Raw genomic sequence first — 50,804 nt, 5'->3', positions numbered from 1 at the left:
CAGCATCAATCAACACGACGCCACGTGGCAAGCCCGCGGTGCAGGCGGCGCGGATTTGATCGAGCGCGATCTCGATCTTGGTCTGAAAGTCGATCTGATCGGGCACCCCAGCCTTCTTGCGGCGGGCAGCGTCGGAGGCCCATGCCTCCGGCAAGTACAGCCGATAGGCCACCGGCAGGCTGGCATGATGATTGGCGACCGACAGCGACACCGCGACCTGACAATTGTCCTGCTTGCCAAGCTGTCCGCAATACTGCCGCGCTACGCCCACAGAATGCGTTCCCTTCTTGGAAAAGGCGGTGTCGTCGATGATCCAAGCTTCGATCGGCCCGGCACGCTCGATGGCAGGCAGCACCATCTCGCGCACCTTGGACAGAACCTTCTCATCCGACCACCGTCCCTCGCCGACAAAGTGCAGCAGCGATTGGTGCTGGGCCGCCGTCCGCTCCGGCGCCGTCACTGCCGCCATCGGCTCTACACTCTTGCGTTCGCAGGGCAACAACAGCCCGGTGCAATAATCCCGAAGCGGCCGCCCTCGATCAGCATGTCCGATCACGCCAACAAGACCGTCGACGTACGCCGCAAATCGTGTCTCGCTGGTTCCCTTTCCTCGGCGACCCATCTCAGATCCTCGATCTCGCGTTGAATCTCCTTCAATATGCGATTCTCACCCAGCTTGGTCCGTGGATTTCTGACTCAGTAAGATTAGGCCGCAGCGTTTGCTGATTGCCGCACTCGTCAGTGCGCAACGTGCCAGCCGAAAGCTGGCAGCCCCTCGCGTTTCCTGAAGATCGCGTCCTCTACATCGAGTGCGGTGCCGTAGGCCGCGATCTCGCTCACGGTCTGGTCAATCTCCGCGGAATCGAACCGCCTCATCACGATCACGCGGCAAGTGCGTTCACTCGCCGGCTTGCTTGTCGGCCTCACGGGGGCATGTTAGCACCCGCGAAACCATACGGGCGGCCCCGCAACGCCCGACCTGCCGCACGGTTGCCCGACATGCCCGATTTTCACGGTGTCTTCCCCTATCTCGTTTCGCCGGTCGACGCGGACGGCACCGTGCGCACCGGCGTGCTCGCCCGGCTCTGCGACGATCTGATCGGTGCCGGCGTGCATGGGCTGACGCCGCTCGGCTCGACCGGCGAGTTCGCCTATCTCGACGCCGCACAGCGCGCGAGTATCGTGCAGACCACGATCGAGACCGCGAAGGGCCGTGTGCCCGTGGTGGCCGGTGTCGCCTCGACCTCGACCGCCGATGCGGTCGTGCAGGCGAAGGCGTACCAGAAGCTCGGCGCCGACGGCATTCTGGCAATTCTGGAGGCGTACTTCCCGCTCGCCGACGCACAGGTCGAATCCTATTTCCGCAGCATTGCGGATGCCGTGGACATTCCCGTCGTCATCTACACCAACCCGCAATTCCAGCGCTCCGACCTGACGCTCGACGTCATCGCGCGTCTCGCCGAGCACCCGCGCATCGGTTACATCAAGGACGCCTCGACCAACACCGGCCGGCTGCTGTCGATCATGAATCGCTGCGGCGACAAGATCCGCGTGTTCTCGGCTTCCGCACATATTCCAGCCGCGGTGATGCTGATCGGCGGCCTCGGCTGGATGGCGGGTCCGGCCTGCATCATCCCGCGCCAGAGCGTCGCGCTCTACGATCTCTGCAAGGAGGGACGCTGGGATGCAGCCATGGCGCTTCAGCGCAAGCTATGGCGCATCAACGAGGCTTTTGCTCGCTTCAACCTCGCCGCCTGCATCAAGGCAGGGCTGACGATCCAGGGCTACGACGTCGGCGACCCCATTCCGCCACAAGCGGCTCTTTCGCCCGAGCAGCGCAAGGCCGTCGAGGCGGCGTTGCGAGAGGTCGGCTAACTTCCATCCGCGGTTGCCAAGCTCGTGGCATGACGAATTTGCGGGTCCTGCCCGCACAAAACGTCGGCTGGCCTCGTTTGCCTCGATCCGCTAAAAGGCGGCCGCACTTTGAGGCCTAGAGGACAAGCGGAATGAACTTTCTTCCCGGTAATTTGCGTTTCGGGGCGGGCAAGCCCGTCAAGCGTTTGGAAGATCAGAGGCTACTCACCGGGAAGGGACAGTTCATCGACGACAAGCCGGAGGACGGCGCGCTGTGGCTGCATGTGCTGCGCTCGCCGCATGCCCACGCGAAGATCGCGTCGATCGACACCAGCGCGGCTACGGCGATGCCTGGTGTGACCGCGATCTACACCGGCGCCGATCTGATCAAGGACAACATTGGCGAGATCCCCACGCTCAACATCTTCAAGCGCCCCGACGGCAAGCCGATGACGGTGCCGCCGCGGCGCCTGCTCGCTCATGAGATCGTGCGCTATGCTGGCGAGGCCGTTGCGGCCGTGGTCGCCACTTCGCGCGTTCTGGCGCAGAGCGCGGCCGAAGCGATCGTCGTCGACTACGACGTGCAGCCTGCGGTCGTCGATCCCGTCGAGGCGGTCAAGCCAGGTGCGCCTGTGGTGTGGCTGGAGGCGCCCGATAACATTGTCGGGGCGATGGCCTACGGCGACGCCGTCAAGGTGGATGAGGCCTTCGCCAAGGCCGCGCATGTGGTCGATCTCGATCTCGTCAGCCAGCGGCTCGTGCCGTCTGCGATGGAGCCGCGCTCGACCATTGCCGAAATCGAGAAGAAGTCCGGCCGGCTTCTCCTGCACGTGCAGTCGCAGACGCCAGCCTCGACCCGCGACGTGCTCGCGGGCGCGGTGCTGAAGCGGCCGATCGAGAGCGTGCGCGTGCTGGTCGGCGACATCGGCGGCGGCTTTGGCCAGAAGACCAACCTCTATCCGGAGGACGGCATCGTTGCCTATGCCACGACCAAGCTGAACAAAAAGATCCGCTGGCGCGGCGACCGCACCGACGAGTTCGTCGGCGGCACCCATGGCCGCGATCTCACCTCGACCGCCTCTTTTGCGCTCGACGAGAAGGGCAAGGTGCTCGCCTATCGCGTCAAGTCGATCGGCTGCACCGGCGCCTACTCCTCAGGAGCCGCCAACATCATCCCGCTGGTGCTTGGGCCTTTCGTGCAGACTGGCGTCTATGATCTGCCGCTTGTGCATTTCGAGATCAAGACGGTGATGACACACACCGCACCGGTCGGCGCCTATCGCGGAGCGGGCCGGCCGGAGGCGGTATTCATCGTCGAGCGTCTGTTCGACGCTGCGGCGCGAAAAATCGGCATGGATCCCCGCGCGATCCGCAAAGCGAACTTCATCAAGCCGGCGCAGCTTCCCTACACCAACGCTGCGGGCCAGGTCTACGATTCCGGCGCCTTTGCACACATGCTCGACCGTGCTGCTAAGCTTGCCGATTGGGATGGTTTTGCCGCGCGCAAGCGCGCCGCGAAGAAGAAGGGCCTGCTCTATGGCCGGGGGCTGACCTCCTACATCGAATGGACCGGTGGACGCGCGCACACCGAGAAGGTCAGCCTGCACGCGACCTCGCAGGGCCGCATCATCCTGCATTCCGGCACCATGGCGATGGGGCAGGGATTGCAGACCACCTACACCCAGATGATCTCCGACACGCTCGGCATTCCCCTCGACAAGATCGACGTGGTGCAGGGCGATACCGATCTCGCGACCGGCTTCGGCAGCGTTGGCTCGCGCTCGCTGTTTGTCGGCGGCACGGCGGTGGCGGTCTCCTCGAGCGACCTGATCCAGAAGGCGCGCGAGAAGGCGTCGAACGTACTGGAGACCTCGGTCGAGGACATCGAGTATCAGGGCGGCATGCTCGCCGTTGTCGGCACCGACCGCCGCATCAGCCTGTTCGAGATCGCGGAGAAGGAGAGCGGCGCGAAGCTCAGCGTCGATTCCGAAGGCGAGGTCGACGGTCCGAGTTGGCCGAACGGCACGCATGTCTGCGAGGTCGAGATCGATCCGGAAACCGGCGTGTCCCGCGTCGTGCGTTACACCACGGTCGACGACGTCGGCGTCGCGGTGAACCCGATGCTGGTCACCGGCCAGATCCATGGCGGTGTCGCGCAAGGCATAGGCCAGGCGCTCTATGAGGGCGTGGCCTATGATGCCGAAGGCCAGCTCCTGACCGCAAGCTACCAGGACTATTGCATCCCGCGCGCCGACGACGTGCCGCCGATCGAGGTGACGCTCGACGACTCCGCGCCCTGCCGCACCAACCCGCTCGGCGCCAAGGGCTGCGGCGAATCCGGCGCCATCGGCGGCCCGCCCTGCGTCACCAACGGCGTGATGGATGCGCTCGCCGAGCTCGGTATCACCCAGCTCAACACGCCGTTGACCCCGCAAAAGATCTGGCAGGCGATCCGGGACGCGAAGGCGGGAGCGTAGGCGCAACGTCACATTTTACCTCGGCTGTCGCCACAGCCCCAACTCCTCCCGGGGCGCGCGAAGCGCGAGCCCGGGACCCCCGCTGGAGCGCTCGCGCTCGTCGCGCGAATATGTGGCACCAGCAGTAGCCCGGATGGAGCGAAGCGAAATCCGGGTCCGTCCGTGATTGCTTTTCCCTGATTGCGCTGTGCTCCATCCGGGCTGCGGCTCGACACCTCCCGCCGCCAGCTCCATCAGCATGTCCTCCGCGAGCGCAATCTGATATCTAGGCTCTCGATTCCACCGGGAGAAATTTCATGCGCAAGATCCTGACAGTGCTGGCGGCGTTCGCCTGCCTCAGCCTGACCAATTGCGGCTACAACGCGATCCAGGGCCAGGACGAGCAGATCAAGGCCAACTGGTCGGAGGTGGTAAATCAGTATCAGCGCCGCGCCGATCTCGTGCCCAATCTCGTCAATTCGGTGAAGGGCTTTGCCCAGCAGGAGAAGGATGTTCTGCTTGGGGTCACCAATGCGCGCGCCAAGGTCGGCAGCATCCAGGCAACGCCCGAGGTGCTCAACGATCCCGCCGCGTTCCAGAAATTCCAGGCCGCCCAGGGCGAGCTTTCCAGCGCGCTGTCGCGTCTGCTCGTCGTCACCGAGAACTATCCGCAGCTCAAATCGGATGCGCTGTTCAAGGACCTGATGTCCCAGCTCGAGGGCACCGAGAATCGCATCACGGTGGCGCGCAACCGCTACATCAAGGCGGTGCAGGATTACAACGTCACCATCCGCTCCTTCCCGACCAACCTCACTGCGATGATGTTCAGCTACAAGGAGAAGCCGAATTTCAGCGTGGAGAACGAGAAGGAGATCTCGACCGCGCCGAAGGTCGATTTCAACCCGGCGCCTGCGCCGTCGAAATAGCGCGTTGGGCCACCAATGCGCGCCACACCCACCGCCGTCATTCCCCGCGAAAGCGGGGAATCCAGTACGCCGCGAGCTCTCCGCATCTCGCCGGCGTCTCCGGGCTACTGGATCGCCCGGTCAAGCCGGGCGATGACAGCGAGCTTGTTGCGCGCCTGTTCTGCCGTCGCACCGCGCGGTGCCTTCCTGCTTGCGTTGCTGTTCAGTTGGGCCTTCGCGGCCGTAGCCGACGTCGCTGTGCCGCAGCTTACGGGGCGCGTCGTCGACCAAACCGGGACGCTGTCGAGCGGCGATGTCGCAACGTTGACCTCGCGCTTGCGAGACTACGAGAACCGCAAGGGCAGCCAGATCGCCGTCCTGATCGTGCCGACCACGCAGCCGGAGACGATCGAGCAGTACTCGATCCGCGTCGCAGACGCCTGGAAGATCGGCCGCAAGAAGATCGACGACGGCGCAATCCTGCTCGTCGCCAAGAACGACCGCCACCTGCGCATCGAGGTTGGCTATGGGCTCGAAGGCGCGCTCACTGACGTGACCTCGCGACGGATCATTGACGAGGTCATCACGCCAAAATTCAGAAGCGGCGACTTCGCCGGTGGCATCTCCGATGGCGTCGATCGCATGATGCGCGTGATCGACGGTGAGCCGTTGCCGGCGCCTCAGCGCAGCACGAGCTTTGCCAGCGACTTGAACGATCTCGGGCCCGTCGCTCCCTTCGCCCTGTTTGCCTCACTGTTCGTCGGCGGCATCCTGCGCACGATCTTCGGCCGACTGCTTGGCTCGGTTGCGACCGGCGGGGTGCTTGCGGCAGTGGCCTGGTTCATGATCGGCTCGGTGGCCCTCGCGATCGGCGTCGGCGCCATCGCCTTCATCCTGGCGTTCATCGCTGATCTCGCTCCGACGTCCGGTCCGGGGAGACGCTATTCGCGCGGCGGCTCCTGGTCGGGCGGTTCCTCGGGGGGCGGCTGGAGCAGTGGCTCATCGAGCGACAGCGGCAGTTTCAGCGGCGGCGGTGGCAGTTTTGGTGGCGGCGGTGCGTCGGGGAGCTGGTAGGTCATGAGCATCAAGCGCATCACCAAGCATCTCCTGCAGCACCATTGGCGTGCCAAACAGGTGTTCACGCCGCAAGTGCTCGACCGGATCGAGCAGGCGATCAAGACAAGCGAGACCACGCACTCTGGCCAGGTCCGCTTCGTCGTCGAAGGGGCGCTTGACGGCAGGCCGCTGTTCCGCAACCAGCCGGCGCGCGAGCGCGCGCTCGACGTCTTTTCCCATCTGAGGATCTGGGACACCGCGCACAACAACGGCGTCCTGATCTACCTCCTGCTCGCCGACCGCGACGTCGAGATCGTCGCCGACCGCGGCATCGATGCAAAGGTCGGCGCTGCGGGTTGGGAAAACATCTGCCGCGACATGGAGGCTGACTTCAGCAACGGCCGTTTCGAGCATGGCGTGATCAAGGGCATCGAAGCGGTGTCGCGTGAACTGGCCAAGCATTTCCCGCCGCAAGGCCCGCATCCCAACGAGCTGCCGGACGAGCCGGTGGTGATGTGATGGAGTTGGACGAGCGCGGCGGGCTCTCTCCAACGTCGTCGTGGCGAAAGCCAGGTCCGCAAGGTGCTTTGCCATCGCAAACGGACGTCCTTGGCGCCTGACGGGACAGTTAAGGCCACGTTAACCGGGGAATTCTGCCAGGCAAACATCACCTTGGCCGGGTATCGAGGGTTGGTCCGTTCGTCCCGAACGCAATTTTGCGCTTGGCCTGCCACGCCGGTTCCATGATCCCGGCCCAATTCGGCCCCGGATGAGTTCCTAAAATTTCGGTAAGCGGGTCCGAGGGTAAGGATTTCGCAAGCAATGAAAGTTACCAAAAGGTCAACCTTGACTGGAGTATTTGAGCCGTGAGCGAAGCAATGCCCGAACCGGCTGCTGAACTGCAGCCCGCCGAGGTTTCGTCGGAGGCTGGCCTTTCGTCGGAGGCCGGCTTGGAGACGCGCGCCGACGCCCCGTCAATTGCGCCCGACCATGAGGCGCCCAAGCCGGATGCCCCGATGCCGGATGCCCCCAAGGCCGAGGCGCCGAAGGTTGAACCACCCAGGCTGGTGGTGCCCAAGCTCGACGCGTCCAATCCGGAGGAGCCCAAGCCGGAAGAGCCCAAGCCGGACGCAGAGCCCAAGCTCCAAGAATCCAAACTCCACGAATCCAAGGCTGAGCTGAAGCCCGGCAAGCTGATTGTCATGGCGCCCTCAGACCACGCCTGGGATCGCGCGCAGTCGGAGGTCAAGCCGGAGGCGAGGGACACGGGCGACAAGCGCCGGTTCTCGGCGATGGCCGCCGTCGTCGCGCTTGCGGCCCTTGTCGGCGCGATCAGCGGCGCGCTCGCGACCGCCGGCGTCATGCACTTTGCGCCTAATCAGACGCAAGCAGCGGCACCGGTTGCCGACACCAGCGCGCTGGAAGCCTCCGTCGCGCGGATCGATGCCGATGTCGTCGCGCTGAAGGCCGGCCTTGATCACACCTCGAAGTCCGCGACCGGCCAGTTCAACAAGACCAGCGATCGCCTCGACAAGCTCGAGAAAGCGCAGGCCGAACCTGCTGCCAGGCTCGCAAAACTGTCCGAGGCCGTAGACAAGCTGCGCTCGGCACAGGCTCCCGCGCCCGCGCAGACGACTGCTGCGAAGGAGATCACGGGCTCGATCGCCCCGGCTCAGGTCGCCGCCGCGACGCCCGCACCAGTGCCGGCCACGCCGCCACAAACCCTCTCGGCACAGGCCGCCGCGCTGGCCGCAGCGCCGCCGAAGCCCGAGGTCGGCCGGCTGCCGACGGTCGAGGGTTGGCACCTGCGCGACGTTGCCAATGGCGGCGCGCTGATCGAGGGCCGCTCGGGCCTCTATGAGGTCTATGCCGGCGACCCCGTGCCGGGTCTCGGCCGGATCGATGCGATCCGCCGCCAGGATGGCCGCTGGGTCGTCGTCACCAGCAAAGGTCTGATCGTCGCGCGCTAAGCCGAGTGCTTCCGAACTCGAGGAAAGGCGCTTCACCGCGATGTGAAGCGCCTTTTTGCTTGAATAGGCCGAGCGCGGCGGTGTTAGTGGAGACATGAGCCATCGCGTTTTGCGCATTCTCGTTGCCCTCGTCGCGCTGTGCGGCGGCGCGCTGCCGCTGCCTGCCTTGGAGAACGCAGGCCTCGAGCGCGGCACCGCGATCACCGATCCGCAGCAACTCGGCATGCTCGATCAGCACGATGTGCTGACGATCTCACGGCTGTTGTGGCCGGAGCGGAACGCGAATTTCCCGCTCACGTCAGACATGCTGTTCTCATCGTTGCCGCAGCTTGCACAGATACGCCCCGCCATCGACGCCGAGTTCGAGCGTTACATCGCACGGCACAAGGCGAAGGCGCCTGACGAGACCATCGGCGTCGGCGACGACTTCGACGTTCAACTGTTCGACCGCTCCAATCTCAACTCCCGCGATACGCGCTTCGTGCTGGCGGGCATCGTCAACCGGATGGACCGCGCCTATGTCTCGGAGGGTTCCTGCGGCGAAATCCGGCTGATCTACCGGCTGGCGCGCTTCGAACCAAAGCAGGAGGGCGACAAGGCGGCTACGCGCCTGCCGATGACGCTCAACTTCATCCTCAAGGCCAGGCATGACGGGCAGGTTGGCCCCAACGGCAAGCCCACGACCTGCTCGGATATCGCCCGCCGCTGGCTCGCCAACGACAAGCCGCTGGATCTCGTCGAGCAACGTTCGTTTCCGGACGATGCAATGCTCGACCGCATCGAGACCAACACCCAGATTGCATTCATGCCGAAATCGGCGCGCCACGAATTCCGAACCGACTATCTCCTGAAGGTTTTCAAGTATAATGCGGACACCAGGGTCTTCGAGGAGTCTACGCTGGAGAACCAGATCGACCGCGATCGTATCCTCAGCGATGACGCGCTCAGGCATGATTTCAGGGACTGGCTGCTTGCCCCCGAGCATTTTAGCGAGTTCGATCGCGGCACGGTGCTGATCCCGGAAAAATTCCTTGCGAGAGCCGCGATCGCGCCGACGCCGGCGGGGCTCGATGCATCGGCGCTGCAGCCGGAATTCGGCCTGATGCAGGGCGAGGGCAAAGCCGATGGCGTTGTCACCGACAGCGACGTGGTCGGCGTGCTGAAGGCTGCCGCCGAGCGCGGTATCGGCTTGCAGAATATCCGCTCGGTTGCGGGCTTCCAGCGCCGGCTCAACGACATCACCTGCGCCGGCTGCCACCAGACCCGCGGCATCGGCGGCTTCCATTTCCCGGGCGTCGACTGGCTCGCGGACAAGCCGTCCACAATCGTGCCGGCCTCGCCTCATTTCTTCGGCGACCAGGTTCGCCGCCGCGATATCCTGACCGCATTCGCCGAGGGGCGGCGCCCCGACTTCTCGCGCGGCTTCGCCAGCCGGCCGCAGCTTCGCGGCAGGGCCGAGCTTACGGGAACCGAATATCAGGACGGTTGGGGCGCCCATTGTTATTTGCAACCGTCGGGATCGGCCGGCGCCGACAAGAGTTTTACGTCATGGACCTGTGGTAAAGGTCTGGCCTGTCAGGCCGCTGCGACTTCGACCCGCATCGGCATGTGCTTTGTGAAGACGCGTTAATCGAAGCGACATTTGGATGACCGATGACGGACAGCAGCGAAGCCAACAAGCAGCGCAATCGCGAAATCGCGCGTAACGAGGAAGCCAAGCAGATCACTGGCAGCATCCGGGTCAGCACCTGGGCTGTTGCGGTCGCCATCGTGATCGGCGCGGTGGTGTTCGCACTCATCTGGATCGCGGCGCGGTCGTAGTTCCTCTCAGTCAGGACGCGTAATGCGTCAGCCGTTTCCCGGGCAGCAGATCATATGCCGATTGCCAAGCGGGCAGTGCGGCCATGCGGCCGAGCCAGGCGTGGATGGCCGGATGGCTTTCTCCGAAATCGTAGCCGTGCTCGTTGCTCGGATAATGCAGATAGGCCATCATTGAAATGTCGGCGACCGTCGGTTTCTCGCCGATCGCGAACGCGCTGCGGGCGAGATGCTGATCGAGAATGCCGAGGAAGTCGTCGAGCCGCCGGCGGAAATGTTTCAGCACCTGCGGGTCGCCATTCGGCGTGAATGTCCGCATGAAGCGATAGGTTGCCAAGTAGCCGGTGAGCTTGTGGTTGTCCCAGAACAGCCAGCGCAGCAGCTCGAATTTCTCCTCGGCCGTTGCACCGCCGAAGCGGTCATATTGCTCGGATAGTTTCAGCAGGATCGGCGCAGTCTGCGTCATCTTCACGCCGTCGATCTCCAGCACTGGAATCTCGCCCATCTCGTTGACCGTTTGTCGCCACTCCTGAGTGCGTGTGACGCCGCCGGCAAAGTCGGTCCAAACGGACTCGAAGGTCTCACCGCACAGTGTGAGCATCAGCGCCAGCTTGTAGCTGTTGCCGGATTCGGGGAAGTAGTGCAGGCGATAGCTGGGCATGGGACCTCACTGCAACGCAGGTTCGCTTGGTTGTCGTTATACCGAGATCGTCCCGCGTCGTCATTGCGAGCGAAGCGAAGCAATCCAGCAATGCATCCACGGAAGCGAACTACCCAGCCAACATCGTCCCGGTTTCGCCGGGACGACAGCGGTGAACGTTGCGCTGGCGTGTCGCCCCTTACGCAACCGCCCCCGACGCGCGCAGCGTCTTGATCGTTGCCTCGTCGTATCCTGCCTGGCGCAAGATCGCGTCGCTGTGCTCGCCGACTTCAGGCGGCTTGCGCGGCTGGACCTTTCTCGTACCGTCGATCCAGATCGGGCTGTTGATCGTCAACATGGTGTCGTTCTCGAAGGGCACCAGCACCTCGTTGTCGATCATCTGCTGGTCACTGGGGATGTCATCGAGAATCCCGACCACACCGAACACCAGCCCGTTGCCGTCGAGGATCTTACGCCATTCGGCGAGATCTTTGGTGGCGAATACCTCGTCGAAAATCCTGATCAGCTCGACCGAGCGCGCATGGCGATCCGGCTTGGTGGCAAAGCGTGGGTCGGCGATCAGATCCTCCCGTCCCATGCAGCGGGCGAGCGTCGGCCACTGCCGATCCTCGCTCAGCAGCGAGAGGATGATCCAGCGGCCATCCTTGCACTGGTAGTGATTGGTCACCGCGTTCAGCGCGCGCTCGCGCGGCCGCCGCTCACCGAACCTGGCGCCGCAGAGTTTTGCCTGCGCCAGAACGCTCGCGGCCCACACGCCGTTCGCCATCAGATTGGAGGCGACATGCGCGCCCTTGCCGGTCTTCTCACGCTGGTAGAGCGCGGTGACGATCGCGCTATAGAGCGCCATGGCGCAGGGGTGGTCGCCCATGCCGGCGACCGAGCGGGCCGGCGTGGTATGAATGTCGGCGCGTACGAGGTCCATCAGCCCAGAGCGCGCCCAATAAGCGTTGCTGTCGAAGCCGGGCTTGTTGGCCTCTTCGCCCTTCTCGCCGTAACCGGTGAAGGAGGCGTAGATCAGCCGCTCGTTCAGGTGCGCGAGATGGTCAAAGGTGATGCCGAGCCTTGAGCGCACCTGCGGCGGCATGTTGGTGATGAAGACGTCGCTCTCGGCGACCAGCTTGTAGAGCACGGCCTGCGCGTCCGGCTTGGTGAGGTCGAGCGCGAGGCTCTTCTTGTTGCGCGCCTCCAGGAGCCAGGCGAAATTGTGCTCGCTTGCGGGATAGCCTGGCAGGTTTGGCAGATTACGGTAAGGATCGCCCATGCCGGGCGGCTCGATCTTGATGACGTCGGCGCCGAAATCCGACAGCACGGTCGCGGCAGCGGGCGCCGCGATGAAGCTCGCGCAATCCAAAACCTTCAGGCCGTCGAAAATGCCCTTCTGCATCGTGCCGCCGCTCCCGCTCTTCTTATTTCCCGCACGCTGGAATTCGTGCGTTCTAACCATTCAATCATTTGACTGATGTTTTTGCGGGATGCAACGGCATGCGGGTCATCGTAGAGCTGCGCTGGCCGCAGCTGTTAGTTCCGTCATCCTGAGGTGCAGGCGCGTAGCGGAGGCCTCGAAGGATTAACGGCCGGGCTGCAGCCGGGCCGTCGCCCTTCGAGGGCCACTTCGCGGCCGCCTCAGGGTGACGGTGACAGAGCTAGCTCGGAGCTACTCCTCGCCCGCGAGCAGGGCAGCGTTGCCGCCGGCAGCGGCGGTGTTGATGGTGACGGTCTGTTCGGTGGCGAAGCGCGCCAGATAATGCGGGCCGCCGGCCTTGGGGCCGGTTCCGGACAGGCCGTTGCCGCCGAACGGCTGCACGCCGACCACGGCGCCGATCATGTTGCGGTTGACGTAGACATTGCCGACCGACAGCCGTTCGACGATGGCATCGACTGTGTCGTCGATGCGCGAGTGGACGCCAAGCGTGAGCCCATAGCCGGTGCGCTCGATCGCAGCCAGCACGCGCTCGAGGTTTTCAGCGCGGTAGCGCACGACATGCAGGACAGGGCCAAACACCTCCTCGGTAAGCTGCCCGCTATCAGCGAGCTCGAAAATATGCGGCGCCACGAAGCAGCCCTCGGGCACGCTGCCTGCAAAATGCAGCCGCGCCTCGGTCTTCATTCGGGCAATGTGTGCGTCGAGCCGCTGCTTGGCATCGCGGTCGATGACCGGTCCGATATGGGTCGCAACGTCACTGGGGTTGCCGATCTTCAACTCGCGCGCGGCGCCAGCGATCATCTCGATCATGCGGTCAGCGACGTCCTCCTGCACGAACAGGAGCCGCAGTGCCGAGCAGCGCTGGCCGGCAGAACGAAATGCTGAGGTGACGACGTCGTCGGCGACCTGTTCGGGAAGGGCGGTCGCATCTGCGATCATGGCATTGATGCCGCCGGTCTCCGCGATCAGCGGCACGATGGGACCATCCTTGGCGGCGAGCGTCCGGTTGATGGATCTTGCGACCTCGGTCGAGCCGGTGAACACGACGCCGGCGATATCGGGATGCGCGGTCAGCGCGGCGCCGATCCGGCCATCGCCAGTGACGAGCTGCAGCGCATGTGCGGGAACGCCGGCCTCGTGCAGCAGCCGCACCGCCTCGCGCGCAATCCGGGGCGTCTGCTCGGCGGGCTTTGCCACCACGCTGTTGCCGGCCATCAGCGCCGCCGTCACCTGGCCGAGAAAGATCGCGAGTGGAAAATTCCACGGCGAGATCGCGACGAACACGCCGCGGCCACGCAGGGCCAGCACATTGCTCTCGCCCGTGGGGCCTGGCATCGCCTCGCCGGCGCTGAATAGCTTTCGGCCCTGCGCGGCGTAGTAGCGGCAGAAGTCGGCGGCTTCGCGCAGCTCGGAGAGCGCGTCGTCCAGCGTCTTGCCGCCCTCGCGCTGGAGCAGCGCGATGAAGTAGGGTGCCCGCTGCTCCAGGAGATGCGCGGCCTGCTCCAGCGCTGCTGCGCGGGTGCCAGCGGACGTCCGGCTCCAGGCCGCAAACCCCGTGCGCGCTGCTGCGAGAGCTGCGTTGGTCTGCTCGGACGTGGAGTCGGCGATAGGCTTGAGATCGGTTGGCTCGGCCGCGATGTCGGCCAGCAGGCGATCGAGTGCGGCCCGCTCGCCGAACTCAACGCCGCGTGAATTGCGCCGCTCCGGCGCGAACAGCTCGCGCGGCAGCGGGATCTTCGGGTGATGGGCTGCTTGCGGCTTGGCGATGATGTCAGCGGGGCGTTGCAACAGGGCGGTCATCGCCACGCGGTAGTCGGCGGCCAGCGCCACGAAGGAGGAGTTGGCGCCGTTCTCCAGCAGCCGGCGCACGAGATAAGCGAGCAGGTCGCGATGGCTGCCGACTGGCGCATAGGTGCGGCAGGCGAGTTTTGGGTGATCCTGTGCGAGCTGCTCGTAGAGCGCCTCGCCCATGCCGTGCAGGCGCTGGAACTCGTATTCCCCGCTATCGCCGGCAAGCTCCAGCACGGTCGCAACGGTCAACGCGTTGTGGGTCGCAAATTGCGGGAAGATGCGCGGCCGCAATGCGAGCAGCTTCGAGGCGCAGGCGACGTAGTTGAGGTCCGTCATCGCCTTGCGGGTGAAGACCGGATAGCCGTCGAGCCCGCGCTCCTGCGCGCGCTTGATCTCGGTATCCCAATAGGCGCCCTTGACCAGCCGCACCATCAGCTTGCGATGATGCGCGCGGGCGAGGCCATCGACATAGTCGATCACGGTGGACGCGCGCTTCTGATAGGCCTGGATGGCGAGGCCAAAGCCGTCCCAGCCGGCGAGCGAGGGATCGGCCAGCGTCGCCGCGATCACGTCGAGCGAGAGCTCCAGCCGGTCGGCTTCCTCGGCATCGACGGTGAAGTTGAGGTCATGGGCCTTGGCGCGCCGGGCCAGATCCAGGAGCTGCGGGACCAGCTCCGCCATCACCCGATCGTGGCTGATCGCCTCGAAGCGCGGATGCAGCGCCGAGAGTTTGACGGAAATGCCGGGACGGTCAGGCAGAGGACGTTCGCCCGCTGCCTTGCCGATGGTCTCGATAGCACTCGCATAGGCGTCGAAATAGCGCTTGGCGTCAGAGGCGGTGCGCGCGCCTTCGCCGAGCATGTCGAAGGAGTAGCGCGGCTGCTCGCCGGAGCGGGGCCGGGCACGCTCCAGCGCCTGCTCGATGGTCTCGCCCAGCACGAAATGGTTGCCCATCAGCCGCATCGCCTGCCGGGTCGCTGCGCGCACGGCGGGAGCGCCCAGCCGCTTCACGAGCCGGCCGATGGTGCCGTCCGGCGTCTCGCCCGGCTGGATCACCCGCGCCGAGAGGCCGAGCGCCCAGGCCGAGGCGTTGACCAGGAACGCGCTGGATTTCGTTTCGTGGTGGACGAAATCGCCCTCGCCGAGCTTGTCCTCGATGAATTGGTCGGCGGTGCGGGCGTCCGGCACGCGGAGCAGGGCCTCGGCCAGCACCATCAGCGCCAAGCCCTCCTTGGTCGAGAGCGCGAACTCGCGCAGCATGTCCTCGACCCCGCCGAGCCGGTCGTCACGCTTGCGGACAGCCTCGATCAGCCGCGTAGCGGTGCGGTCGATCCGCGCCTCCTGGGGAGGGGCGAGGTGCGCGTTGCGCAACAGCGGTGCGGCTATCTCGGCATCATCGGGCGCGAAGGGCGCGCTGAAGGGGGAGGAAATGTTCGGCATGGCATGTCCTGTCTGGCCTCCAAGCTAATCCCCACGCTGCCGTAGTTCGATAGACAAGATAGCGATTTTGCCTTAGATAATAAAGCTACTAGGCAAAAGTTCCGTGATAAGTATGGATATCGATAAAATCGACCGGAGAATCCTCTCAATTTTGCAGGAGGATGGACGTATAGCCAATGTCGAGCTCGCCGAGCGCATCGGCCTGTCGCCGACCTCGATCGGCGAGCGGCTGAAGCGGCTCCAGCGCGAAGGGGTCGTCGAAGGCTATGGCGCCCGGCTCAATCCGCACCGCCTGGGGCTCGGCCTCCTGGTGTTCGTCGAGGTGCTGCTCGACAAGACCACGCCGGACAATTTCGAGCGGTTTGCGCGCGCGGTGAAGCTCGCGCCCGAGGTGCTCGAATGTCACATGGTTGCCGGCGGATTCGATTATCTCGTGAAGGCGCGCCTTCCCGACATGGCCGCGTATCGGCGCTTTCTCGGCGAGACCTTGCTGTCGATGCCGGGCGTGCGCGAGACGCGCACCTATGCGGTGATGGAGGAGATCAAGCGCGACGCACCCTTGCCTGTCGGCTGAATCCTGCTGTCGCGATTGTCATCGAGGTTGTGTCGATCAGGGGTCTCTAGGCGCAAAAAAAGCCTACCCTCGCGCAATCGCAACGCCTGTCGTCGAATGCACTTGACCGTCTTCTAAAATTTTTTTGGCCCGTGCTCCCGGATGCGATCCGGGAGGCGGCGAAATGCCGGAGGGCTTATACTTTGAGGTTTTCTGCGGACGTCTTGCCCCGGTTTGCGATCTCTTCATATTCCACCGTCTGACCTTCGTTCAGGGTGGACAGACCGGCTTTCTGCACTGCCGAGATATGCACGAACACATCCTTGCCTCCCGACGCAGGCTGGATGAACCCATAACCCTTTGTCGGGTTGAACCACTTGACCGTACCTTTGGGCATCACGTCTTCTCCGCGGGACTTTCCTCCACAAGCACGAGCCGCCAGTCCCCGCAAACCGGCCGGCTCGGTCGAAGCAGGATACACCGGAATCTTACGGGCTTGGTAGCTCAAACCATGCCGGTATTCTGCGGAAATTCGCTCAACTTCGCGGCGTTTTTGCCGATTTTGCCCGTTTCGCGGTCATTTGGCTGGCCGGCGGCCGGCGGCCCGTCAATAGGTCGCGGCGAGATAGTCGACGATCTTGCCGACATCGGTATCGTCGATTGGCGCGCCATAGACCTTGATCATCTTGGTTACTTCGGCCTGCCAGAAGCCCTTCTTGTCCTCCATTGGTGGCTGGGTGTTGACGTAATCGGCCGAGTGACAGGCCGTGCAGTTGTTCTTGACCACGTCGAGATTGGGCCCGGGCTTGAAGGCGGCGACCTCGTCCGGATTCTGGTAGCCGATGGGGGCGGCGGTTACAGCGCCAATGCCGGCCGCGAGAGTGAGCGTAAGGAGAACGGTGCGGTTCATCGTTATTCTCCTTCAGGCGACCGTGGCGCGGACGGTTTCGACGACGTTGCGCAAATAGCCGGCCGGGTTCCAGCGCGGCGTGTCCGGCTGGGTTTCGCCGCCATTGCTGGTCGCGCGCACCTTCAGCTCGACCGGGCCGGCCGCGAGCTTCACCGGCAGCTTCCATTCGCGGAAGGAGTATTTGCCGAGATCCTTGCCGAGCTTGGCCTGCGTCCAGGTCTTCCCGCCGTCGATCGAGACCGACACCTCCTTGATGCCCTTGCCGCCGTCGAAGGCAATGCCGCGCAATGTCGTGCGGCCGGCCTTCAGCTTGGCGCCGTCGGCGACGCTGGTGATGAAGGAGCGGATGGTGAACCGGTTGATCGGGATCGTCGCCTTCGGTGCCGTGCCAGGCTCGATCGCATTGTTGGGCGTGTCCGGAATGCGATAGGCCGACTTCATCCAGAAGCCGTCGTAGACATTGTCGATAACGGTGATCTCGTTGAGGTGCTTGACCCAGTAGGTGCCGTAATAGCCGGGCACGATGAGGCGCAGCGGGAAGCCGTTGAGGAACGGCAGGTCCTCGCCGTTCATGCCATAGGCCAGCATCACCTCGCCGTCGGTTGCGTGATCGAGATCGAGCGCCTTGACGAAATCAGGCGTCTTGTCGCTGACCGGGCCGTCCATGCCGCCAAAGGTGACTTGTTTGCCTCCGGCCTGCACGCCGGCCATGTCGAGGAGAGTCTTCAGCGGCACGCCGCGCCAGCGTGCATTGCCCATCGCACCGTTGCCGAGTTGGCCGCCGGCGACGCGCGGATCAGAGAAGCCGCGGCTGTTGCCGGAGCATTGGTTGACCGCGACGATCTCGGTCGCCTTCATCTTGCGGATGTCTCTTAGGGACAGTTTCAGCGGCTTGTCGACCTTGCCCCTGACCTCGAGCGTGAACTTGTCGGGGTCGACATTGTAGGGCAGGTCCGACAGGTGATAGCGGACGAAGAACGCGTTGTTCGGCGTCAGCGGGCCGTCGTTGAAGATCGCGAACGGTGTCTCGAGTTGCGGAGGCCGGCTGGTCAGGCCGATCATCGACCGCTTCTGCGGATATTTTACCAGCGATCGCTCGCCATTGGCGAAGGGCAGGGTGACAGTGTCCACTGCCAGCGCCCTGGTCGAGCTCAGTGTGGCCGCCATTGCGGCAAGTCCCGCTCCCTTGAGCAGGTCGCGTCTGTCGATCATCGTCTCCCTCCGGAGCATTTCGGTTGAGCCAACGGTCATCACCGCTGACCTCGCGATCATCTGTCGCATCGGCGGGTGCGAAGTCAATTCGTGCTTTCGCAGCGTCAGCAGGACGCTGCATCGCAGCAGGCCGGTGTTACGCGGCGGCGAGATGGAATCGAGTTGTAGCCGCGGCGACGGTGCACTCCACCTCTCCCGCTTGCGGGAGAGGTCGGCGCGAAGCGCCGGGTGAGGGCTCTCTCCTCTTGGGGATTGTCCCGATGCGGAGATATTCTCTCCCCAACCCTCTCCCGCAAGCGGGAGAGGGAGCTCACTTCCCGTGTGGTTCGGGCCTTACGCTGCGGCGCGCTCGTCGCGGTCGACGAGGCCAGCGAGCTGCCGTGCATCGGCGATGACGCGTACAACCATCGGTTCGTCGCGGCCGCGGATCGCGACCTCCTGCTGCGGCAGCGCGTCCTCGGCAAGACCCGCGGTTTGGCGGACCTCATCGGAGGCGATGGCCTCGCAGGCGAGCGTCTTGGTCATGTCCTGCAGGCGCGCCGCGACATTGACGGCGTCACCGAGCGCGGTGAACACGATGTGATCGCGATAGCCGATGTCGCCGATGATCACCTCGCCGCCATGAATGCCGATGCCGAAGCGGATCGGCTGGCGCAGGTCATGGCTCAGGAGCTCATTGAGCTCGTCGACGTGGCTGGCGATGCTGCCAGCCGCGCGCAGCGCCTGGCGGCAGGCGGTTTGCGGATTGGCCGACAGGCCAAACAGCGCGAGCATGCCGTCGCCGACGAACTGGTTGGGCTGGCCGCCATTCTCGATCACGGCCTGCGAAACCGCTCCTAGGAAGCGGTTGACGATGAAGACAGTGTCGAACGGCAGCCGCTTCTCGGCGAGCTGGGTCGAGCCTCGCATGTCTACGAACAGGCTGACGAGATAGCGCTCCTGGCCGATCCGCGCGGGCCCTGAACCTTCCGTGCTTGCCGTGGTGTGCGGCGTGAACAATTGGAAGAAGGAGAGATCGCAGGTGGGCCGCAGCTGGCAGGCGAGGCGAATGGATGGATCGGTGGTGCCGACACGCGCAAGCACGAAGGCCTCGCGCTGCGACGGCTCGGGGAGGATGCCATGATCGCCGATCACGCGGATGCGGCAGGTCGAGCAGCGCGCGCGGCCGCCGCAGACGCTGGCATGCGGCACGTTGTGGCGCAGGCTCGCCTCCAGCACGGACAGGCCCTTTGGCACGCGCACCGTCTTGCCGTTGCCGTAGGAGAGCGCGATCATGCCACCACGGCGCTCGCGCAAGCCCCGCACGCCGCGCGCGAGCAGCACGATGCCGAGCAGGCCGAGATAGCTTATGGTCAGCCCGCCGGTGATGCGATCAAGCGTGCTGGCCTGCGCGACGGTGCCGACCTGGCGCTGGGTCAGATTGGCCGCGCGCCAGTCCGCATCGTCGCTGTCGGCGGTGACGCTGCGTCCGCCCTGGTAGATGCCGAGCATCGCCAGCGTCGGGATCAGCACGGCCGCCGAGAGCAGCCAGGGCGCGGCGCGCTGAAAGAACGGCTTCATACGCAGCCAGAAATAGAGCCCGATGCAGCCATGGATCCAGGCGACGATGAGCAGGATCGTCATCTGCCACAGCCGGGCGGAGGAGGCGACGAAGAACAGGTAGAGCTCCTGCGGATAGAGCTTCTCGTGACCGTAGACGGTGTGGCCAAGCCGCACGCCGATCAGATGCGCCATCACCAGCGCCGGGATGCTGAGGCCCAGCACGAGCTGGAGCGGCTCGACGGTCTTCCAGCGGAACTGCCGGCGCTGATAGAGCGCGAAGACGCCGAGCCCGGCATGCACCAGTGCCGCGGTGTAGAACAGGATCGCGACCGGCAGGAACTGCCAGAACAGGACGTGGTAGTAGACGCCCGCCTGCATGGCCTCGACCGAGATATTGCCGAGCGCATGATTGAGGAAGTGGCTGACCACATAGGAAAACAGGATGACGCCGCAGACGAGCCGCACCTGGCGAACGCCGGTGCCGCGGAACTGTTCGGAAAATCGTGCGAGAGCGGTTGCCATGATTCGGTTTGTATCAGCTCGTCATCTAGATCAGCTATCGTAGAGTTTAATTCCAGCCGAAAACAGCGTGCCCGACAACTTGCGCGGCATGGAGCCCGCAGAGGCGGAATTGCAGGGTGGGGAAAGGCGCTCTTGCGCCGTGCCCACCGCTCCCGGGCACGGTGCTTGATGGTGGGCGCGTTCGCTTTGCCTACCCTACAACTCGGGGCATGACACGGACATACGCGGCAACACCCCCGCATTGACTCCCCCTCCCAAGTCGGGGAAAAGCGCGCCCGTGACGATCGCCCCCGACATGACAGCCGAGCCCGACGACGCCGCGCGCCGGCACCTCATCATTGCCGCGTTGGTGGTCGCGGCGATGACGGCTTTGCGTATCGTTTACGCCTCGATGCTCGAGCTGCGCACCGACGAGGCTTACTACTGGACCTGGTCGAAGGAGGGCGCGCTCAGCTTTCTCGACCATCCTCCAGGCATTGCCTGGCTGATCCGTTTCGGCACCGCGATCTTCGGCGACACCCAGCTCGGCGTCCGCTTCGGCGGCATCGTGGCGATGTTGGTCACGCAGTGCCTGCTCGCCGATATCGTGCGACGTGTCACCCGCGACGCGCGCGCGATCGTGTTCGCGCTGTTGATGCCGGAGGCGGCGCTCTACTACGGGCTGCTGATGTCCAAGGTCGCGCCCGACGTCGCGATGATCCCCGTTGCGGTCGCGATGTTCTGGTCGCTGGTGCGGCTGACACAGTCCGGCGATGGCCGCTGGTGGCTCGCGGCCGGATTTTTCGCCGGCCTCTCGCTGCTATCCAAGTTCACCGCGATCATGTTCCTGCCTGCAGTGGTCGCGTTCGTGCTGGTGCCAGACTGGCGCTGGCGCTGGCTGCGCAGCCCTTATCCCTATCTCGCCGTGCTGATCGCGATCGCCGTGTTCTCGCCGGTCCTGATCTGGAACGCGCAGCACGACTGGGCCTCGTTCCGCTTCCAGGGCGTGCGCGCGACCGCGAATTACGGCGTCTCCTGGCGCACCATCGGCGACTATATCGGCCTGCAATTCGGCCTCGTCGGCTTCGTCATGCTGCCGGTGGTGCTGTCCGGCCTGACGCTGACGGCGTGGCGCGGCTACCGCACGCGCGAGCCGGTCGCGATTCTGCTTTCGACCGCGGTGCTGGTGCCGTTCCTCTACTTCCTCTGGAAATCGCTCACCTTGCGGGTCGGTGACACCTGGCCGATGTTCATGTGGCCGGTCGGGTTCGCCGCCGTGTCCATCAACCTCGTGACGTTGCCGCGCGAGGGCTGGTCCGAGCGGATGACGAGGTCGGCGACCTTCTGGGCCAACGCAGCCATCACGACCGGCATCGCCTTCGTCGTCGCCGTGTTTCTCTACTACATGATCGCGCCCTGGAATTTCCTCGGCAAGATCGATCCGATCGGCGCCGAAGCCGGCTATGACGAGGTCGCGGCCCGCGCCCAGGCGCAACTCGACAAGACCGGCGCGACCTGGATCGCGACGACGGACTACCGCACCTACGCCATGCTGCGCTGGCTGTTCCGCGGCCGCGTGCCCGTCATCGAGATCAACGAGCGCGGCCGCTTCCAGGATTTCGCCGATCCCGGCATCGACCGGATCCGCGGACAGGCCGGCCTCTATGTCGGACGCGAGCCCGATAATCATCTGCCGCTATGGAATTCATTGCCCGTCACGCGCGAGCCGCTCGAACAGGTCGACCGCCGCTGGCGCGGCCTCGTGATGGATACCTACGCACTGGAAAAGCTCACCGGCTGGACGCCTGAGCTCTCTCCACCAAAGGACGCGCCGCTGTTCCAGTGGCGTGTGCTGGCCCTTTTCTCCCTCTCTCCGCTCGCGCGGAAGGGGAGAATAGCTACTCCTCGTCTTCTTTCTTCCGCAGCAGATCGGTTGCAAGATCCGAGAGCTTCGGTTGCGGCAACGCTGCGAACGGCAGCGGGCGTGTGACGTCGATGGCGGCAAGGCCGAGCCGCGCCGTCAATAATCCGTTGAGCACGCCTTCGCCGAGTCGCTGCGACAGCTTTGCCGCGATCCCGTGGCCGAGCATCTGTTGCACCAGACTGTCGCTCGCGGCCATGCCGCCGGTGATGGCGAGATGGGCGATGACGTGGCGAAGCAGCCGGATCATGCCGAGGGCGCCGGGGCGGCCGCCATAGAGCCGCGCCAGTTGGCGGATCAGGCGGAGCGAAGCCACGAACACGAACAGCACGTCGATCAGCGCGCGGGGGCTCACCGCGGTGACGATCGAAACCCGCTGCGCGGCCGATGACACCAGCCGCCGCGCTTCCGCATCCAGCGGCGTCATCAGCTCGCGCTCGGCGAGGCGGATCATGTCGGCGCCGTCGATGATCTCACCAGTGTGGTTTTGCAGCGTCGCGCGGGCGCGTGCGAGCTGCGGGTTTTGATGCGCGATGCGCAGGAGATCCTGCACGATGACGCGGCTCTCGGCGCGGTTGTCGCTGGCGAGTACGCTTGTCGCGCGCTGATGCAGTTTTTCGATGGTCGCGAGCCGGGCAAGTCCAAACGCCTCGCGTCCGATCACGACCGCGAGTGCGAGCGTGGTGACGAAGGCGAGAGCGAGACCGACGATGCCGAGGCTCTCGCTGCGCGCAAACAGGTCCTCGATCAGATGAACGACGCCAAGTCCGACACCGAGCAGCGTCAGCCCGGCAAGGCCTGACCAGAACAGCGTGCCCCAGGGGAAGCCGCGCCGCACCACGACCGGTGTCTCGACCGGTACGGGCAGCGCCAGAGGATCGGGCTCGGGCGTGATCTGGATCGCAGCGCGCGTGAGCCTTCCGGATTCATCGGCTTCAGTCACGACGACGTCGGGGTCATCCAGCCGGAACGTCGCGGGCCGCCGTTGCTGGTGTCGCTCGTTCATTCCAACCTGTCTCCGATCAGGAACTGCAAGGCACGGTCAAGGCGGATGTGAGGCAGCGCCGGCCCCTCAGCCCCTTCGCGCTCGAGCTTTGGCGGACGGAAGCGCAGGAAGCGGAAGTCGCTCGTCTCGGCAGCGGCAGTCGAAAGCCCACGAAAGGACTCGGCGCCGTTGAACAGAGCTTCCGGATCGAGTGGCAGATCGCCCGGAAAGGTCGCGACCTCTGTATCGCCGTCAAAAAACTCGCCGCCGGCGCTTTCGCCGGCAGCGGGCGTGCCGAGGATGGACGGCAATCTGTCGCGGCCGCGTGCGACCTGCGCCTCGCGCGTCGCGCGTACGGCGGCGAGCGCCACCACGTCGATCTCGGCGCCGGTGCTTTCGGCACGCGCGACTGCCCGCGCGACCGCGCGCCGCAACACGGCCTCGAGGCGGTCGTGACTGGAATGATGCAGATGATCGGCCTTGGTCGCCGCAAATAGGATGCGGTCGATGCGCGGGCGGAACAGGCTGGAGATGAAGGTACTGCGTCCGATCCGGAAGCAATCCAGAATGCCGGCCAGCGCCGCTTCGAGGTCATGCAGCGCATCGGGTCCGGAGTTGAACGCCGCAAGTGCATCGGCCAGCACGATCTGGCGGTCGAGCCGGGCAAAGTGGTCGCGAAAGAAGGGGCGCACCACGACGTCCTTGTAAGCCTCGTAGCGGCGCACCATCATCGCCCAGAGTGATCCTTCCGGCGCTTGTCCCTCGGTGGGCACATCGAGCGGCGCAAAGGTCAGTGCCGGCGAGCCCGCGAGACTGCCCGGCATCAGGAAGCGGCCGGGCGGCAACAGGCTCATGGCAAAGCGCTCGTCGCGGCAGGCACGCAAGTATTCGGTGAACAGCCTTGCCGAGGTCAGCGTCGCCTGCTCGTCCTCGGCCGCCTCGGGCTTGAGGCTAGCCAGATGCGCGTGCCAGTCGGCCGCCAGATGCGCCCGCGGGGCCGCGCGCGACAGTGCCAGGCTCTCCGCCGACCATCGCTCGTAGCTCTTTTGCAGCAGCGGCAGGTCGAGCAGCCATTCGCCGGGATAGTCGACGATATCAAGCGTCAGGTTACGGTCCGCGCCGTTCTGGCGCTGGTAGTCGATGACGAGGCGGAGCTCTGAGATGTCGACGGTGGAGTTCGGCCAGCGCCGGTCCTCGGTCAGCGCGCGCAGATGGCTTTCGTAGTCGAAGCGCGGCACGGCATCGTCGGGCTGCGGCGCGAGTTTTGCTCGTGCGATGCGGCCGGAGGCAAAGGCCTCGAACACCGGAAAGCGGCCGCCGCTCGTCAGCCCATGGATCAGCGCGGTGATGAACACGGTTTTACCCGCCCGCGACAGGCCGGTGACGCCGAGCCGGACGGTGGGGTTGAAGAAATGCTCGCCATAGTCGAGAAGCGCCCGGGCCGACAGGCGCGCCTCTTCGACCATATCCTGGAAGCTGAATGCCATGGGGGAGGCGAGGGCTCTCGTGCCGGCGGAATAGGCAAATTGGACTAGTCACAAAAGTGGCAACTGCTTGAGGAAAATCAAGCTTCATACTTCCACCGCGTTTTCGGGTGAACCAGCCTTTGAACGCCTCGCCGACCACGAAAGACCCACATAAAAGTGCCACAGCGTCGCCTTCGGACTGCCATGACCGTTTTCAGATTGAAACAACTTGCGTCCACCTCGGTCCATGCTGCGGCCGATGTCATCGGCTGGGACTATGACCGCGCCGAGCTGATCGCCGACGGCGTCATTCATGCCATCGGCGTGCTGACGGGCATCGTCGCTGCGATCGTTCTGGTGGTGCTGGCGGCGGTCAATGCCAGCACGGTCGACATCGTCGGGGTCTCGATCTACGTCGCCGGCCTGCTCTCGATGCTGGTGCTGTCGGCGACCTATAATCTCTGGCCAGTGTCGCCAGCCAAATGGATCTTGCGACGGTTCGACCACTCCGCGATCTATCTCCTCATCGCCGCGACCTACACGCCGTTCATCCTGGAACTGAAGGACAGCACGTTCGCGCTGGCGCTGCTCGTCGGTGTCTGGTGCGTGGCGATCCTCGGCATCGTGCTCAAGCTCGGCTGGCCCGGCCGGTTCGACCGGGTCGCTGTCGGCATTTACCTCGCCATGGGCTGGAGCGGCCTGATGCTCTACGACGCCGTGGTCAAGGCGTTGCCGACCGTGGCGCTGTGGTTCGTGGTCGCGGGCGGCGCGCTCTATTCCTTCGGGGTGATCTTCCACGCCTGGCGGCGCCTGCGTTTCCAAAACGCGATCTGGCACGGCTTTGTCTTGGCCGGCGCGGCGTGCCATTATACCGCGGTGCTCAATCTCGTCCTGAGCTGAGCGCGAACAGAAGCGGTATAAGCGGCATAAGAGGAGACGTCGCATGCAGGTGGCCGGCAAGATCGTGGTCGTCACCGGCGGCGCCAATGGCATCGGCAAGGCGCTGTGCGAGGTGTTTCATCAGGCAGGCGCGGCCAAGGTCGTGGTCGCGGATATGGAGGCCGCCGGCGCGCGAGCGGTGGCGGCGACCGTGAACGGCGCCGCCTTCAAATGCGACGTGGCCCAGGAAAAGGACATCGCCCACGTCATCAAGGAAACGGAGCGGCAGTTCGGCCCGATCGAGCTGTTCTGCTCCAATGCCGGCATCGGCGGCGGCTTCGATCCCTTGTCAGTGAACGCCGGCGGATCGTCAGATGAGCCCTGGCAGCGGAGCTGGGCGATCCACGTCATGGCCCACGTCTACGCGGCGCGGCACCTTGTCCCGCGCATGAAAGCTCGCGGCGGCGGCTATTTCCTCAACACGATCTCGGCCGCGGGCCTGCTCTCGCAGGTCGGGAGCCCGGCTTATTCGACGACGAAGCATGCCGCGGTCGGCTTTGCCGAAAACCTCGCGATCTCGCACAAGGCGCATAACATCCGCGTCTCGATCCTCTGTCCGCAGGGCGTCGACACCAACATGCTGCGCTCGATCCCAAAAGGCCCGCAAAGTGGCGACGGCGACCTCTCGCCCGAGCAGGTCGCGAAAGACGCGCTCGCCGGCATCGCGCAGGAGACGTTCCTGATCCTGCCCCACGCGCAGGTGCTCGGCTACATGCGCAAGAAGACCGAGAACTACGACCGCTGGATCGGCGGCATGGCGAAGATCCAGGCCAAGATGCGGGAGGAGTTCGGGAAGTAGGGGGTGCGGTCGCCACATTCGCTCTGTCATGCCCCGGCTTGATGTATAGACTGGACCGGGGCATCCAGTACGCCGCAGCCTCTCGATTCAATCACGACTGTCTCGGAGTACTGGATCGCCCGGTCAAGCCGGGCGATGACGGCGGAGTGTGCAGGGCGAGACTCCGTCCCTGGCTAATTCTTCTGCGCATACAGCAGCGGCACCGCGGAATCCACGACGACCTCGACGAGGCTCGCGCCCTCGGCGCTCATCCCCCGCTTCAGCGCTTCACCGAGCTCGGCCGACTTCGTCACCCGCACCGCGTCGCAGCCCATCCCTTCGGCGAGCTTGACGAAATCGATGCCGGGCAATTCCAGCCCCGGTACGTTGCGCACCTGCATGACCTGGCTGAAGGAGCGCATCGCGCCGTAGCCGGAATTGTTGATGACGACGACGGTGAGCGGCAACTTGCGCTGCGCGGCGGTCCATAGCGCCTGGATCGAATACATCGCCGAGCCGTCGCCGATCAGGCACACCGTGCGGCTGTTCGGTTTGCCCAAAGCCATGCCGACGGAGGCGGGCAGTGAGTAGCCGAGGCCGCCGCTCGACATCGTGTAAAAACTGTCCTGGCCACGCATCGGCATGAACTTCTGCATCGCCGGCCGGTGCGAGGGCACTTCCTCCACGAGCGAAGTGCCCTCCGGCATCGCCTCGGACAGCGAATGCAGCAGGAACTCGACCGGAAGCGGATCGGCGGCTTGTGGGGCCGGCGGCAGCGTGCGGCCCTTTGGCGTCGCGCGTTTGCTCTCCGGCAGCATGTCGAGCAGCGCGTTCAGCGCCGGCTTCATGGTCGCGACGATGCTGGTGCCGACCGGCGTCACCGCGGCGGCATCCGGATCCTCGGTGATCTGGAAAATGGTCGTGCCCCCGTCGAAGATCGAGGCGTGCCCTTCGACATGGAAGGTGAACACGGGCGCGCCGATCACGACGACGAGATCGTGCGTGCGCAGCGCATCCGAGAGCTGGCCGGGCGAGGCATGCAGGAAGCCCGCGAATTGTGGATGGCGCTCCGGGAAGGAGCAGCGCGCCGAGAACGGGCTGACCCAGACGGTCGCCTTCGCCTTCTCGGCGACGCGCACCACGAGGTCAACAGCGCCGGCGCGGTCGACGCCGGGGCCGACGACGAGGGCAGGATGCTTGCTCGCATTGAGCGCCGCGACCAGGGCCTTCATCGCCTCAGGCTCGGGCCCGAGCTCGCGACTGACCTTGCGCGCCTCGACCGGCGTCGTCGCGTGGGTCCAGTCGTCGATCGGGATCGAGACGAAGGTCGGACCGCAAGGAGGCTGCATCGCGGTGTGATAGGCGCGCGCGATCGCGGCGGGCACATCTTCCGCGCGCGCCGGTTCGACGCTGTATTTCACGTAAGGCCGAGGGAATTCGGACGCTCGCTCGGCGTACAGGAACGCCTGCAACGGCAGGATCGAGCGCGCCTGCTGGCCCGCGGTGATGACGAGCGGCGTCTGGTTGCGATGCGCGGTGTAGATGTTGCCGAGCGCATTGCCGACGCCGGCGGCGGAATGCAGATTGACGAAGCCGGCGTTGCGCGTGGCCTGGGCATAACCATCGGCCATGCCGACGGCGGAAGCTTCCTGAAGCGCCAGCACATAGTCGATGTCGTCGGGCCAGTCGCTCAGGAACGGCAGCTCGGTCGAGCCGGGATTGCCGAACACTTTCTTGATGCCGAAGCCACGGAAGAGATCGAGCGTCGCCTGCTTGACGGAGACGGATGTGCTGCCGGTTTTTCCGTTCTTTGACATTGTTTCCGTCCCTTCTTAGTCCCTCATCCTGAGGAGCGCGGAACGCGCGTCTCGAAGGATGAAGGCCCGGCTCTCGGCCTCGCCCTCGAGACGCGCGCGAAGGGCGCGCTCCTCGGGGTGAGGGTTTAGGTTCCTACATCGCTGCTGCGCCCGCAATGGAGATGCAGCAGAAGCGTATCACCACGCCGCCGTCCCCTTCATCGTCGGCTGACCCTCGGCGTTCGCCGTCCACAGCTCCAGACCGGCGTCGGTCTCATTTGCGTTCACCGAAAATTCCGTGCCGTCGAACAGCGGCTGCACGCCGCGGTAGCTGAATTTCTTCGGCGCCTTGCCGCCGCGGAGCTTCGCCGCCATCTCGGTAATCAGCGCCGCCTGGAGCGGCCCATGGAAGATCAGGCCCGGATAACCCTCGACCTTGGTGACGTAGTCGCGATCATAGTGGATGCGATGGCCGTTGAAGGTCAACGCAGAGTAGCGGAACAGCAGCACGGCATCGGAGACATGTGTCTCGCGATGCTGCGCCTTCGGCGGCGGAGGCGGGCCCTTTGCGGTTGCGGGTTGGCCGCTCGTCGTCTCGCGGTAGACGATGTCCTGCCGCTCGCGAATGGCGACGCCGCGCGGCGAGGTGATGGTGTGCTCGACCGCGACGAAACACAGCGTTCCGGTCGAGCCGGTCTTCACCACGACGTCGGCAATGCGCGAGATCCGAGTCGATTCATCGCCAACGCGAAGCGCATCGATGAATTCGATCTCGCCACCAGCCCACATCCGTCGCGGCAGCGGCACCGGCGGCAGGAACCCGCCACGGGTGGGGTGACCGTCGGGGCCGAGCATCGACATCGGGGATACCGGCTGCGCCAGGCACCAATGCACGGTGAACGGCGCCGCGTCGCCCTTTTTGGGCTCGCCAATCTCCTGGAACAGCGTCGCGCGCAGGCCCTTGACGAGTTGCGCGGTGACGGTGTCGGTCGCCTCCTGGGTACGGCCGATCCATTGCCGCAAATGATCGATGTCGAGCTTCTCGGTCATGTCATCTCTCTCGCTACTTCTTCTTCTGGCCGGGCCGCTCGCCGATGCCGGGCACGGCGCCGTAGCTGCGCGTCTCGCCGACGATGATCGGCGCTGGCGCGGGATAGCTGACGCGGCCGTTCGGCGTATCCACCTCGATGCGACGCAGATGCGGATGGGTGGTGAGATCAGCCATGGTGTTGACCTCTGCAAAGGCGATGTCGGCATCCGACAGCCGCTTGAGCAGCTCATCGCGTGTCATCCTGCCAAAGCTATCGGCCACGGTCTTGTCGGTGAAGTCGCGGTGGCGCACGCGCTCGACCATATTGGCGACGCGCGGATCGCTCGGCAGCGCGGGCTGGTCCAGCACCTCCGCGCACAGCGTCTTCCATTCGCGCTCGCTCTGGATCGAAATCAGGATGTCCTTGCCGTCCTTGGAGGTGAACACGCCATAGGGCGCGATCGAGGGATGGCGCAGGCCCATTCGCTTGGGCGGATTGCCGGCTTCCGAATTGAGTAGCGGCACGGTCAGCCAGTCCGCCATCACGTCGAACATGGAGATGCGGATGTCGGCGCCCACGCCCGTGCGTCCCCGCGCGATCAGCGCTTCCAGGATCGCGGCATGCGCGGTCGCGCCGGTCGCGACATCGACGATCGAGATGCCGACACGCGAGGCGCCGTCGGGATTGCCGGTGATCGAAGCAAGCCCGCTTTCGGCCTGGATCAGGAGATCATAGGCCTTGCGATGCGCATAGGGTCCCGCGTCGCCGTAGCCGGTGATTGTGCAGGAGATCAGCTTCGGATAGTCGCGCAGCAATCGCTCGCGCGAAAAGCCGAGCTTGTCCATCGAGCCGGGCTTGAGGTTTTGAATAAGCACGTCCGCGCTCGCGATCAGCGTTTCAAGCTCGGCGCGGCCTTCCTTGGTCGACAGATCAACCACCGCCGATTGCTTGCCGCGGTTGAGCCAGACGAAATAGCTGCTCTGGCCCTTGGCTGCCGCGTCATAGCCACGCGCGAAATCGCCTTCGGGACGCTCGATCTTGATCACTTCGGCGCCGGCGTCCGCCAGGCGCGATGAGCAGAAGGGCGCGGCGACCGCCTGCTCGACCGCAATCACCCTGATCCCGTCAAGTGCTCCCATGGCGCGACCTCAGTACGAGCGGGGCATGCCGAGCACGTGCTCGGCGATGAAGGACAACACCAGGTTGGTCGAGATCGGCGCGACCTGGTAGAGCCGCGTCTCGCGGAATTTTCGCTCGACGTCGTACTCCTCGGCGAAGCCGAAGCCGCCATGGGTCTGGATGCAGGCGTTCGCCGCTTCCCAGGACGCATCCGCCGCCAGCATTTTTGCCATGTTGGCCTCCGCGCCGCAGTCGAGCCCGGCCTCGTATTTGCGGGTCGCTTCCTTCACCATCAGCTCCGCCGCGCGCATAGAAGCGTAGGCTTTTGCAATCGGAAACTGGATGCCCTGGTTCTGGCCGATCGGCCGTCCAAACACGGTGCGCTCCTTGGCGTAGTTCGAGGCCTTTGCGATGAACCACTTCGCATCGCCGACGCATTCCGCCGCGATCAGGATGCGCTCGGCATTCATGCCGGAAAGGATATAGCGAAAGCCCTTGCCTTCCTCGCCGATCAGGTTTTCCGCCGGCACCTTCATGTCCGTAAAGAACACTTCGGTGGTGGCGTGGTTCATCATGGTGCGGATCGGGCGGATCTCCAGGCCCTTGCCCCTGGCCTCGCGCATGTCGACGATGAAGACCGAGAGGCCGTCTGTGCGCTTCTTGGCTTTCTCCTTCGGCGTGGTGCGCGCCAGCAAGATCATCAGGTCGGAATGCTCGGCGCGGCTGGTCCAGATTTTCTGGCCGTTGACGACGTAATGATCGCCCTCGCGACGTGCAAAGGTCTTGAGTGAAGACGTGTCGGTGCCGCTGGTCGGCTCGGTGACCCCAAAGGCTTGCAGGCGCAATTCGCCGGTCGCGACCTTCGGCAGATATTTTGCCTTCTGCGCGTCGCTGCCATGCCGGAGCACCGTGCCCATGGTGTACATCTGGGCGTGGCAGCCGCCGCCGTTGCAGCCGGCGCGCTGGATCTCTTCGAGGATCGCTGCCGCCGCCGACAACTTAAGCCCGGCGCCGCCATATTCCTCGGGGATCAGCACCGAGAGATAGCCGGCCTCTGTGAGCGCATCGACAAAAGCCTTTGGATAAGTCATCTCGCGATCGAGCTTGCGCCAGTATTCGCCGGGAAACTGTGCGCAGAGTTTCGCCACCGCGTCGCGGATGTCGGCATAGTCTTCGGTGTGGTGGTCGTCGTGTTTTTGTTGGCTCATGGCGTTTCCAGTCGATCGCGTTGCAGAAGATAACGCCAGCCAAGCGTCCGGCGTTGTGAAAACGACGCCAACCCCCTATGCTCATTTGCTATAGCGTATGGAGTAGCGTTCAAAGCTTGGCAAGCATGGATTTCCGTCAGCTCAGGACCTTCAGTTGCGTGGCCGAACTTGGCAGCCTCTCCAAGGCGTCCGATACGCTGCGGGTCGCCCAGCCGGCGCTGAGCCGCCAGATCAAGCTGCTGGAGCACGAGCTGCGCACGGAGCTGTTCACACGCAACGGCCGCGGCATGGTGCTGACGGAAGCCGGCCGTCTGCTGCTCGCTCGCACCTCCGGCATCGTCCGCCAGATCGACCAGATCCGCGACGACATCCAGTCGGCCCAGGGTCCGCCATCCGGTCATGTGGTGCTCGGCCTGGTTCCCACCGTGAGCTGCGTCTTGTCGGCGCGCTTCGCCCGCCGCTGCGTCGAAACCTATCCGGGCGTCACACTGCGCATCGTCGAGAGCTATAGCGGCCATCTCGTCGAATGGCTGCATCGCGGCGAGATGGATCTTGCGATCCTCTACGGTCGTTCCGCCGATCTGCACCTCACCGTGCAGAGCCTCGGTCGCGACAACATCGTCGCGGTGGGCCCGCGCGGCTGCGGGCTCGCCCGCAAGAAGAGCGTCGAGATCGGCTGGCTGCTCAGGCAGCGGCTGGTGCTGCCCAGTCATTCGCACGGGCTCCGCGCGCTGATCGAGCATGCGGCGGCCCAGCGCAAGATCAAGCTCAACGTCCAGCTCGAAGCGGATTCGTTCCGCGTGCTCACGAGCCTCGTCGAGGAGGGCCTCGGCTTCGCCCTGTTGCCGCCCTCGTCGGTATACGGTGAGGTCGCCGACGGTCGGCTGGAAACAGCCGCCGTCTCCAAGCCAATGACGCGCGAGCTCATTGTTGCCTCTCCGATCGATCGGCCGGTGTCGACGGCGACCGTTGCCGTCACCGCGCTCCTGCGCGAGGAAGTGGCCGCCTGCCGCAAGGACGGCGTCTGGGACATCAAATTGAGTTAGATGCGCTCATTTCCTAGAACAGCCGCGCGCCGTCTTGCCTTCGCATCTGGCGCGACCTGTCATGCCGAAATTTTATAGCTGGTGCAGCGGCGCGCCTGCCGCGCGTTAGGGGCGACTCGCTTGTCGCCTCATCCTTCGCTGTCATCGCCCGCGAAGGCGTGCGATCCAGTATTCCAGGGGCGGTGACGAATACGGAGAAGCCGCGGCCTACTGGATCCCCGCTTTCGCGGGGCATGACAGCGAAGATTCAGGTAAGGGCTTGCCATTCCCCGCGCACGCTACCCCGGAATCCTTACCGGCAACGTCTCGTAGCCCTTGATGAAGCTGGAATAGATCCGCCGGGGCTCGCCGACCACCTCGATACGGTCAAAACGCTTCAGCATCTCCTCCCAGACGATCCTGAGCTGAAGCTCCGCGAGCCGCATGCCGACGCAGCGGTGGATGCCGAAGCCGAAGGACAGATGTGTGCGCGGCCGCGGCCGGTCGATGATGAAGTCGTTCGGCTTCTCGAACATCTCCTCGTCGCGATTGCCGGAAACGTACCACATCACGACGCGGTCGCCCTTCTTGATCTCCTTGCCGCCGATCTCGGTATCCCGCAGCGCCGTGCGTCGCATGTGCGCGAGCGGGGTCTGCCAGCGGATCACCTCCGGCACCATTGAATCGATCAGCGCCGGATTGGCGCGGAGCTTGTCGTATTGCTCGGGGTTCTCGTTCAGCGCCAGCACCGAGCCGGTCATGGTGTTGCGGGTGGTATCGTTGCCGCCAACGATGAGCAGGATGATGTTGCCCATGAGGTTGTCGGGGTCCATGTAGCGCGTGGCGTCGTTATGCGCCATCAGCGACAACAGGTCGTTGCGCGGCGCGGAATTGACGCGCTCGTTCCACAGCTTCGACATGTAGGCGTAGCACTCGTCCATTTCCTTCCGCCGCTCTTCGGCGGAGGCGACGATGCCGCTCTTGGGCAGTGCGGTGGAGACGTCCGACCAGCGCGTCAGCTTGCGCCGCTCCTCCCAGGGGAAGTCGAACAGTGTCGCCAACATCTGTGTCGTCAGCTCGATCGAGACGCGCTCGACGAAATTGAAGGTCTCGTTGCGCGGCAGATTGTCCAGCACGGACTGCGAGCGCTGGCGGATCAGCTTGGCGAGTTCGTCCAGATGCGTCGGCGTGAACATCGGCGACACCGTCTTGCGCTGCGCCGAGTGCGTGGGCTGGTCCATCGCGATGAAGCTTGGCCAGTCATAACCGGTCGGCACGTCGCGGATCGAGATGCCGCCGAGCGTCGAGTCGGAGGAGAAGATGCCGTGATTGGTGTCGACATGCATGATGTCGTTGTATTTGACCACCGACCAGTACGGCTCGATCGGCGCGTTGGTGCAGTAATGCACCGGCTCTTGCTCGCGCAGCCGCTCGAACCATGGCCATAAGGTGTCGTCCTGGAACAGCCGCGGCGCGCCCGGATGGTAATCCTTCAATGGCGTCGCATAGGCCTCCTCGCGCGCCCGGCGCATGCGTTCGGCCCTGTCGGTCCTGACCGGAGTTTGGACGTTCATGGCTGGTGGCTCCAGTTCTCGCGAATCACGCCGCAATCCTGACCGGCAGCGTCTCGTAACCCTTCACGAAACTCGAATACACCCGCTTGGGTTCGCCGACCACGTCGATATGATCGAAGCGCTTCAAAATCTCTTCCCAGATGATCTTCAATTGCAGCTCTGCAAGCCTGAGACCCACGCAGCGGTGGATGCCGAAGCCGAAGGAGAGATGCGTGCGCGGCCGGGCGCGGTCAATGATGAATTCGTAGGGTTTTTCGATCGCCTCCTCGTCGCGGTTGCCCGAGACGTACCACATCACGACCTTGTCACCCTTCTTGATTTCTCTCCCGCGGAATTCGAAATCGGCGAGCGCGGTGCGCCGCATATGGGCGAGCGGCGTCTGCCAGCGGATGACTTCGGGCACGAAGCTGTCGAGCAGCGCGGGATTCTCCCGCAGCTTCCGATACTGCTCCGGATGCTGGCTGAGCGCGTAGATCGAGCCGGACATGGTGTTGCGGGTGGTGTCGTTGCCGCCGACGATCAACAGGATCAGGTTGCCCAGAAAGTTCCTCGCGTCCATGTCGCGCGTCGCCGCGCCATGCGCCAGCATCGAGAGCAGGTCGCTCCTGGGCGGCTGCGCGATGCGCTCCTTCCACAGCCGCGAAAAGTAGGTCGCGCATTCCAACAGCTCGGCCTGCCGCTGGTCCTCGGTGGCGACGAGGCCGCCGGAGCCGGGAATGGTGGTCGCGACATCCGACCAGCGCGTCAACTTGCGGCGGTCTTCCCAGGGGAAGTCGAACAGCACCGCGAGCATCTGCGTGGTGAGCTCGATCGAGACGCGGTCGACCCAGTCGAATTCCTCTCCGCGTGGGAGATTGTCCAGGCATTCGGCCGAGCGTTTGCGGATGTTGAGCGCGAGCTCGTCCAGATGCGTCGGCGTGAACATCGGCGCCACGGTCTTGCGCTGGGCCGCATGACGCGGCGGGTCCATGGCAATGAAACTCTCGCGGCGCAAATCGGGATCGATGTCGCGGATGGTGATGCCACCGAGGGAAGCTGCCGAGGAGAACACCGAATGGTTGGTCTCGATCTCCATGATGTCGTTGTACCTCGTCACCGACCAGTACGGGCCAAACATCGAGTCCCTGCAATAGTGCACGGGATCTTCGCGGCGCAGGCGATCGAAATAGGGCCAGAACGCATCGGTCCTGAACAGTTCGGGATGGCCGGGATCGAGCTGCTCCAGCGGCAGCGATGCGGCGCGCTCATGCAGGCTCTCGCGCGTGACTGTGCTCTCGATGGTCCCATGCATGACCGGCTCTCCCTTGCAGCCGCGCGCGTTCTTGTTTGAATTCTGCGCTGCGGTATTTGCCCCTGCAATTACAACCCGTTGCGTGCGTCGGGGCAAGGGTGAGTTTTGCCACATCCGGATTTGTGAGCGCGCCTACTGCTGGAGGCTATGGGTCCTGGCCTTCGCCAGGACGACGTTGGGGCTAGTACCCGGCCTCGCGGTTGGAGCTATCGCATAGCGTGTGCGACACTCCCGACACAATTCCGTCGCCGTTCGCTGATCAGCTCCGCCGCGGAAATGACAGGGGGCTTCCGTGGGACTCAAGACGTCGATCGCTTGTGCCTTGATCCTGTGTGGTCTCGTCGCTCCTGCAAGCGCTGCAGGCATCCAGCTTCTCGAATCAGATCCGGCGCTGCAGGGCGGCATCTGGTACCCCTGCGCGAGCGAGCCCAAAGTCTTGGCGCTCGGCAAACTTTCGGTGCCGGCCGAATTCGGCTTGAAGGGCGCGAAGGATTGTCCGATCGCGGGGACCGGGCTGCCGCTGGTCGTGTTCTCCCACGGGCGCGGTGCGTGGTTCGGCGCACATCATGACACGGCGGAGGCGCTGGCCGATGCCGGCTTCGTCGTCGCAGCCATCAATCATCCCGGCGACAACGCCAACGACTCCTCGCAGCGGGACAAGATCTCCGTCTGGGCGGCGCGTCCGGTCGATATGATCCATCTTGTCGATTTCATGCTGCACGACTGGAAGGACAAGGTAGCCATCGATCCCGCACGGGTCGGCTTCTTCGGCTTTTCGCTCGGCGCCTTCACCGGCCTCGTGCTGGTCGGAGGCAACGTGGACTTCCGCAGGCTGACCATCGTCTGCAAGGAGGATGACAGGACCGAGAATTGCGAGCGCGCGCGCAGCGGCGATGTGCCGCCGAGTCCGCCCCACGATCCGCGCATCAAGGCTGCCCTGCTCGCCGACACCGCATCGAATTGGGCTTTCAACCGTGCAGCTTTGAGCGGCATCCAGATTCCGCTGCAGATTTGGCGCTCGGAGTTCGGCGGCAACGGCGTTGACGCGAAGTTCACCGCGCTTACCGCCAGCCAGCTTCCCGGTTCGCCCGAAATCCACGTCGTGCCCGCCGGCCACTACGCGTTCCTCGCTCCCTGCTCGGCGGAGCTCGCAGCCGCCGTCCCGCGCATCGGCGGACTTCGACAGGGCCGCCTTCCACCGCGAGTTCAACCCCAGCGTCGTGCGGTTTTTCCGCGAGCATCTCGTCGGCGAGGGCGGAGCGCGGTAGCGCTACTCTTCGTATGGGCCGGTCATAGGGGCCTACAGCATGATCCGGAAAAGTGTGGAGCGGTTTTCCGAAAAGATCATGCTCAAACAACAACCTAAAGCGCGATGACGATTCATCCTAACCTCATCGCGCTTTAGTTAGTGGCCACGGTCTTGCCGCCGCGAACCACTCACCGGCAGTCCCTGCCAATACGGATTCTCCAGGCACATGGCCGCAAGTCCCGAGGCCGTCGCGCGGCACTGCTCTATCGAAACATAGCTGCAGTCGATGATGGTGAGGCCGCGCACATGCCATGACTGCAGGCACACCGGGTAGCGCGGATCGTAACGTTGCGCCGCGGCTGGTGCGGCCGCCTGCATCGTCGCGCCCGCCAGGATCAGCAAATGAAGCATGCGCATGATGTGACGACTTTCAAATTACGGTGGGCTCCTGGGATAGCATGGCCTGCCTACTGGATCGTTGCGTTCACGGTAATGATCGATCTCCCTGAGCCGTACGGACCCTCTCCCGAACCGTAGATGGCAAACGTGTCGCTGCCCTTGTAACCACGCGGCGCCGTGTAAGTGAAGGTCGTGACGTTGAGCTGCCTCAGCGCTCCGCGCTCAGGCTTCTGCGAAATGCCCGAGCTCTTCATCATACCCGGTATCCTGATCGGGAATTTGCACGTTTCGCCCGACCTGACGGCGAAGTAGGCCGTCATGTCGACGCCGAAGCTGGATGGCGAGCCGGTGACCCGGCAGTCGGCCGCGAGAGCCGAAACCGGCGTCAAGCCCAGTGCAACCAGTGCCAGGACCGAAAACCGCATGGTCGACCTCCCGTGACTCGTGGGTCTCAGGACATAGAATCCGATCGCGCGAACCGCTCTTGATTTGAATCAAAGGCCGGCGCGAGAGCACCAGCGGGAGAGAGCCTTACGATTGCCGAGCTCCACAACGCTCCCATGGGCGCCGGTCGGCGCCCACAGGAATTGTTCTGAAGGATGGCGCCGGCTTGTCAGCGCAGGATTTCGCGCAGCACCTCGCCGTCGACGTGATGCGGCTTCACGCCCAGGATCTGCATGATGGTCGGCGCCACGTCGACATTGTGCATGCGCCGGATTGGCTCGCTGCGGACCTGCGGGCCGGCGGCAATGAAGGTTGCGCTCATCACCGGCAGCTCGGGATCATGGCCATGGGCGCCGTAGAAATTCGGCATCGACAGCGTGGTCGTGGCCGAATTGAACGGCGCATCGCCGAGGCGCGCGACGCCGGGGCTCTGGATGCCGTCGAAGTTGTAGCCCGGGGCCATCAGCGCGAACACATCACCGAAATCCTGGCCGATGGTCTTGCTGGTGCACTGCCCGGTCGCTGCCTCGCATTGCAGCGGCCGCGACTCCACCACCGTGAAGATCCGCCCGTCCGCAAGCGAGTAGTTGAATCGCGGGTTGGGATCGACCGCGCTCTTCACCGCATCGGTGATCTGCGCGACCAGCGCGTTGTAGGTCGCGGGATCAACGGTGCCGCCCGACTCGCGCTGCTGGAGGTTGACATAGATGTTGGCCGCCGGGCCCGAGGTGCGGATCCCCACCTTGCTGGTGTCGATGCCGGCATTGCGCAGGATATTGAGCATGCTTACCGAGGTGTGGAACGGCGCGAAACCGTGGTCCGACACCACGATGACGTTGCTGTCGCGGCCCGCCGTCTCAGCGATTCTCTTCACCGCCTTGTCGGCCGTCTGATAGGCGAACCGAATATATGAGGCGTAACGCGCGACCTTGGCCGGATCCTGGTTGGCGCCGATCGAGTTCGGGTCCTTGGGGTTGGTGCCCTGGCGGGGGTCGATGAGCAGGAACTGATGCTCGGAGCCGTCGGGTTGCTCGATATAGAGCATCACCAGATCGGCGTCGGGATGGTTCAGGATCGCACGCTCGCCGATATCGGCCTGGTAGCGAACGAAGGTCTTCACCATGTCCTCGAACATCGCTTCGATCTCGACGTCGGGGAAGTTGGTAAAGCCAGGGCTCAGCCGCTCCGGAATGCGGAAGTCGGCCTGCGGACGCCAGAAGCCGATATTGTTGTTGATGTCGTCGACGTCGTTCAGAACCGGCGTGTTGCGCGGGATGTAGTTGGCGCCGTAGCGTGCGAAGCGCACGATCGAGAGATCGGGCGCGAGCTGCGAGACGAAGTAGGCGGCGCCGACCTTGGCTCCGCTGCCTTCGAAGAAGAACGGCGCGTTCTCGCCGCCGAGCTTGGCATAGGCCGGTCCGGTCGACGGTGCGTGGAACGGTCCCGACGTGATGCCGCGCGTTGCGTCGAAGAACACCAGGGTGTCGTAGTTCACCTTGCCGTCATTGCTGGTGTCGATCGCGGCCGCCCGGATCGCATATTTGACGTCGAGCGTCGCCGCGCTGGTGCAGGTCGCGGTCGCCGCCGAAGCGCACGAAAAAGTCTCGATCGGCGCTGACGTCGCCAGCACCGGGCTGTACGAGAACTGGCCGGCCGCCTGAAGCGCGGTGGCGACGGTCGGGTCGGGCGCGAAATCGCCCTTGGACAGCGAGAAGCCCTGGGCCCCGATGCCGCCGAACGCCCCGAACGGCACGGTGTAGTTGGTGACGCGGATGGGGCTCGCCGGCTGCACCACCGTGTTGTTGATCGAGATGTCGGCGCCGTCGCCGCCCGGCCACGTCGCGGTGGCGACCTTCTTGCCCTGCTGGCGCAGTTGCACCCACAGCGGCAATGCGGTCGGCTGGGGCGAAGGCCCGAGCGGGCTCTCCTGATAGCCGCCGATCGGCGCCGCAAAGCCGCTCAGGCTCGACGAGATCGGCGCGACGACCGCCTCGAAGGTATTCGACGGGATGTCGTTGTGCACGGCTGTCGAGCCGGTCGCGATCGCGATGTGCGACACCGCGGTGAGCGACGGCGAGGCCGTCACGTTCTGCATCGCCACCGCGCCGTGGCGGCTGAGCCGCGCCAGCCCGCCGTCGCGCGGCAGCACGCCCTCCTCGATGAATTTCTGGATGAAGTCGGGCTTGGCGCCGTCGAGCGAGATCAACACCACCTGCGGCGACTTGCGCCCATGACGGTTCCCATCGTGATCGCGATCATTGTCCTGTCCGGCGCGTGCCGGCGCCACAACGCCCAGCGATGCGGCGAGCGACATCGCGGATACCGAGAAGAGAAAGGTCTTCAGTTTCATGTGAACGCCCCATCCTCATTGCGCAACCTGCGCGGGTTTTTTCGGGAGGAGGCACCGAGTATCGGGATTGGCTGACGCGCATGTGACGCTTGGGCGACACGGGTAAAATAGGGACAGCGCGCGAGGAGCGCGGCTTGTGTTCTGCTCAGCTCGGGCATCTCCTGGCTAAACACGCCGCGCATGCTGACCGAGGCACTGGCGGCCGGCGGTGCCGAAACCAAGAGCGCTTTTTGAAGCGACAACGGGTATGAAAGAAGATCGATGTCGTTGCGATCAAGGCCGCATGGCGCGGCTGACGCTGCGCCTTGGTGAGCTGCGGTTTCAACGGTCTCAGGGATCCGTTGTGTAGGAGCGCCCGGGTTCGAGAGCGTAGATGGTCAGAAACCGGAGCGGGCGCTCCGGGTCACAATTGCGAAACAGGGTGTGGGGACTGTCGGAGCGATCCTGCAAGGTCTCGCCGGCTCGATATTGTCGCGGCTCATCGTCGCCATAGGCCGATTCGGCAACGCCTTCGACGATGAAGACCACGCCGCCGACCGGATGCCGGTGAAGCGGCGCGACGCCGCCGGGCGGATAGGTCACCTCGACCACGAGGAGCTCCCGCTGATCACCCGGCAATGCAAGGCGTTCGAGAACCCTGCGTGTGACACCCGCAAAGCCGGCTTGTTGTGCGCTTGCCAGCTGCTCTCACTCATCCGACATCCTTTTCTCGTCAATATCGAGGCGTTGCATCTCGATCAGACCGTGGTCCGACCGATGATGGGGATCGCGCGCCGACGCCGCTTCACTCCGCCAGATTATTGACCTGCTTCACCCACGCCCGCACGTCGGCGAGCACCTCGGGCAGAACGCTGCGGACCTCCAGCACCGTCATGCCTGCCTTGATGCGTGGATCGTAGAGCAGATTGAGGATGTACTGATCATAGACGTCGAAATAGCCCATCGACACATTGTCGTTGAACATGGTCCAGGGCACGCTCGCGGTGTCGTTGATCGGCCCGAGCGATTGCAAGAGCTCCTCATAGGCGCAGTCGAGGAAGACGAAGTCGCCATTGTCGACCGTCAGGATGACGTCGGAATGCTCGATCTCGAACTTCTCGTTCTTGCGGAAGCCGGAGAGGCATTGCGGATCGAGCGAGGAGCGGATCTCGCGCGCCTTCTCCGCACCATAGAACGTCGAGATGGTGCGATAGAGGTCGCGGTCGCGCACCAATTTGACGCGGACATTGGCGGCTTCGGCATCGTCGGTCATGGCGATGTCCAGATGCTGCACGCGCCGCGCAACATCGGCGACGACCTTGGCGAGTTGCGCCTTGCGGTCGGCGCGACCGTCAGTCTCGGCGAAGACGCGCACCGGCGCGTCGAATTTGCGGATGCGGTCGACGCGGCCAGCGAGGTGATATTCGGCGCCGAACGCGGTCTTGAGGAAGCCGTCGACGATCTCGCCGTCGGTGAAGCTCTTCCTCTCGCTGCGCTGGCGCGAGGCGATCGCCGGCAGGTCGCCGGCGGTAGCATTGGTGCAGACCTCGCCGGCACAGGTCAAAACCGCCAGCGCGAGAAGGGCGGTGCGACAGAAGGCTGAAGGGGGGCGACAAGCGTTCATCGTCATGCAACGCTGCCGCATTCGCACCTCGCACACAAGAGCGCAGCGGTCGCGGCTCCCGGTTCCAACTGCGTAGGACGGGCACACAGAGGGCGGGCAAAGCGACTTGTCCGCCGTAGCTCGTCGAGCGAAGGCGCAAGCGTGCCCACCGCTTTGGCAACCGTAATGGCGGTTGCAGAAAGTGGTGGGCACGGCGCTTCGCACCTTTGCCCACCCTTGAAGTGACCCTAGTTGTTTAGCACCACCACGGTGGTACCGACCGAGACGCGGCCATAGAGGTCGGTCACGTCGTCATTGGTCATGCGGAAGCAGCCGGAGGAGACTGCCTGTCCGATCGTCTCCGGCTCGTTGGAGCCGTGGATGCGGTAGAGCGTCGAGCCCAGATACATCGCACGCGCGCCGAGCGGGTTCTCGATACCGCCACGCATGTGGCGCGGCAGGTCCGGCCGGCGGGCGATCATCTGTGCCGGCGGCGTCCAGTCCGGCCACTCCTTCTTGGCGGAGATGCGATGCACGCCGCCCCAGCGGAAGCCGTCGCGGCCGACGCCGATGCCGTAGCGCAGTGCCTGGCCGTTCGACAACACGAGGTAGAGCCGCCGCTCGCCGGTGTTTATCACGATCGTGCCGGGGGCGTAGTTGGTGGGATACATGACGGTGCTGCGCGGGATCGGGCTCGCCCCGCCGCCGAGATAGCCGGTGGAGGCGGTGCCGGTGAAGTCGAACATCCCCGCTGCAGAGGCGCCGCTGGCGCCGATGGTCAGGACCGCAATGGCGGCGATCGGTGCGGCAAAAAACCGGTTCATTCGTTCCCCCAGTAAAAATCGATTCAATGGACGACCACAGGCCATATTTGCCGGCGTTTCGCAAGCCACGGCAGCGTGAGCACGTGCAATCCTTAACGATTGCCAAATGCGGAAACTTCGCAGGATCGCAAAGCCGTATTAGCCAAGAAGCCCCGTCGTCGCGCCCGGCAGGGCAGCAATGTCTGCTATTGCTTTGACGAAAACGGCGAACAATGGTTGATCGATACGGATCCAAAGCAAGAAAGCCGCGGGAGCTGAAACGATGAACGGTGCGGAAAGTCTGGTACGGACGCTGGTCAAGGGCGGGGTCGACATCTGCTTTACCAATCCCGGAACGTCCGAGATGCACTTTGTCGCGGCGCTCGATCGTGTTCCCGGCATGCGCTGCGTGCTCGGCCTGTTCGAGGGCGTGGTGACGGGTGCGGCCGACGGCTACTACCGCATGAAGGGCACGCCCGCCTCGACGCTGCTGCATCTCGGCCCCGGCCTCGCCAACGGTCTTGCGAACTTGCACAACGCCAAGAAGGCCCATTCCGGCATCGTCAACATCGTCGGCCAGCACGCCGGCTACCATATCGGCTACAACGCGCCGCTCACCTCCGACATCGAGGGCCTGGCGCGGCCGATGTCGTCCTGGGTGCGGACCTCGCCGGATGCCAAGTCGGTCGCTGCCGATGGCGCTGCGGCAATCGCCGCCGCCAAGAGCGCACCGGGGCAGATCGCGACGCTGATCCTGCCCGCCGACACCGCCTGGAACGAGGCCGATGGGATCGCCGAGGTGCCGGCGGAGAAGCAGCGCCCGTCCTATTCGCCGCAGGCCGTCGAGCTTGCTGCGAAAATCCTCCGCAATGACGGCAGCCGCACGCTTCTGCTGATGGTCGGCAGCGCGCTGAGCGAGCAGGGGCTGGCGCTGGCGCAGCGCATTGCCGGAAAGACCGGGTGTCAGGTGATGGGCCCGACCTTCCGCCCGCGCATGGCGCGCGGCCGCGGCCGCTTCTCGATCGACCGCATTCCCTATGTGATCGACCAGGCGCTGCCCCTGCTGAAGGATTTCCGTCACATCATCCTGGTCGAGGCCAACGATCCCGTCGCCTTCTTTGCCTACCCGAACAAGCCGAGCCTGCTCAAGCCCGAGGGCTGCGAGGTCCATCGCATGACCGAGTGGGGCGAGAACTCGGTCGCGGCGCTGGAAGCCCTGGCCGGCGCGCTGCATGCCTCCTCGCACGACGTCAAGCCGCAAAAACTCCAGGAACTGGTCAAGCCGAGCGGTGCGCTCAATTTCACCACCATCGCCCAGGCGATCGCCTATGCGATCCCCGAGAATGCGATCCTGATCGATGAATCCCTGACCACGGGGCGCGGCTTCTTCCCGCCGACCGCGGCGGCGGCACCGCATGACTGGATCCAGAACATGGGCGGCTCGATCGGCTTCTCGACGCCGCTTTCGATCGGTGCTGCGATTGCGTGTCCTGATCGCAAGGTCATGTGCATGGTCGGCGACGGCAGCGCGATGTACACGATTCAGTCGCTGTGGACGCAGGCCCGTGAAGGGCTCAACATCGTCACCATCGTGTTCGCTAACCGCATCTACCAGATCCTGCGCGGCGAGTTCGACGGCGTCGGCGCCGGCGAGCCAGGCCAGCGCGCGACCGACATGCTCAGGCTCGATCGCCCGACCCTCGATTTCGTGGCGCTGGCGAAGGGCATGGGCGTGCCGGGCCGTGCCGTGACCAACGCCGACGAACTCAACAAGGCGCTTGCGGAAGCCGTCGCCGAGCCCGGGCCGCGACTGATCGAAGTCGTGATGTGAGGTAGCTCCGATTGCTTCTGCTGTACCATCGGTACTCTCCCCTCATCCTGGGGAGCCCGCGATAAGCGGGCGTCTCGAAGGATGGCCGCGGATGAGATCCGGACCTTCATGGTTCGCTCGGCAATGCGAAGCATCGTCGGGAACAGGCGTTCGGCGCTCCTCACCATGAAGGGCTTGTAACGCGGCGAGATGAGAGCTTAGGGGCGGGCGGCACGATGAAGACCGAGCTGAACAAGGTGATCGCGGCGATCCGCGATCTCTACGCCCACGAAGACTTCCTATTCGAGAAGGATGTCGGCGAGCGCGCGGTCACCCACCGCTTCGCCGTTTATCTGGAGAAGCAGTTCTCCGGATGGGCGGTCGATTGCAACTACGACCGCCTCGGCGAGCGCACGCTGCACCTGCCGCGCGGCACGATCATCTCGACCGACGACCATTTGGGAAAATCGATCTATCCCGATGTCGTCGTGCATCAACGCGAGATCCCGAACAACCTGCTCGCCATCGAAATTCGCAATGCGAGCAATCACACCGCGATCGAGCACGACCAGCAGAAGCTGAAGGCGCTCACCGATCCCCATATCTGGTTCGCCTACCAGATCGGCGTTCTCCTCGTGCTTGCCAGGGCGAACGTAACGACCGCGGAAATCTATGCCGGCGGCGTGCTCGACCGGACGCAGACCGTCTGGTTCACGGAACGGTTGAAAGAGACCGGGCTCGGTGTGCCGCACTAAAGTCGATTGGTCTTAGTTGAATCGATTGGGCCGCGGGCTCGGTCAACCTCGACCACATGCGGCGCCCGCCTTATGGCCCGTGCTCGATGACTTGCACAGGTCCATCGCGCGGGATTAGCTTTCGTCGTTCTGATCAGGAACTTTGGAGGTTCTGATGCAAAGGTCATATTTGCTCGCCGCGAGTGCCGCATTCGCGCTCATGTTGCAGACGCCGATGGCGCTGGCCCAGGGCACCGACGGCACCACCACGCCGCCTGCGGCAACCACGCCGCCGCCTCAAGCCACGACCCCTGCGCCTGCTGCAACCACGACAGAGCCGGCCGCGACCACCCAGATCACCGCGCCGGCGACAACGACGCCCGCGACCGCCACGACCCCATCAACGGATTCGAAGAAGACCACCGAGAAGAAGCCGGCCAAGAAGAAGCAGATGACACGGCAGCAGGAGATCGACCATTCGATCGACAGCGGCACGGTTCCCTCGCGCTATCGCAGCTCGGTGCCGAAGCAGTATCAGCAATACATTCCGTTCGATAAGAAGTAGCGCGTGGTCGCGGGCGGCGCGATGTGACCACGTTGCGCTGCCTCTCAACAATCGACGAGGTCCTGGAGTGAGCGTCGCCTTTACCAAAGAAGAGAGTGCCGAAACCGCGTCCGAGACGTTGTTGCCGGATCGCCCGATTTCGCCGCATCCCAACCTGGTAACCCAATCAGGATTGCAGGCCTTGGAACTGCAGCTTCGGCAAGCGCGCGAGGCCTACGAGGCCGCGCAGCGCATCGAGGATGTCAACGAGAAGCGCCGGCAGTCGGCCGTCCCGTTGCGTGACGTTCGCTATCTCGCCGAAAGGCTGCGCACGGCCCAGCTGATCCCCAATCCGGCGTCGACCGAGAAGGTCGCCTTTGGCAGCACGGTGACGTTCAGCCGGGCCGACGGTCGCGTGCAGACCTATCGCATCGTAGGTGAAGATGAAGCCGATCCGAAGGCTGGGTCGATCTCCTTCGTAGCTCCGGTCGCGAAATCGCTGATCGGGAAGGCGGTCGGAGACGTCGTAGGTGCAGGCAATCAGGAGGTCGAGATTCTGTCGATCGCCTAACGGCGCGCGTGGAAGCGCTCCACAGGCACGGCTCGGCCCGTATTTTTGCGAAACCGGCGAGGCAAGGGCGTTCAGTTGCTCGGCCTCAACCTCCAGCCGTATTCCTGATGTGGGATCGTTGCAGTTATGTCGGCATCCCTGCTGGCCGAAAGGCGCCAAGCTGCCACCCCGTAACACAAGGTCAGGGTGAGGGCGATGGCAAGCAGAAGCATCGAGACGAAATGGCTCACGCGTGCGCACCCCATAATTTGAAACTACGAGGGGAGAGCGAGCACGGGTTGCCGATTCGGAAAATGCAGAAAGGCTGACCTAGTGCAGATTTTCCCCAGCAGTCATGAGGGTGAGCGCAACCGGATGCCGGGAAGGCTAGTTATCGGTATCGACTGACCGCTCGGCAGACGGCTCCCGTCGACGCGCAAAGAGCATACCGAGCGTCCCGATGATCACCAGGAACATGCCGGCGATCATCAGCCAATGAGGGAGCTGAAGCTGCAGCGCTTTGTCGAGCATCCTTGAGCCTCACTAAAATCCTTAGCTGGGGCCGACGGCGCTTATGAGACCAATCAAGATATGGTCTAGCGCGACGACAGTCCACAGGGTGGGTGAGGTGGAGGACAGGCCCGCGACAAAGATCCAGATACCGCCTCCCAAGAGGAGGGCCGAGATGGCGTAAGTGGCCGCTCTGTCCATTGGTCGACCCGCAAGGCAAGACAGGATCGATTGCGCCTGTAGGTGACTCGCGGCGGGCCGGAACGTTCCTACGGCCAGAGTGGTGGGTAGGCCGCTCTCGGCCGAGCGTCGGTGCCGCTCCTGCGTCGGGAAGCGAACAGTCAGGCGTCCGCGGTTAGGCTAGCCTTTGAGAGATACTTTGGTGATTCGGAGAATACGACATTGGCAATGGGTAAAGTGAAGTGGTTCAACGCGACCAAGGGCTATGGCTTCATTCAACCTGATGACGGTAGCTCAGATGTGTTCGTCCACATCAGCGCCGTCGAGAAAGCCGGCTATACGGGCTTGGCCGAGGGCGCGCGCATCAGCTACGAGCTGAAGGCTGGGCGCTCGGGCAAAATGTCTGCGGAAAGTCTGCGGATTGGGTGACGGCGCGCCGTCGTGCCCGGGGCGCGGCGATCAGGCGGCGACGTCGAACGACGCAATGAGGGCGCGCATATCATTTGCCAGGCCGCGATAGTGCTCGCCCATCCGGATGTATAGCTCGCGCTTGCCTCCATCCGCTCGCTTGGCAATCAAGTCGCATTCGTCAGCAAGGCTTTCAAAGCGTTCCAGCTTGGCTTGGAAACCAGTCATGGGCAGGCCCCGAACTCATTACTAAAAAAGGGATGAGGACCGTAATCGCTTGATTAGGTCAGAGCAAACATTGTTATCTCATATAATCATAATTTATTCGGCGTCCTGCATTTGAGCCCCCCAATCGATCGACACCTGTTGGTCTTCGGGGCTGCCGACTACGCCGCTTTGGAGAGGGGAAGCATGAAGGTGCCTTAAACCAGAGGCCGATGTCGGCCACGGATCAGCATGGTCGCCATGTGTCGGGAAAGCTGGGCCTGAACCCAGCCTTTGTTCTGAGTGCTCATTCGGCAGGCCGAATATCCGTGGCGAGCGTATCTTCGTCCGAGCGCGGCGTGATGTTCAACCCCTTCTTCATGCCCCAAGCCGAAACGACCGAAGCTATGGCAAGGTTCGGCCGATCGCTCGCGACCAACGCATTTGCATCTTCCAGATCTTTCCTGCGCTTTTCGCCGTTCATTTCGACGCTCGCGCTTTCAATCAGTGCGTCGAGCTGAGGATTGGCATAGTTGCGGACGTTGTACGCGCCGAGCTTCTTGTCCGGCGCATTCGAATGCACGAGCGAGGACAGAGTATAGTTGGATTCGCCTGTCAGCGTTCCCCAACCCGACATCGTCAGCGAATAGTCGCCGCGGGTATTCGCCGGGAAGAACACCGCGCCCGGCTGTGCATTCACCTGCACGTCGATGCCGATGGCGGTCAGCATCTGGGCGATGGCGGTGCCTGCCTCCTTGTCGCCCGGCAGGCGGTCGTTGGTAAAGGTGAGAACGACCTTGAAACCATCGGGATAGCCGGCTTCGGCGAGAAGCTTCTTTGCCCGCTTCGGGTCGGCGACCGTGGTCTTGAGATTGGTGTTATAGCCGAAGATGTTCGGCGTCACCAATTGAGACTGCGGCGTGCCCATGCCTTCCATCGCAACGTCGGCGATCGTCTCGCGATCGATCGCCAGATCGAAGGCTTCGCGGACGCGCGGATCCTGGAAGGGATTCTTCGCAAGGGCGGAGCCGTCCTTTGCCTTGATCTGCGGCGGCTTGTCGCGGAAGTCGAACGAGACATTGAAGGAATAGACGCTGTTTTCCCGTACGATTCTCAGCTTCGAATCGGTTTCCAGTGTCGGCACGTCGGAGGCCGGAATGCGGGCGATCAAATCGACCTGGCCGGCCTTGAGCTGCGCGACGCGAGCGGCATCGTTGGGGATCTCCTTGCGAACGACCTTGTCCCAAGGTTCCTTTACGCCCCAGTAGCCGTCGAAGCGCTGCAGCACTAATTGCTCCTTGGGGGTCCAAGATACGAATTTGTAAGGCCCGGTGCCGATGGCCGCCTTGCCGGAATTAAAACCCTCCGCCGCCTTTTCCGGCGTGTCGGAATAATCCTTGGCAGCGACATGCGAGACGATGAACAGGCGAACGAAATCATTGGGCAAGGTCGGTGCCGGGCCTTCAGTCTTGACGCGGACCGTATGGGCATCGACGACTTCGACGCTCTTTACACGGCGGACATAGATCGTTGTCGGATTGGGACCCGCGACATGCGAAATGCGTTCGATCGAGAACTTGACGTCGTCTGCGGTGAAATCGGAGCCATCGTGAAACTTGACGCCCTCACGCAGCTTGAACTCCCAGGTCGCATCGTCGATCGGCGTCCAGTTCGTCGCAAGTCCCGGCTGCAGTTCGAGTTTGTTGCCCGATTTTATCAGCGTGTCATAGATGTGTTTCATCGCCTCGGCATGGGTGCCGGCCGAGGTGAAGTCGGGGTCGATGGACAGCGGCCCGGCGCGCACACCGATCGTCAGGTCGGCTGCCGTGGCAAGACCGGAAACTGTGCTCAGCAATATCGGTGCAAGCGCAACGATGCGTGCACTTTGAAACAACCTCACTCTTCATGCTCCTCGGTAAGGATTGGGGGCCAATTGGGGGAATCCACGACAACCTTCGCCAGCAGCTCGGAAAGCATGAGCCGTTCCGCCGGGGTGAGTCCCGACATCATGACTCTTTCCCTTTCGATCATAGGCTGCATGGCTTGATCGACGATGCTTTTGCCTTCGTCGGTGATGTAAAGGACGAAGCTTCTTAAGTCCGCCGGATCGACTTCACGGCGAACGATGTTCTTATCGATCAGGCGCTGGATCGCGCGGCTGATCGTATTCTTGGGAAAGCCGGAGGAGCTGCAAATCGCGCTTGCCGTCAGACCGTCAGAGAGGCCGAGCGCGTAGATGACCACCACTTCCGGCCGGCTCACGCCATGCTCCCTCTCCAGGAGCCGGTAGATCGGCTCATTGAACTGGAGAGCCAGGAAGTTGATGCGAAACGACAGCCAGCACGGATTTTGCCATAGCTTGATCGCCACCAGATCTTCCACCGGCTGATCGCCCGCGGCGCGCTTTCCCCCTTCTCGCAATAGCTCTTCCAAAGCAAAATCCGACACCGAAGTCTCGCCTAGGGTCTTTCACGGCATAATTCAATTAGTCCCGTATGGAACTTGACTATGGATTATTTAGCCGTCAACTCCTTTTTTTTGTCCCTTTTGGAACGTTTTCAGAAGTTGAAGCGGTCGATCCGAGCATGAGAATGCTATGCCTCGACGGTATCGCGCAAAATCGTTGCGCTGATTGAGGCAGCTTTAGAACAGGAGGACTGTTTGAGGGTTCAGGACATGAATTGGCTGCAGCTCGAGCAGCAGGTCAAAAAAGACGATCGCTGCATCCTTCCGATCGGCAGCGTCGAGCAACATGCCTATCTCAGTCTCGCCACGGACATGGTTCTTGCCGAAAAAGTCGCGGTCGATGCAGCAGCCGGTCTCGGCATTCCGGTCTTTCCGGTGCTGGCTTATGGTCTGGCATCCTCCTTCGAAGCCTTTCCCGGTACGCTCAGCCTCTCGCTTTCGACCTATCTCGGCGTCATCCGTGATCTCCTGGACAGTCTTTATCGGTCGGGCTTTCGCCGCATCCTTGTGGTCAACGGCCATGGCGGCAATGCGCCGGCCGCTACGGTCATTTCTGAATGGCTGAACCTCCATCCCGACGCTTCGGTCAAATTCCATGACTGGTGGCGCGCGCCGCGCACCTGGGCCAAGGTGATGGAGCTCGATCCCGCGGCATCGCATGCCTCCTGGATGGAAAACTTTCCCTGGACGCGCACCAACGATCCCGCTCAGCCGCAATCGGCCAAGGCGCAGATCGATTTTGCCGCTCTTGCGCGTGTCGGCGCGGCGAAAAAGCGCGAATTGCTGGGCGACGGCAATTTCCATGGCCTCTATCAGCGAGCGGATGAGGACATGCATGCAATCTGGTCGGTTGCGGTCGCCGAGACGAGAGATTTGTTGGAAAGCGATTGGCACTGAGCGAACGAAGCGTCCGGATCGCCGGATGTAGGCGAAAGCCGAAGAATGGACAGATATGTTTGGCTTCATCCTCCAAAGAGCCTGGCAGGCCTGTATCGTGGTCGTTGCCATGTCGGCGCTGGTTTTCTGCGGCGTCTATGCCGTGGGCAATCCGGTGGATGTGTTGATCTCGCCTGATGCGACGCAGGACATCCGCGCCGCCGTCATCGCCCAATACGGTCTCGATCAGCCGCTGTGGCAGCAATATCTGCGTTTTCTCGGCCGCCTGGCCCATAGCGATTTCGGCCGGTCCTTCGTTTACAACATGCCGGTCAGCGAGCTCATCCTCTCGCGTCTGCCTGCGACCCTGGAACTGACCTTGGCCGCCGTGCTGTTTGCCAGCCTCGCCGGAGTGCCGATCGGCATGTATGCGGGCTATCGGCCGCATAGTTTTGTCTCGCGCGCGATCA

At 63.9% G+C, this 50,804-nt stretch carries 48 protein-coding genes (1 of these 48 cut by a window edge); 21 read left to right on the top strand and 27 right to left on the bottom strand.

What is annotated here, in order from left to right; all coding sequences use genetic code 11:
* Both SO139_RS12685 and SO139_RS12680 read right to left on the bottom strand, forming a co-directional pair.
* Nucleotides 1-622: IS701 family transposase (locus SO139_RS12685; protein WP_498540144.1), on the bottom strand; the 622-nt coding region annotated here is incomplete at its 3' end.
* Nucleotides 623-738: 116 nt separating this feature from the next.
* Nucleotides 739-876, bottom strand: coding sequence for a YbjQ family protein (locus tag SO139_RS12680; RefSeq protein ID WP_449380919.1), 138 nt, complete (start codon nt 874-876; stop codon nt 739-741).
* Nucleotides 877-999: 123 nt separating this feature from the next.
* Between SO139_RS12680 and SO139_RS12675 the strand changes: the two genes are divergently transcribed.
* The 8 genes from SO139_RS12675 (at nt 1,000) to SO139_RS12640 (ending at nt 10,062) form a co-directional block, all read left to right on the top strand.
* Nucleotides 1,000-1,875, top strand: a complete 876-nt coding sequence (locus SO139_RS12675; protein WP_449380920.1) for a dihydrodipicolinate synthase family protein — start codon at nt 1,000-1,002, stop codon at nt 1,873-1,875.
* 131 nt (nt 1,876-2,006) lie between these two features.
* On the top strand, nt 2,007-4,331 hold the full coding sequence (locus SO139_RS12670; RefSeq protein WP_498540143.1) for a xanthine dehydrogenase family protein molybdopterin-binding subunit: 2,325 nt from the start codon (nt 2,007-2,009) through the stop codon (nt 4,329-4,331).
* Nucleotides 4,332-4,627: 296 nt separating this feature from the next.
* Nucleotides 4,628-5,236 carry a LemA family protein gene (locus SO139_RS12665; RefSeq protein ID WP_449380922.1) on the top strand — a complete coding sequence of 203 codons (609 nt, stop codon included), beginning with the start codon at nt 4,628-4,630 and terminating at the stop codon, nt 5,234-5,236.
* 132 nt (nt 5,237-5,368) lie between these two features.
* The gene (locus tag SO139_RS12660) at nt 5,369-6,289 is read left to right on the top strand and encodes a TPM domain-containing protein (protein ID WP_449380923.1); all 921 of its coding nucleotides are present in this window, start codon (nt 5,369-5,371) and stop codon (nt 6,287-6,289) included.
* 3 nt (nt 6,290-6,292) lie between these two features.
* The gene (locus SO139_RS12655; protein WP_449380924.1) at nt 6,293-6,790 is read left to right on the top strand and encodes a TPM domain-containing protein; all 498 of its coding nucleotides are present in this window, start codon (nt 6,293-6,295) and stop codon (nt 6,788-6,790) included.
* Between the two features lie 359 nt (nt 6,791-7,149).
* Nucleotides 7,150-8,241, top strand: coding sequence for a hypothetical protein (locus tag SO139_RS12650; protein WP_498540147.1), 1,092 nt, complete (start codon nt 7,150-7,152; stop codon nt 8,239-8,241).
* Nucleotides 8,242-8,335: 94 nt separating this feature from the next.
* Nucleotides 8,336-9,871: a hypothetical protein gene (locus SO139_RS12645; protein WP_498540142.1), complete on the top strand. Its 1,536-nt coding sequence runs from the start codon at nt 8,336-8,338 to the stop codon at nt 9,869-9,871.
* A 23-nt stretch (nt 9,872-9,894) separates the two neighbouring features.
* Nucleotides 9,895-10,062, top strand: coding sequence for a hypothetical protein (locus SO139_RS12640; protein WP_449380926.1), 168 nt, complete (start codon nt 9,895-9,897; stop codon nt 10,060-10,062).
* 10 nt (nt 10,063-10,072) lie between these two features.
* Here the strand turns inward: SO139_RS12640 and SO139_RS12635 are convergent, their stop codons facing one another.
* The 3 genes from SO139_RS12635 to putA form a co-directional block, all read right to left on the bottom strand.
* A complete protein-coding gene (locus tag SO139_RS12635) occupies nt 10,073-10,720 on the bottom strand; it encodes a glutathione S-transferase family protein (protein ID WP_449380927.1) in 648 nt (215 codons plus the stop codon).
* A gap of 178 nt (nt 10,721-10,898) precedes the next feature.
* The gene (locus tag SO139_RS12630) at nt 10,899-12,104 is read right to left on the bottom strand and encodes a CaiB/BaiF CoA transferase family protein (RefSeq protein ID WP_449380928.1); all 1,206 of its coding nucleotides are present in this window, start codon (nt 12,102-12,104) and stop codon (nt 10,899-10,901) included.
* Between the two features lie 270 nt (nt 12,105-12,374).
* A complete protein-coding gene (gene putA / locus SO139_RS12625) occupies nt 12,375-15,374 on the bottom strand; it encodes a bifunctional proline dehydrogenase/L-glutamate gamma-semialdehyde dehydrogenase PutA (RefSeq protein ID WP_498540141.1) in 3,000 nt (999 codons plus the stop codon).
* 112 nt (nt 15,375-15,486) lie between these two features.
* On the opposite strand from putA, the gene SO139_RS12620 reads away from it, so the two are divergent.
* Complete coding sequence (locus tag SO139_RS12620) at nt 15,487-15,948, top strand: Lrp/AsnC ligand binding domain-containing protein (protein ID WP_449380930.1); 462 nt, start codon at nt 15,487-15,489, stop codon at nt 15,946-15,948.
* A 175-nt stretch (nt 15,949-16,123) separates the two neighbouring features.
* Here the strand turns inward: SO139_RS12620 and SO139_RS12615 are convergent, their stop codons facing one another.
* The 4 genes from SO139_RS12615 to SO139_RS12600 all read right to left on the bottom strand — a co-directional run bounded on the left by SO139_RS12615 (nt 16,124) and on the right by SO139_RS12600 (nt 20,113).
* On the bottom strand, nt 16,124-16,324 hold the full coding sequence (locus tag SO139_RS12615) for a cold-shock protein (RefSeq protein WP_027527932.1): 201 nt from the start codon (nt 16,322-16,324) through the stop codon (nt 16,124-16,126).
* Nucleotides 16,325-16,534: 210 nt separating this feature from the next.
* Nucleotides 16,535-16,837, bottom strand: a complete 303-nt coding sequence (sorB, locus tag SO139_RS12610) for a SorB family sulfite dehydrogenase c-type cytochrome subunit (protein WP_449380931.1) — start codon at nt 16,835-16,837, stop codon at nt 16,535-16,537.
* 12 nt (nt 16,838-16,849) lie between these two features.
* A complete protein-coding gene (gene sorA / locus SO139_RS12605) occupies nt 16,850-18,049 on the bottom strand; it encodes a SorA family sulfite dehydrogenase catalytic subunit (RefSeq protein ID WP_449380932.1) in 1,200 nt (399 codons plus the stop codon).
* Between the two features lie 333 nt (nt 18,050-18,382).
* Complete coding sequence (locus SO139_RS12600) at nt 18,383-20,113, bottom strand: adenylate/guanylate cyclase domain-containing protein (RefSeq protein WP_449380933.1); 1,731 nt, start codon at nt 20,111-20,113, stop codon at nt 18,383-18,385.
* Nucleotides 20,114-20,408: 295 nt separating this feature from the next.
* On the opposite strand from SO139_RS12600, the gene SO139_RS12595 reads away from it, so the two are divergent.
* Nucleotides 20,409-22,082, top strand: a complete 1,674-nt coding sequence (locus SO139_RS12595) for a glycosyltransferase family 39 protein (RefSeq protein WP_498540146.1) — start codon at nt 20,409-20,411, stop codon at nt 22,080-22,082.
* Here SO139_RS12595 and SO139_RS12590 read toward each other — a convergent pair.
* Together SO139_RS12590 and SO139_RS12585 are read right to left on the bottom strand one after the other, a co-directional pair.
* Nucleotides 21,991-23,019, bottom strand: coding sequence for a YcjF family protein (locus SO139_RS12590; RefSeq protein WP_449380934.1), 1,029 nt, complete (start codon nt 23,017-23,019; stop codon nt 21,991-21,993). The genes SO139_RS12595 and SO139_RS12590 overlap by 92 nt on opposite strands.
* Nucleotides 23,016-24,485 carry a YcjX family GTP-binding protein gene (locus SO139_RS12585; RefSeq protein WP_498540140.1) on the bottom strand — a complete coding sequence of 490 codons (1,470 nt, stop codon included), beginning with the start codon at nt 24,483-24,485 and terminating at the stop codon, nt 23,016-23,018. The genes SO139_RS12590 and SO139_RS12585 overlap by 4 nt, the downstream gene beginning before the upstream one ends.
* Nucleotides 24,486-24,668: 183 nt before the next feature.
* On the opposite strand from SO139_RS12585, the gene trhA reads away from it, so the two are divergent.
* Entirely contained in the window at nt 24,669-25,364 is a 696-nt protein-coding gene (gene trhA / locus SO139_RS12580) for a PAQR family membrane homeostasis protein TrhA (protein ID WP_449380936.1), read from the top strand.
* A gap of 43 nt (nt 25,365-25,407) precedes the next feature.
* Nucleotides 25,408-26,202 (top strand): SDR family oxidoreductase, encoded by a 795-nt coding sequence (locus SO139_RS12575; RefSeq protein ID WP_498540139.1) that lies wholly within the window; start codon nt 25,408-25,410, stop codon nt 26,200-26,202.
* Between the two features lie 173 nt (nt 26,203-26,375).
* On the opposite strand, the gene mdlC is transcribed toward SO139_RS12575, so the two are convergent.
* From mdlC to SO139_RS12555, 4 genes are all read right to left on the bottom strand, one after another.
* Nucleotides 26,376-27,998, bottom strand: coding sequence for a benzoylformate decarboxylase (gene mdlC, locus SO139_RS12570; RefSeq protein WP_449380938.1), 1,623 nt, complete (start codon nt 27,996-27,998; stop codon nt 26,376-26,378).
* 177 nt (nt 27,999-28,175) lie between these two features.
* Nucleotides 28,176-29,027, bottom strand: a complete 852-nt coding sequence (locus tag SO139_RS12565; protein ID WP_449380939.1) for an HTD2 family dehydratase — start codon at nt 29,025-29,027, stop codon at nt 28,176-28,178.
* A 13-nt stretch (nt 29,028-29,040) separates the two neighbouring features.
* A complete protein-coding gene (locus SO139_RS12560) occupies nt 29,041-30,147 on the bottom strand; it encodes a CaiB/BaiF CoA transferase family protein (RefSeq protein WP_449380940.1) in 1,107 nt (368 codons plus the stop codon).
* A gap of 9 nt (nt 30,148-30,156) precedes the next feature.
* Nucleotides 30,157-31,335, bottom strand: a complete 1,179-nt coding sequence (locus tag SO139_RS12555) for an acyl-CoA dehydrogenase family protein (RefSeq protein ID WP_449380941.1) — start codon at nt 31,333-31,335, stop codon at nt 30,157-30,159.
* Between the two features lie 125 nt (nt 31,336-31,460).
* On the opposite strand from SO139_RS12555, the gene SO139_RS12550 reads away from it, so the two are divergent.
* Nucleotides 31,461-32,381, top strand: a complete 921-nt coding sequence (locus tag SO139_RS12550; protein WP_449380942.1) for a LysR substrate-binding domain-containing protein — start codon at nt 31,461-31,463, stop codon at nt 32,379-32,381.
* A gap of 278 nt (nt 32,382-32,659) precedes the next feature.
* On the opposite strand, the gene SO139_RS12545 is transcribed toward SO139_RS12550, so the two are convergent.
* Both SO139_RS12545 and SO139_RS12540 read right to left on the bottom strand, forming a co-directional pair.
* The gene (locus tag SO139_RS12545; RefSeq protein ID WP_449380943.1) at nt 32,660-33,934 is read right to left on the bottom strand and encodes a cytochrome P450; all 1,275 of its coding nucleotides are present in this window, start codon (nt 33,932-33,934) and stop codon (nt 32,660-32,662) included.
* A gap of 25 nt (nt 33,935-33,959) precedes the next feature.
* Nucleotides 33,960-35,225, bottom strand: coding sequence for a cytochrome P450 (locus SO139_RS12540; protein WP_474802563.1), 1,266 nt, complete (start codon nt 35,223-35,225; stop codon nt 33,960-33,962).
* Between the two features lie 292 nt (nt 35,226-35,517).
* Here SO139_RS12540 and SO139_RS12535 point away from each other — a divergent pair, with 292 nt between their 5' ends.
* Nucleotides 35,518-36,591: an alpha/beta hydrolase family protein gene (locus SO139_RS12535; RefSeq protein ID WP_498540138.1), complete on the top strand. Its 1,074-nt coding sequence runs from the start codon at nt 35,518-35,520 to the stop codon at nt 36,589-36,591.
* A gap of 39 nt (nt 36,592-36,630) precedes the next feature.
* Here the strand turns inward: SO139_RS12535 and SO139_RS12530 are convergent, their stop codons facing one another.
* The 6 genes from SO139_RS12530 to SO139_RS12505 form a co-directional block, all read right to left on the bottom strand.
* Nucleotides 36,631-36,891 carry a DUF3551 domain-containing protein gene (locus SO139_RS12530; RefSeq protein ID WP_498540137.1) on the bottom strand — a complete coding sequence of 87 codons (261 nt, stop codon included), beginning with the start codon at nt 36,889-36,891 and terminating at the stop codon, nt 36,631-36,633.
* A 50-nt stretch (nt 36,892-36,941) separates the two neighbouring features.
* The gene (locus SO139_RS12525) at nt 36,942-37,298 is read right to left on the bottom strand and encodes a hypothetical protein (RefSeq protein WP_474801883.1); all 357 of its coding nucleotides are present in this window, start codon (nt 37,296-37,298) and stop codon (nt 36,942-36,944) included.
* 188 nt (nt 37,299-37,486) lie between these two features.
* Nucleotides 37,487-39,667 carry an alkaline phosphatase family protein gene (locus SO139_RS12520; protein WP_498540136.1) on the bottom strand — a complete coding sequence of 727 codons (2,181 nt, stop codon included), beginning with the start codon at nt 39,665-39,667 and terminating at the stop codon, nt 37,487-37,489.
* Between the two features lie 330 nt (nt 39,668-39,997).
* On the bottom strand, nt 39,998-40,258 hold the full coding sequence (locus SO139_RS12515) for a cupin domain-containing protein (RefSeq protein WP_449380949.1): 261 nt from the start codon (nt 40,256-40,258) through the stop codon (nt 39,998-40,000).
* Between the two features lie 193 nt (nt 40,259-40,451).
* Entirely contained in the window at nt 40,452-41,270 is an 819-nt protein-coding gene (locus tag SO139_RS12510; protein ID WP_449380991.1) for a DUF2927 domain-containing protein, read from the bottom strand.
* Between the two features lie 227 nt (nt 41,271-41,497).
* Nucleotides 41,498-42,073 (bottom strand): L,D-transpeptidase, encoded by a 576-nt coding sequence (locus SO139_RS12505; RefSeq protein WP_449380950.1) that lies wholly within the window; start codon nt 42,071-42,073, stop codon nt 41,498-41,500.
* A gap of 262 nt (nt 42,074-42,335) precedes the next feature.
* On the opposite strand from SO139_RS12505, the gene SO139_RS12500 reads away from it, so the two are divergent.
* From SO139_RS12500 to greA, 4 genes are all read left to right on the top strand, one after another.
* Nucleotides 42,336-43,883: an acetolactate synthase large subunit gene (locus SO139_RS12500; RefSeq protein WP_449380951.1), complete on the top strand. Its 1,548-nt coding sequence runs from the start codon at nt 42,336-42,338 to the stop codon at nt 43,881-43,883.
* 215 nt (nt 43,884-44,098) lie between these two features.
* The gene (locus tag SO139_RS12495; RefSeq protein WP_449380952.1) at nt 44,099-44,617 is read left to right on the top strand and encodes a hypothetical protein; all 519 of its coding nucleotides are present in this window, start codon (nt 44,099-44,101) and stop codon (nt 44,615-44,617) included.
* A 154-nt stretch (nt 44,618-44,771) separates the two neighbouring features.
* A complete protein-coding gene (locus tag SO139_RS12490) occupies nt 44,772-45,161 on the top strand; it encodes a hypothetical protein (protein ID WP_449380953.1) in 390 nt (129 codons plus the stop codon).
* A 67-nt stretch (nt 45,162-45,228) separates the two neighbouring features.
* Nucleotides 45,229-45,711, top strand: coding sequence for a transcription elongation factor GreA (gene greA, locus SO139_RS12485; RefSeq protein ID WP_449380954.1), 483 nt, complete (start codon nt 45,229-45,231; stop codon nt 45,709-45,711).
* A gap of 366 nt (nt 45,712-46,077) precedes the next feature.
* On the opposite strand, the gene SO139_RS12480 is transcribed toward greA, so the two are convergent.
* Nucleotides 46,078-46,221, bottom strand: coding sequence for an LPXTG cell wall anchor domain-containing protein (locus tag SO139_RS12480; RefSeq protein WP_449380955.1), 144 nt, complete (start codon nt 46,219-46,221; stop codon nt 46,078-46,080).
* 381 nt (nt 46,222-46,602) lie between these two features.
* Here SO139_RS12480 and SO139_RS12475 point away from each other — a divergent pair, with 381 nt between their 5' ends.
* Nucleotides 46,603-46,809 (top strand): cold-shock protein, encoded by a 207-nt coding sequence (locus SO139_RS12475; RefSeq protein ID WP_449380956.1) that lies wholly within the window; start codon nt 46,603-46,605, stop codon nt 46,807-46,809.
* A 30-nt stretch (nt 46,810-46,839) separates the two neighbouring features.
* Here the strand turns inward: SO139_RS12475 and SO139_RS12470 are convergent, their stop codons facing one another.
* The 3 genes from SO139_RS12470 to SO139_RS12460 form a co-directional block, all read right to left on the bottom strand.
* Entirely contained in the window at nt 46,840-47,016 is a 177-nt protein-coding gene (locus tag SO139_RS12470; protein WP_449380957.1) for a hypothetical protein, read from the bottom strand.
* A 283-nt stretch (nt 47,017-47,299) separates the two neighbouring features.
* A complete protein-coding gene (locus SO139_RS12465) occupies nt 47,300-48,892 on the bottom strand; it encodes an ABC transporter substrate-binding protein (RefSeq protein WP_498540135.1) in 1,593 nt (530 codons plus the stop codon).
* The gene (locus SO139_RS12460) at nt 48,889-49,440 is read right to left on the bottom strand and encodes a MarR family winged helix-turn-helix transcriptional regulator (RefSeq protein WP_449380959.1); all 552 of its coding nucleotides are present in this window, start codon (nt 49,438-49,440) and stop codon (nt 48,889-48,891) included. Before SO139_RS12460 ends, SO139_RS12465 begins: the two co-directional genes overlap by 4 nt.
* A gap of 228 nt (nt 49,441-49,668) precedes the next feature.
* Here SO139_RS12460 and SO139_RS12455 point away from each other — a divergent pair, with 228 nt between their 5' ends.
* Both SO139_RS12455 and SO139_RS12450 read left to right on the top strand, forming a co-directional pair.
* Nucleotides 49,669-50,355 (top strand): creatininase family protein, encoded by a 687-nt coding sequence (locus tag SO139_RS12455; protein WP_449380960.1) that lies wholly within the window; start codon nt 49,669-49,671, stop codon nt 50,353-50,355.
* Nucleotides 50,356-50,410: 55 nt separating this feature from the next.
* Nucleotides 50,411-50,804, top strand: partial view of an ABC transporter permease gene (locus SO139_RS12450; protein ID WP_474801907.1) — the start only. 578 nt of this gene lie beyond the right edge of the window; the window shows 394 of its 972 coding nt (coding positions 1-394); its start codon is at nt 50,411-50,413; its stop codon lies off the right edge, out of view.

Source organism: Bradyrhizobium sp. UFLA05-89 (assembly GCF_059803475.1).
The sequence above is the reverse complement of the archived record's forward strand: the minus strand, read 5'-3'. Positions and strand labels throughout refer to the sequence as shown.

Excerpts from the sequence above, each read along its gene's own strand:
- SO139_RS12680 (WP_449380919.1), bottom strand. The coding sequence starts at position 876 with ATGAGGCGGTTCGATTCCGCGGAGATTGACCAGACCGTGAGCGAGATC.
- SO139_RS12675 (WP_449380920.1), top strand. The coding sequence starts at position 1,000 with ATGCCCGATTTTCACGGTGTCTTCCCCTATCTCGTTTCGCCGGTCGAC.
- SO139_RS12670 (WP_498540143.1), top strand. The coding sequence starts at position 2,007 with ATGAACTTTCTTCCCGGTAATTTGCGTTTCGGGGCGGGCAAGCCCGTC.
- SO139_RS12665 (WP_449380922.1), top strand. The coding sequence starts at position 4,628 with ATGCGCAAGATCCTGACAGTGCTGGCGGCGTTCGCCTGCCTCAGCCTG.
- SO139_RS12660 (WP_449380923.1), top strand. The coding sequence starts at position 5,369 with ATGACAGCGAGCTTGTTGCGCGCCTGTTCTGCCGTCGCACCGCGCGGT.
- SO139_RS12655 (WP_449380924.1), top strand. The coding sequence starts at position 6,293 with ATGAGCATCAAGCGCATCACCAAGCATCTCCTGCAGCACCATTGGCGT.
- SO139_RS12650 (WP_498540147.1), top strand. The coding sequence starts at position 7,150 with ATGCCCGAACCGGCTGCTGAACTGCAGCCCGCCGAGGTTTCGTCGGAG.
- SO139_RS12645 (WP_498540142.1), top strand. The coding sequence starts at position 8,336 with ATGAGCCATCGCGTTTTGCGCATTCTCGTTGCCCTCGTCGCGCTGTGC.
- SO139_RS12640 (WP_449380926.1), top strand. The coding sequence starts at position 9,895 with ATGACGGACAGCAGCGAAGCCAACAAGCAGCGCAATCGCGAAATCGCG.
- SO139_RS12635 (WP_449380927.1), bottom strand. The coding sequence starts at position 10,720 with ATGCCCAGCTATCGCCTGCACTACTTCCCCGAATCCGGCAACAGCTAC.
- SO139_RS12630 (WP_449380928.1), bottom strand. The coding sequence starts at position 12,104 with ATGCAGAAGGGCATTTTCGACGGCCTGAAGGTTTTGGATTGCGCGAGC.
- putA (WP_498540141.1), bottom strand. The coding sequence starts at position 15,374 with ATGCCGAACATTTCCTCCCCCTTCAGCGCGCCCTTCGCGCCCGATGAT.
- SO139_RS12620 (WP_449380930.1), top strand. The coding sequence starts at position 15,487 with ATGGATATCGATAAAATCGACCGGAGAATCCTCTCAATTTTGCAGGAG.
- SO139_RS12615 (WP_027527932.1), bottom strand. The coding sequence starts at position 16,324 with ATGCCCAAAGGTACGGTCAAGTGGTTCAACCCGACAAAGGGTTATGGG.
- sorB (WP_449380931.1), bottom strand. The coding sequence starts at position 16,837 with ATGAACCGCACCGTTCTCCTTACGCTCACTCTCGCGGCCGGCATTGGC.
- sorA (WP_449380932.1), bottom strand. The coding sequence starts at position 18,049 with ATGATCGACAGACGCGACCTGCTCAAGGGAGCGGGACTTGCCGCAATG.
- SO139_RS12600 (WP_449380933.1), bottom strand. The coding sequence starts at position 20,113 with ATGGCAACCGCTCTCGCACGATTTTCCGAACAGTTCCGCGGCACCGGC.
- SO139_RS12595 (WP_498540146.1), top strand. The coding sequence starts at position 20,409 with ATGACAGCCGAGCCCGACGACGCCGCGCGCCGGCACCTCATCATTGCC.
- SO139_RS12590 (WP_449380934.1), bottom strand. The coding sequence starts at position 23,019 with ATGAACGAGCGACACCAGCAACGGCGGCCCGCGACGTTCCGGCTGGAT.
- SO139_RS12585 (WP_498540140.1), bottom strand. The coding sequence starts at position 24,485 with ATGGCATTCAGCTTCCAGGATATGGTCGAAGAGGCGCGCCTGTCGGCC.
- trhA (WP_449380936.1), top strand. The coding sequence starts at position 24,669 with ATGACCGTTTTCAGATTGAAACAACTTGCGTCCACCTCGGTCCATGCT.
- SO139_RS12575 (WP_498540139.1), top strand. The coding sequence starts at position 25,408 with ATGCAGGTGGCCGGCAAGATCGTGGTCGTCACCGGCGGCGCCAATGGC.
- mdlC (WP_449380938.1), bottom strand. The coding sequence starts at position 27,998 with ATGTCAAAGAACGGAAAAACCGGCAGCACATCCGTCTCCGTCAAGCAG.
- SO139_RS12565 (WP_449380939.1), bottom strand. The coding sequence starts at position 29,027 with ATGACCGAGAAGCTCGACATCGATCATTTGCGGCAATGGATCGGCCGT.
- SO139_RS12560 (WP_449380940.1), bottom strand. The coding sequence starts at position 30,147 with ATGGGAGCACTTGACGGGATCAGGGTGATTGCGGTCGAGCAGGCGGTC.
- SO139_RS12555 (WP_449380941.1), bottom strand. The coding sequence starts at position 31,335 with ATGAGCCAACAAAAACACGACGACCACCACACCGAAGACTATGCCGAC.
- SO139_RS12550 (WP_449380942.1), top strand. The coding sequence starts at position 31,461 with ATGGATTTCCGTCAGCTCAGGACCTTCAGTTGCGTGGCCGAACTTGGC.
- SO139_RS12545 (WP_449380943.1), bottom strand. The coding sequence starts at position 33,934 with ATGAACGTCCAAACTCCGGTCAGGACCGACAGGGCCGAACGCATGCGC.
- SO139_RS12540 (WP_474802563.1), bottom strand. The coding sequence starts at position 35,225 with ATGCATGGGACCATCGAGAGCACAGTCACGCGCGAGAGCCTGCATGAG.
- SO139_RS12530 (WP_498540137.1), bottom strand. The coding sequence starts at position 36,891 with ATGCGCATGCTTCATTTGCTGATCCTGGCGGGCGCGACGATGCAGGCG.
- SO139_RS12525 (WP_474801883.1), bottom strand. The coding sequence starts at position 37,298 with ATGCGGTTTTCGGTCCTGGCACTGGTTGCACTGGGCTTGACGCCGGTT.
- SO139_RS12520 (WP_498540136.1), bottom strand. The coding sequence starts at position 39,667 with ATGAAACTGAAGACCTTTCTCTTCTCGGTATCCGCGATGTCGCTCGCC.
- SO139_RS12510 (WP_449380991.1), bottom strand. The coding sequence starts at position 41,270 with ATGAACGCTTGTCGCCCCCCTTCAGCCTTCTGTCGCACCGCCCTTCTC.
- SO139_RS12505 (WP_449380950.1), bottom strand. The coding sequence starts at position 42,073 with ATGAACCGGTTTTTTGCCGCACCGATCGCCGCCATTGCGGTCCTGACC.
- SO139_RS12500 (WP_449380951.1), top strand. The coding sequence starts at position 42,336 with ATGAACGGTGCGGAAAGTCTGGTACGGACGCTGGTCAAGGGCGGGGTC.
- SO139_RS12495 (WP_449380952.1), top strand. The coding sequence starts at position 44,099 with ATGAAGACCGAGCTGAACAAGGTGATCGCGGCGATCCGCGATCTCTAC.
- SO139_RS12490 (WP_449380953.1), top strand. The coding sequence starts at position 44,772 with ATGCAAAGGTCATATTTGCTCGCCGCGAGTGCCGCATTCGCGCTCATG.
- SO139_RS12480 (WP_449380955.1), bottom strand. The coding sequence starts at position 46,221 with ATGCTCGACAAAGCGCTGCAGCTTCAGCTCCCTCATTGGCTGATGATC.
- SO139_RS12470 (WP_449380957.1), bottom strand. The coding sequence starts at position 47,016 with ATGACTGGTTTCCAAGCCAAGCTGGAACGCTTTGAAAGCCTTGCTGAC.
- SO139_RS12455 (WP_449380960.1), top strand. The coding sequence starts at position 49,669 with ATGAATTGGCTGCAGCTCGAGCAGCAGGTCAAAAAAGACGATCGCTGC.